Raw genomic sequence first — 57,671 nt, 5'->3', positions numbered from 1 at the left:
GCAGTACCCGGGCTCAGCGTGCCGGAGACTAGCGTGCCAGGCGTAATCGGCGCCGCTGATGCCAGGTCCGACAAGCGGAAGTTGTAGCTGCCGGTGGTTGATCCGTTGCCCTGGACACGGAGTTGATAGGTGCCCGGCACGATGAGGCCGAAAATCGGGGACGAGCTACCGAAGCTTCCAGCATCGGACGACTGGAAACTGCGGTTGCTGACGAGGGTCCCCTGTGGCCCGATCAGGCTCCAGTTCAAGCCACCAAGGTTGGTCTGTGAATCAAAATATAGATTGGTCGGGCTACTGATCGAGAAGATGTAATTATTTTGCTGGCTGACCGTGCTGATCGCGCCACTGGTGAGCGCACCAAGGCTCAGCACCGTACCTGTCGGGGGTGTAAGAGTTACATGGCCTTGCGAGGAAACATTAAAGGTATAGTCGGTGGCGCCGTTGGCGCTGATCTGGCCTTCAAACAGCAGGGTATAAGTTCCTGCCAGCGGAAGCGTCAGTGTGCCGCTGTTTCCAAAAGTGGCTGCGTAGGTAACTTCTCCATATGGATCGATGACGCGCCAATATGGGTTACCGCCATTCAGAGCCTGCCGGTTGAGAGCGATTTGATCGCCCGCCAGGGCATCAAACTTATAAAGATTTGTATTGGTTCCGGACGACAATGTGCCCGAGATCGGATTGCCAAGCGTGATCGCGGTCGCTGATGCCAGATCTGATAGGCGGAAGCTGTAGCTGCCGGTGTGGCTGGTGGTGCCGGACACCGCGAGCGTATAGTTCCCAGCAATCAAGCTTAGAACCGAATTTGCAATACTTGATGAATCCGAACCCGTAAAACTCCGCGTGTTGACTTCGATGCCACGCGGCCCGGTCAGGGTCCAACTCAAGCTACTGTCGTTGGTCAGACTGTCAAAATAGAGCTGGCTCGGATTGGCCAAGTTGAAGGTATAGAGGTTCTGCTGACCGGCCTGGGTGACGGCACCATTGACCTGGCTGCCCAGCGTCAGCGCCGCCGTGGTGTTCGCCACACTCTGGGCATTGAAGCTGAAGGTGACCGGCGTGGTGTTATAGATGTAGCCCTCAACCAGCAGCGAGTAGGTCCCGCTTGACGGCAGCGCCTGCGTGGCAACATCGCCGAAACCATTGAACCAGACCTGCTGACCATTGGGGTCGATCAATCGCCAGTATGTGCTGCCACCGCTGGCAGTTTGCCCATCAAAGTAAAATGGATCGCCAGCGTTGGCGTTGAACTTGTAGAGGTTGGTCGCATTGCCCGGATTGAGTGTACCTGAAACAGCGGTACCCGGCGTGATCGACGTGGCCGAGCCCAAGTCCGAAAGGCGGAAGCTGAAGTTCGTCGAGCCACCACCCCCGGCAACGAAAAGAGTATAGCTACCCGCAATCAGATTCAGAACCGGATCTGAGGCCTGATAATTGCCATCTGAGGCATAGAAATATCGCGAGGTGACCTCGGTGCCGCGCGGCCCGGTCAGGGTCCAATTGAAGTTGCTATCACTGGTCAGGCTGTCGAAATAAAGACTTGCCGGGTTGGCTAAACTGAAAGTGTAGACTGCGGGCTGTGTGATCGAGCCGTTGACCTGGCTGCCCAGCGTCAACGCCGTTGTGGTGTTGGTTACCTTCTGGACGTTGAAGCTGTAGTTGACCGGAGTGGTATTATAGATGTAGCCCTCAACCAGCAGCGAGTAGGTCCCGCTTGACGGCAGCGCCTGCGTGGCAACATCGCCGAAACCATTGAACCAGACCTGCTGACCATTGGGGTCGATCAATCGCCAGTATGTGTTGCCATTGGCCGTTTGCTGATCGAAATATGCGAGATCGCCGGCGTTGGCGTCGAACTTGTAGAGGTTGGTCGCATTGCCCGGATTGAGTGTACCTGAAACAGCGGTACCCGGCGTGATCGACGTGGCCGAGCCCAAGTCCGAAAGGCGGAAGCTGAAGTTCGTCGAGCCACCACCCCCGGCAACGAAAAGAGTATAGCTACCCGCAATCAGATTCAGAACCGGATCTGAGGCCTGATAATTGCCATCTGAGGCATAGAAATATCGCGAGGTGACCTCGGTGCCGCGCGGCCCGGTCAGGGTCCAATTGAAGTTGCTATCACTGGTCAGGCTGTCGAAATAAAGACTTGCCGGGTTGGCTAAACTGAAAGTGTAGACTGCGGGCTGTGTGATCGAGCCGTTGACCTGGCTGCCCAGCGTCAACGCCGTTGTGGTGTTGGTTACCTTCTGGACGTTGAAGCTGTAGTTGACCGGAGTGGTATTATAGATGTAGCCCTCAACCAGCAGCGAGTAGGTCCCGCTTGACGGCAGCGCCTGCGTGGCAACATCGCCGAAACTATTGAACCAGACCTGCTGACCATTGGGGTCGATCAATCGCCAGTATGTGTTGCCATTGGCCGTTTGCTGATCGAAATATGCGAGATCGCCAGCATTGGCGTCGAACTTGTAGAGGTTGGTCGCATTGCCCGGATTGAGTGTACCTGAAACAGCGGTACCCGGCGTGATCGACGTGGCCGAGCCCAAGTCCGAAAGGCGAAAGCCGTAGCTCCCAGTGTAACTCGTGGTTCCGAAAACAGTCAGCGTGTAGTTGCCAGCAATCAGATTGATAATCGGATCGGACGACTGGTAGTTACCATCGGAGGCGTAGAAGTACTGCGAACTGACTTCGGTGCCGCGCGGTCCGGTCAGAGTCCAATTGAAGTTGCTGTCGCTGGTCAGGCTATCAAAGTAGAGCTGGCTCGCATTTGCCAGATTGAAAATGTAGGCGTTCTGCTGGCCGGGCTGCGTGATCGCGCCATTGACTGGGGTTCCAAGTGTCAGCGCAACCGTGGTGTTGGTGATCTTCTGTGCGTTGAAGCTGTAGTTCACAGGGCTGGTGTTAAAGATATAGCCTTCGACCAGTAGCGTGTAGGTGCCGGTCAACGTCAGCGGTTGCGTAGCAACGTCGCCGAAACCGTTGGACCAAACTTGCCGGCCTAACGGATCGATCAGCCGCCAGTAGGTAGTGCTGCTTGCGCTCTGCTCGTCAAAATAAAACGGATCACCCGCATTGGCGCTAAACTTGTAGATGTTGGTGGCGTTGCCGGGGCTGAGTGTGCCAGACACGACAGTACCCGGTGTGATTGAGGTCGCAGACGCCAAGTCCGACAGGCGGAAGCCGTAGCTTCCGGTGTGATCGGTAGTGCCTGAGACCGTCAGCGTGTAGTTGCCCGCGATCAGATTCAGAACCGGATCGGATGACTGGTAATTGCCATCGGAGGCATAAAGATATTGTGAGCTAACCTCGGTTCCGCGCGGCCCGGTCAGGGTCCAATTGAAGTTGGTGTCACTGGTCAAGCTATCGAAATAGAGCTGGCTCGGATTGGCCAGGTTGAACGTGTAGGCATTCTGCTGACCGGTCTGGGTGATCGCGCCGTTGACCTGGGTCCCCAACGTTAGCGCCGCTGTGGTGTTGGTTACCTTCTGCGCGTTGAAACTGTATGTGACCGGCGTGGTGACTGAGATACCACCTTCGATCAACAGGGTGTAGGTGCCGTCAAACGGCAGGGCCTGCGTCGGAACATCTGAAAATGCAGAATTATACCAGACTTGTCTGCCGTAAGGGTCTAACAGGCGCCAATAAGGCGAAGTACTGCTGGGATTTTGCAAGTCGAAATAGAACAGGTCGCCTGAGTTTGCGTTGAACTGATAGAGGTTGGTCGCGTTACCCGGATTGAGTGTGCCCGACACGACAATTCCGGGCGTAATTGCCGTCGCAGACATAAGGTTCGATAGCCTGAAACTATAGCTGCCGGTGTGGTCGGCATTGCCGGCGACCGTCAACGTGTAATTGCCAGAGATCAGATTTAGAATTGGCGACGTACTGAAGCTTCCGGCGTCTGAACTGCTAAATGTTCGCGGGCTGACCTCAATGCCGCCCGGTCCGGTCAGGGTCCAGCTCAGGCTGCCGTCACTCGTGAGACTGTCAAAATAAAGCTGGCTCGGATTGGCCAGATTGAAACTGTAGAAGTTCTGCTGACCCGGTTGAGTGACAGCGCCATTGACCTGGCTGCCGAGTGTCAGCGCCGCCGTGGTGTTGGTCACCTTCTGGACGTTGAAGCTGTAATTCACAGGGCTGGTATTAGTTATATAGCCCTCGACCAGCAGTGTGTAGGTCCCGGGCAATGCCAGCGTCTGCGTGTCAACATTGTAAGGTGTGCCGAAATAAGTTGACCAAACTTGCTGGCCATAGGGGTCGATCAGACGCCAGTAGTTCGGATAGCCGCCACCAGTCAGCTGGTCAAAATAGAATTGGTCACCGGCGCTGGCGTTGAACTTGTAGAGGTTGGTGGCATTGCCGGGGCTAAGTGTGCCGGACACGACAGTGCCTGGCGTGATCGAAGCCGCAGACGCCAGGTCCGACAGGCGGAAGTTATAACTGCCGGTGGTTGATCCGTTGCCCTGGACACGGAGTTGATAGGTGCCCGGCACGATGAGGCCGAAAATCGGGGACGAGCTACCGAAGCTTCCAGCATCGGACGACTGGAAACTGCGGTTGCTGACGAGGGTCCCCTGTGGCCCGATCAGGCTCCAGTTCAAGCCACCAAGGTTGGTCTGTGAATCAAAATATAGATTGGTCGGGCTACTGATCGAGAAGATGTAATTATTTTGCTGGCTGACCGTGCTGATCGCGCCACTGGTGAGCGCACCAAGGCTCAGCACCGTACCTGTCGGGGGTGTAAGAGTTACATGGCCTTGCGAGGAAACATTAAAGGTATAGTCGGTGGCGCCGTTGGCGCTGATCTGGCCTTCAAACAGCAGGGTATAAGTTCCTGCCAGCGGAAGCGTCAGTGTGCCGCTGTTTCCAAAAGTGGCTGCGTAGGTAACTTCTCCATATGGATCGATGACGCGCCAATATGGGTTACCGCCATTCAGAGCCTGCCGGTTGAGAGCGATTTGATCGCCCGCCAGGGCATCAAACTTATAAAGATTTGTATTGGTTCCGGACGACAATGTGCCGGAGATCGGATTGCCAAGCGTGATCGCGGTCGCTGATGCCAGATCTGATAGGCGGAAGCTGTAGCTGCCGGTGTGGCTGGTGGTGCCGGACACCGCGAGCGTATAGTTCCCAGCAATCAAGCTTAGAACCGAATTTGCAATACTTGATGAATCCGAACCCGTAAAACTCCGCGTGTTGACTTCGATGCCACGCGGCCCGGTCAGGGTCCAACTCAAGCTACTGTCGTTGGTCAGACTGTCAAAATAGAGCTGGCTCGGATTGGCCAAGTTGAAGGTATAGAGGTTCTGCTGACCGGCCTGGGTGACGGCACCATTGACCTGGCTGCCCAGCGTCAGCGCCGCCGTGGTGTTCGCCACACTCTGGGCATTGAAGCTGAAGGTGACCGGCGTGGTGTTATAGATGTAGCCCTCAACCAGCAGCGAGTAGGTCCCGCTTGACGGCAGCGCCTGCGTGGCAACATCGCCGAAACCATTGAACCAGACCTGCTGACCATTGGGGTCGATCAATCGCCAGTATGTGCTGCCACCGCTGGCAGTTTGCCCATCAAAGTAAAATGGATCGCCAGCGTTGGCGTTGAACTTGTAGAGGTTGGTCGCATTGCCCGGATTGAGTGTACCTGAAACAGCGGTACCCGGCGTGATCGACGTGGCCGAGCCCAAGTCCGAAAGGCGGAAGCTGTAGCCGCCGGTGTGGTCGGTATAGGTTGCGACCGTTAGCGTGTAATTGCCGGCGATCAGATTCAGAACCGGATCGCGTGACTGATAATTGCCATCTGAAGCGTAGAAATATTGCGAGCTGACCTCGGCGCCGCGCGGCCCGGTCAGGGTCCAATTGAAGTTGCTATCGCTGGTCAGGCTGTCGAAATAAAGTTGGCTCGCATTGGCCAGGTTGAACGTGTAGGCATTCTGCTGACCGGTCTGGGTGATCGCGCCATTGACCTGGGTCCCCAACGGTAGCGCCGCTGTGGTGTTGGTCACGTTCTGGGCGTTAAAGCTGTAAGTGATCGGGTTAGTGTTGTAGACCCCTCCTTCAACCAACAGGGTATAAACTCCGCTGGAGGGTAACGCCTGTGTGCCCACGTCGGTGGTGAGTGAATTCGACCATAAAACTCGATGGTTCGGATCGAGCAGGCTCCATTGGGTTGAAGATGTGGCGCCCGTTACGGTCTGACTGTCGAAGTAGAACTGATCGCCGGAGTTGGCATTGAACTGATAAAGGTTTGTCTCGTTCCCGGGGTTGAGGGCCCCCGTAACTGCCGTACCCGGTACAATCGTTGTGGCATTGGCCAGATCAAGCAATCGAAATTGATAGTTTCCGGTCGTATCTGCCAGCCCTTTGACGCTGAGCGTGTAGTTACCCGATACAAGGTCCAGTGGGACAACGTTGGAAGCATCGACTAGATCAGAGGCGGTAAACGATCTATTCGAAACAACATTTCCCTGAGGACCAGCCAAGCTCCAATTTAGGCTGCTGTTCGGAGTTTCAGAATCGAACAGGATTTGCTTTTCTTGGGAAAGGGTGAAGGTGTAGCGATCCGTTTCGCCAGGGACCGCAATCGAGCCTTGAATGGGATTTAAATCTGCAGAGAGAAGAACCCTTGGTTCCAAAGTCTCGAACAGCACTCGATAAGATACGCCATCCCTGAGTCGATCCCGCAGATTTGTGCGACGGATGGGAACAGCAGACCGCAGAGCGTTAAGTGCACTCAATAAACGTGATGGTGATGCGGCAACCTTAGAACTACGCATTCCCCTTAACACCCCATCGGATTATCGGGGTTGAAAAAACAGACACGCGCCTTTGTTCAACCGCCGTTTGCGGCATGAGGCATTCTCAAGCAGGCTGGGCACACAACAAATTCAAGTCTTCGGTGACGCCCTGAACGGTCGGCGTACCGATTACAGCCAGCGAATTTGGCATAGCGGCTCACACACAAAAATTGATGCGTGCGTTGATTACAGTCCGATCAGCTAAGCTGTCATCAGCGCGTGAATTGCGGCGATTCGTCCCCAACCAAAAAATCAATAGCGTATCAACAAGGTCCCATATTGTTTATGAGCAACGCAATCCCGTCAAGCTCGAAAAAAGAAGCTGCACATACGTCTCCTCACCCCAAATGGTTACCCAAAATGGTTAGGCCAACTGTCCTGCATCACGCCAGTGGATGCTATCCGGCAAGTACACGAAGCCCACCACGCCGCACGCTTTTTCTAATATGGTGGGAGAGATGGCCTGGGCGGTCAACTCGGATTTGGATTCACCGTGACTAGGCACGATTAATTCTGCCAAACCTGGACACCGTAGTTGTACGGGGTAGCCGCGCCAGGCGTTCTTTTTGCCTCACACCTAACTCGTCTGCCCGAGGGAGTGTTGCGAATGCGAGGCTGGGACTCCTAGGCACTCCGGCGGCCTTACCTTCCTGCAAAGCCTATAAGTCTGTTTTTCCCTTGAAGGCTGACATTCGTCGTGACGGCGTACGTTCAGCTATGTGCCCCTCATATCCGGACATTCCATATTCATCATTACGCGAACGACTCCTCTGGTTCACCCTCGAATTTGTGAACCAAATCCACGATCCAATAGGAAAGCTCTACATTCGCTTTTGGCAGTCGCCGCTAGGGGAACAAGGGCAAGAAACGCTTACAACGGCTCATGAGCGTTTACTAAGCCTCGACGATAATTTGACGGGCGCAACGCCTAAGTTATTGTTGGATCACCGTTATTCAATGGAATGGCTCAACATGATCCCATTTGCGCAACAGTATCTCAAGGCGGATCCGATCGATCGCATCCGATTCCAGATCGCTCGCGGCAATCTCGTGCAGGGAAAGGAGCTGCTGCTAGCGGTCGAAGAATCAATTGGTGTGACCTTGTCACCGGACCTTCGTCAGCTGTTCGATGCATTTTCAGCCCCGGGACAGAAGCGCCGTGGACGTCCTTCCAATTGTCGCGCTCAGGACGACTTCGCATTGGTGGAATTGGACCAACGCTATCCTGACTTACTTCAACAGTTTCAGAATGAGGCTCGCAACGCAGCTGCTCCGAGCGATGAGTGCCCCAGCGAACGTGCATACCGGCAGCTTGCGAGTGAAATGAGTGCCGATTTCCGCAATATGGACTGGCGGGCACTCGCCAATAAGCACTCGGCCTGGAAGGTTCGCAGCATTGGCAAAAACGACCAAATGGATTCAGACGATTTTGAAGACGAAATCACACGACAATTTCCTCCCCCTCGCCGATAACAATTCCTCCGATTTCTGATGAGTGCGCCCCACTGAACATTCCTGTCTCCTAAGGGAAATCCCTCCTTTGGAGACTCATATGAATTTCGAGTACCGCCCCACTCAATCGCTCCAACCGTATGCGCGCAATGCTCGTACCCATTCGCCCAAGCAAATCAAGCAAATCGCACGCAGCATCGAACGGTTTGGATTTAACAACCCGCTGCTAATCGATGATGAGGGGCAGATCATCGCTGGCCATGGTCGGCTTTTAGCAGCAAAGCAACTCAACATGAAGACCGTACCATGTGTACGGCTTTCTCATCTGACAGAAGCGGACAAGAAGGCTTACGTCATTGCCGATAATCGCTTGGCAGAAACGTCGGGCTGGGACAATGAGCTCCTTGCGATCGAGTTGCAGCATCTCGTCGATATTGGCTTTGATGTCGACTTAACCGGCTTTGAGCCGGCCGAAACGGACCTCATCATCGAAGGTATCGGTGAGGAAAGCGAACAACCGGAAAACCTCGTGCCTACAGGTTCGGACGGACCTGCGGTGAGCCGCCTGGGCGACGTCTGGCTTCTTGGCAAGCACATCCTGGTGTGCGGCGACTCGACCGAACCTGCGACCTATCAACTTCTAATGGCGGACGAACGGGCGGACTTCGTATTCACGGACCCGCCGTACAATGTCCGCATCGACGGTCACGTATCCGGACTTGGCCGTATCAAGCACCGTGAATTCGCGATGGCTTCGGGAGAAATGAACAAGAACCAATTTATCGACTTCCTGTCCAGAGTGTACAAGTTGCTTTGCCAATACTCGAACGATGGCTCGATTCATCAGATCTGCATGGACTGGCGTCACATGCGGGAAATGCTAGCCGCGGGCGATGCTCATTACTCCGAGCTAAAGAATGTCTGCATCTGGAACAAGAGCAATGCGGGAATGGGCTCCTTCTATCGTTCCAAGCACGAGATGGTGTTTGTCTGGAAGAATGGTTCCGCGCCGCATATCAACACCTTTGAACTTGGCCAGTATGGAAGGCACCGGAGCAATGTATGGGACTACGACGGGGTCAATACAATGCGACCTGGCCGGATGGACGAACTCGCCATGCATCCGACGGTGAAGCCGGTGTCGCTTGTTGTGGATGCGATAAAGGACTGTTCGAAGCGCGGCAGCCTGGTGCTGGATCCATTTTGTGGCAGCGGAACGATCCTGATCGCAGCCGAAAAGACCGGTCGCCGCGCCCGAGCGATCGAGCTTGATCCGACATACGTGGACGTGGCGATCAGGCGCTGGGAGCACTATACGGGCAAGCTGGCCCGCCTGGCTCCGATGGGCGAAACGTTCGAGCAGGTCAGCGAAACTCGATTACCCGCAATCTTGGCTGAACAAGCACCTGCCGCGGCCCCTGAACTGGCCACTCCCTAAATAGCAACCGCAAAACCGTTCGCGTTGGTCATTATTATTCGGTGGATTTCTGATCAGCGACGGCAACTCGCTCCGGTGTTATCGGGGAATTCTCATCGCCCAAGGGACTCGCATGCCGGACTCAATTCAATCTGATCGCGAAGAATCGTCGCACAATCGCATTAACGATACTGAGGTCGGCTACAAGAAGCCGCCAAAGCGTACGCAGTTCGCAAAGGGACGATCCGGCAATCCGAATGGTCGACCCAAGCGACCCGATGGAATCAGCATAAAGGAATTGTTGGATAGCGACCAACCGGGAAAGAATGGCACGGTCGTCTCAAAGCGCGAGGCTCTCGTGGTCCGGCTTATGAATGACGCGATGGCAGGTAATCAAAAAGCTTTTGGCAGATTCTTGACCTTTATGATCCAGGCTGGACTGCTGCGCTCTGACCAGTCCGCCCTCTCAAGTGTCATATTTTTTGATCGCCTCCCTCCGGAGACCCGTGAGGAATCGAACAAGAACGAAATCGCCTGATCGAGGAATAGAGCTGACATGAAGACGCAGAACAACGTTCAATCGGCCACATCGTACGGTGTGGGATATCGCAGACCGCCCAAGGCCAGTCAGTTTCGCAAGGGACGCTCCGGAAATCCCCGAGGCCGACGACCCAGCGAAGAGAATATGCTTTCGATCTTCAAGCGGATCGCGACCAAGCGCGTAAAGGTGAATGACGGCAGCAAGATCCGGACGATCTCACTGGCAGAAGCCGTTATCCTCCAGAACTACAAGGCCGCATTGCAGAAGGATCAGATCGCGATGGGCAACATTTTAAGACTTGCCGATCACGCGGGAGAATTCAAGGATTGGAACGACCCGAAGGTCGGGGGCATGCCGATCTTTATGCCAACGAGGTCAAGCAGCACTGAAGAATTCCTTGCCGAAAACGATGCGGGTCGCGTTCAAATTTCCTCTAGCCGAACATACAATTCACGAGAAGATTGACTTCAAGGAATGCCTCGAAACGGCCTTTGCCCAGCACGCGGTGCATCGGTCGCTCCAGCTTTTGGCCTTTGCTGTTGGCTTTGGAATGCCTTGAAACCTTTGAGCCGAGGTCCGGCAAGGCAAAACCTGGACTTCCTCCGAACCAAAGGTACTTCTTGATCGCGAGACTATCGGGGTCGAACTCCAGCCAGATCACGCAGCCTCCAGGCTTTGCGAGAAGCTTGGTACTGATGCTGACTTCACGAACCTTCGAGCCAACAAAGCTCGACTTCAACTGGACGTGCCGAATGACCCCGCTTGCTTCAAGGACGATATCGTAACCGCCGCGATCGACCTCGCTCTTGAGCACCTCGATGTCACGTCTGTCATTCCGCCACATGTAGCTCAGCAACTCCCCGAGGAAGAGATGGCCAAGCGCCTGCTCCCGCAAGCTCGAATCTTCGGAATGCCATATCCGCCGGGATGCGTCTGCTTGAATTTCGGTCTCGCCTTGCATCGTTGATACCCACGATCATTTGCACCGCCAATGCGCTCCCTCTGGCGTTGAAGTCCAGTGCAGGATCCGACCATCCGGCTAACATGGCACATCACAGTTAATATTATCCAATTTTGGGATAATCCGATTTCGGGATCAAATTCCTTGTCGCCGATTCTCATGCCCGGCGGCACATGCAAAAGTCACTTAAATCTGCGGAATATACGCGGCTGATCGAGGCCCTTGTCGCAGTGCGACATGCCTCGGGTGTCCGCCAGCAAGCGTTGGCCAAAAAACTTGGCCGGCCGCAGTCATTTGTTGCCAAATACGAAGGCGGCGAGCGTCGCATTGATGTCGTTGAATTTATTGCAATTGCCCGCGCGCTGGATGCTGATCCGGTCAAGCTGTTCCGGGATTTTGTGGCAGGAAAGCCCGCCAAGATCGGCCTCAAACGTGCCGATGCCTAGGCGGGCGCGCTGATTGGCAAGTCCGGCAAATCCGCGGGGTAACCGCCCGCAAATCAGGTTTGTTTCATGATCATAGCCGGCCGATAGGAGCCACGAGATTGCTCGGAATTCGCTCGACTTCAGCGGTGACCAGAGCGTCACTGTCCCCATCGACCCTTGGGGGATGACATGGACACAACTGCCGTAAACGAAGCCATCAAGCTTTGCCTCTCTGAAATTTACTCCCGCGCTCTATGAGGCGGGACGGCTGCAGGACGCGGCCTCTCTGATGAACAGGATTTTGCAAGACTAGGTACAGTCGCCTCTCCTGGTCCCGCCCCGGTACGGGGCTCGTGCCAGTGGCAGCACATGATGCTGTCGTTGTCACCCAGGAGAGTTAAATGGCTACCAGCAAGAAAAAATCGAAATCAAGGAACCAGAGTGTACGCCGATCGCCGGCCCGCTCGGCAGCGAAACCGACCAACAGGCCGGCCTCAACCTCTACCACCGCCGCACCAAAGCAAATCACAGCCAAGCCGCCGGGTACTTCCAAGCAGGAGACCATCCTGGGCATGCTTCGACGGCAAAAGGGCGCGACAATCGCCTCGATCATGAAGGCTGCCGACTGGCAGCAACATTCGGTTCGTGGCTTCTTTGCCGGCGTCGTCAGAAAGAAGCTCAAGCTGAACCTCGTGTCCGCGAAAGTCGGCAAGGAGCGGCTCTATCGGATCGCCAAAGCTGGCGCTGCGTCCTGATGCCGGCCCAGTACCAAAACCAGGGCACCGATCCGGCTGTAGAGGCTGAGCTGGATCGGTTGCCGACAACGCCAATCGTCACCTTGCGCAAGCGATATCGCGAGCTTTACCGAACCGAGCCGCCAAAATCGTTCGGCCCGGATTTGCTGCGGCGGAGTATTGCACACCGGATTCAGGAGAGAGTCTACGGCGGCCTCTCCGCGTCGGTTCAGCGAACGCTCGATCAATTGCTCAAGGCGGCGATTGCAAAGCCCGGCGGCCGTCTGGAACTGCCGCGTCGGATCAAGCCAGGATCCGAGCTGATCCGCAGCTGGAAGGGGAAAAGCCATCGCGTCATCGTGATGGCCGATGGCTTTGCCTACGACGGCGCGACGTTCCCCAGCCTCTCCGAAATAGCCACCAGGATCACGGGCACCCGATGGAACGGCCCGCGGTTCTTCGGGTTGCGGTCGGCCACGCGGGAGGACGCTGGTGGCAAATGAAGTAAAAACACTCCGTTGCGCGATCTACACCCGCAAATCCACCGAGCATGGGCTTGAACTTGAGTTCAATTCCCTCGACGCCCAGCGTGACGCCTGCGAGGCCTACATCAAGAGCCAGGCATCGCAGGGGTGGCGTGCCCTGCCCCAGCAATATAATGACCCCGCCTACTCCGGCGGCAATCTTGAACGACCTGCCCTCAAAAAGCTGCTCGCCGACATCGAAGCCGGCAGAGTTGACGTCGTCGTCGTCTACAAAATCGACCGCCTGACCCGGTCGCTTGCAGACTTTGCCAAGCTGGTCGAAGCCTTTGACGCCCGGTCAATCTCGTTCGTCGCCGTCACCCAGCAATTCAATACCACCACATCCATGGGCCGGCTGACGCTTAATATCCTGTTATCGTTTGCACAATTCGAGCGGGAGCTATCGTCCGAGCGGGTGCGGGATAAGATCGCGGCCTCCCGCCGCAAGGGCAAATGGACAGGTGGAACTGTTCCGCTGGGTTATGAGGCAAAGGACAAAAAACTCGTCATCAATGCCGCCGAAGCGGAAACTGTCCGCGCCATCTTCCGGCTCTACACCGAGCTGAGGTCCTTTAGCAGGGTGGTGGCCGAACTCGACCGAAGGCGAATTGTTACCAAGCGCCGGAGTACCAAGGTTGCCAAATACAATGGCGGCATTCCCTTCACTTACGGCCCTCTGTCGTATTTCCTGAGGAATCGGGTCTACATCGGCGAGACCCACCATGGCGGCAAATGGTTCAAGGCCGAGCATAATGCGATTGTCGATCGGAAGACCTTCGACCGCGTACAGGAGTTGCTCAAAGCCAATTGCGTGAAGAAAACAAAATCCTCCCCGAGCAACGCCCTGTTCAAAGGCAAGCTGTTCGATGACCGAGGCAATCCCATGGGCCCAAGCTTTTCCAGCAAAAGCGGGGTGCGCTATCGGTTTTACGTCAGTTCGCCGTTGCTCCGGGGACGAAAAGAATTGGCAGGAACGGTCGGACGTGTCGCCGCGCCGGAAATCGAGCGCACTATCCTTGCGGCCCTCGAAGCGCAGGGAGGCCCCGTCCCTAATAGCGCAACATCAATTGACGCCCTCGAACGCGTGGTGATTTGCCGGGACAAGCTACTGATAACTATCTTGGGATCCGACCGCGAGAGCAGCAAGGAGATTACAGTTTCCTGGTCCGCGCCGACAAGGGATGCCTCTACCATCCTGGAAGGAAACGGATCGTCCGAAGATGCACGGAGCGGAGTGCTGATTCAAGCCCTCGTGCGTGCACACGGCTGGATGAACTTGCTGCGCGACGGAACGTATGAATCGATCGAACGGCTTGCTGACGCCGACGGTCTTCATCCCAAGATCATCCGCCAAGCGCTCCGTCTCGCGTATCTTTCGCCCGAGGTCACATCGGCCATTCTGGAAGGCAGGCAACCGGTGCAGCTTTCACTGTCGCTTATCCCGAAGCTGTTACCACTCGCCTGGACGGATCATCGTTCCCTGCTGGGCTGAAATTCTGGAATTAACGTTGCATTGCATATCCAATCCAAAAGTGGATGGATCGCAGACCAACGACCCGAGATCCGCTTCAGAAACGGAACTTCTTGCATAGTGGCCAGGCCTGCGAATTCGTAAACCGTCAGATTCGGTTTACCAGACCCGTTAGGCTTTCGCTCCCGAGAGTATGCAATGGTCGCTGCAGATCGGGGACAAACCTCGACAGAGAAAGCGTCAGGGTCGGGCTGCACAGCGGCCCGACCCGCGACCTCCGGGGAATGCAATGTCCGCAAAGACGACGCCGCGAACGGTGAAACAAAAGAAACCAAAGGCCAGCCCGGCTGCCGTCCGCGCGGCATCGGCGATATCGATGGCCGCGAAAAATCTGGTCAATATGGTCGGAGTGCTCTCCGTCTCGGGAGCGGTATTGCTTGGGCTTTTGGCAACCGAGCATTTCTGAAAACCGGCAAATCCTGTGCACCTAGGCCGCGCGTCAACTGCGAGTATCCGCGCGCATCGAATGTTATGGAACATCTGGTGCATCGGTGTACCGAAGCCCTTTATCGGTCAGAACGGACGGCCTCCTGCTTGCTTAGTCCTTCCAGATTTAGGCTATGCCAAATGACATGTCCTTCTGGGTCTCTGTCAATGACGCCGGCCCCGGAGGGCGAATACCGTGCGGTGTGGGTGAAGAGGGTTCCCTTCTCAACGTCAGCCCGCACGTCAACGGTGAAAAGTTGTTCTTTTCATCCCAATCGGGGCCACGTTCACGACAAATGCCGCGCATCGCCGACTGACCTATCGTCCTGAGCGATCGCCGCGCGAGTTCGTCTTCTCAATCGACAGAACAACTCTCCTATGCTGTCGCAACGGGAAATCCAAGGAACAGATGGGCGATTGTTATCGTCCCATGCTCGGCCGCCAACTCTGCCGCGCGCTGATGCTCGGTGTCAAATTGGGCGATCTTTGGCAAAACGAAAGATGGAATTTTCAAAGATTCTGAGGGCGCCGGCTTCATCTGCAACGCCGCCATGGACTCCGACGTTTTCAGCAGATCGATAAGAGGCTGAACACACGCCGTTTCTTTATCAGTCACGATTCCGACCATGACCGCAAGCGGTTGCTTAATACTGTAGCTGCCCGTTACGAAGCGTAGCATTCCGTCAGAACCGACATATGTATTTCTTCGAGCGGCTTTTCCGTTGATCTTTTTGAATTCAAACACAAGCTCCAGCGCTGGATCATATCGATCGGAGAAATATTCGATGTCTGTGCGCCTTCGGTCCGCAATTTCGACACCACCGCTCTTTCGTTGCTTGATCTTGCCTATTCTCCTCTCGTAGCTCCACTGCCCGGTGAGCCTCGTGCGCGTCTTGAATACCGACCGAATATGCTCACACAGCAATTCGGTTAACCGGGGTTCTTTTGCGTCGGCATGAAAGGTTTCTGGGCTCAGGGTCGTGAGTTCAGCCCATACCTTGCGCAACGCGTCGACCGCGACCCGAGCGTCCTCTTGAGGAAATACCGAAAGCCAATCACCCGCCTTCGTCATGCCACGTCCTTAGCTGCCGCGGCGGTGCGCGTTGTTGTTTCGACGATGCGCTCGGCATCTCGCATAGCTTGCCGACGTAGCCAGGCGCGCTCATTCTGCGGCTTTACGAGAAACACCGTGTCGTCCACGACAATGACGGTATCCGCGACAAAATATAGATCTTCTGAGAGCGACATCGGCAGCAATTTGCGAGCCTGCAACTCGGCCATAGCGGCTTTCGCTGCACTGTCCTTTCTTTGAATTTCCGCCGTGCTCTTCCTGCTCGGGCCCACATGGACACGAATAACACCAAACGGACCGGACCTTTCCCGAATTGTCAGCAGCACCTCGACCGAAAACTTGCCCTTCCCTTTCCGGGCGTCACGCCATGCTTCGAGCTCGGAGAGCAGCGTGCTAATGTAAGATTGGATCGTGTCATCCGACGGCCGTCTTCCGGCACGTTCAAATACGTCCGACATGCCATAAGGTCGAACTGCGGGAAGAACGACTTCGACCGTTTCCCTGACAAGTGCTTGCGCTGACTCACTTAAGCCAAAATATTTCAAAAGCTTCGTCTCCGCTATCGGACGGAGCGACTGCCACTGATGACTACGCATCAAAACGCTCGTATTCTCAATTTCTCGAACGTAATTCGCCAACTCTTTAACGATCTTTCTTGCTGCCGCAGGATCAGAATGCCGCTCAGGCAGATAAAATGGAAAGTTTCCGACATCGCTAAGCGAGACACGGTCGCGATCGCTCAGGAGCTGATACAGCTGAGTCACCATAAAATATCTAACCAGATCCGAACGTAGGAACACGGTTGCGAAACGCAGATAATCTGCGTCTTCCACAGGGCCCGCGATGACACCCACACTGCTCATGAAGGATGCTGGTGTATCAATAAATGCAGCACGGATCTCCAGGTCGGGCGAAGGTCCATCTGGAAATAGAATCCGAGGGCCCTGGAAAGCAGTCAGCACATCAGCACTAAGTTTGGGCACCCTTTGGATTTCGCTTTTTGGAAACGCGTGCGCTCCCACCAAATCCGGAACAACGTTATGATAAAGATCGCCCGGTCGAACAAACATCATCTCCCAAAGCGGTTTGCTGCTTACCCATTTGTCGGCAGGTACGGCATTGTCGGTCCGATGAAATCCTTTTCGACGGGTCCATCGCCTATTCGGACCCGAGACCAGGTCGTTGAACGTGCCTCGCAGGCGTAGATCGGCCCACAGCGCCAAATCGAAATCGTCGCCCCACATTCGTGTCGTCAACTGCTTGTTGGAAAGCGCGATCGCTTGCGTCTGCACCTGATGCCGGTCGCCGCTATGGAGCGTGAGACGGCCGAAGGCGAGGCTTACCTCTGCCTTCGGCACCCAATACTCGAACATTTCGTTGGGGGGAATTATCCATCGGGCACTTTCATTCTCGGGCCTTGGTGTGCCGAGTAAAACGACGCAAGATTTTCGGCCTTGGTCGAAAAGCAGTTCCTTAAGGTCGCCAAAATTGATGACGCGGTGCCACTTAACGCGCTGCAACCACCCGGTCAGGAATTCCTGACTCGTAGGTTTCAACAAAAGGCTCATGGGAAGGATCATGCACAGCCGACCCGACGGCGAAAGACAATCCACCGCTCGCCAGGCAAAATCGGCAGCTAGTTGGCGCAACGCACGCGGCGCACCCTCTTCCGCCGCCCAATCGTCGGCGGCCGAGGTTTCGTCCTGCTGGGGTTCAACCCATGGGGGGTTGCTAAGAAACAGTGTGAAGTCGCCACGTTTGACCAAGGGGTTCTTGCGGGAGAAGAATTCGCCTGTCTGTGGACCGCCGAATAAATTGGAGCCGCGCAGGTTCGGCAGCTTTACGTTTTCGTCGTCGCACAGCGCGGCGATATCTGTCGGCTCCAGCCGCTCAAGCAGCGACAGGTAGAGACTGAATGCCGTTACGCGACAGGCAGCATCGCTTATATCGCTTCCAAAAATACAATTCCTGAGCAGAACAATGCGTTCGGATAGCGAAACCTGGGCGCCTTTCTTTCGGGCCTCAGCTTCGCCGAGTATTCTTCGGAAGGCGGTTGTCAGCAAAATACCTGACCCGCAAGCACCGTCATAGATACGCTCGCTCAGCAGGTCGGCGGAATTGCGGAGCGCTTGATCGACGACGAGGTTGGCCAGATGACGCGGCGTATAAAACGCAGCAGCTTTTCGTTGCGACTCCTTTCCGAGAAATGCCTCGTATATACCAGAGAGTAGCTCGACGGGAATGAAACGGAAATTGTAAGGCCAAATGCTGAGCTGTCCGGTTTCCATATCGTTCGCAGCGAGGAATGCCAGTAGCACCTCGAAACTGCTGTCGTCGAGATCAAGCCACAGTCCTTTCGCTCCAACCTTCGGCTCTAGGAAGTCACCGTTGAAGTCTGACTTCAATTTGCTAAGCAGACGAACGACGCCTTGCCGGTTTCGACTTTGAATAAGATCGAACAGGCGGCCCACCTTGCGTTCGGTCCTGTACCGGTCACCAACAATGCCGCGATGTTCGAGATAGGAAACAAATAGCAATTGAGAGACCAAGTATTGAGCGTCGTCGACGGCTAATTGGCCGCCTCTTGGCTCGCAGAGTTCACGTACCGTAACCCGCAGATTCGACAACAGCTTACGGTCCACGCGATCATCGACTTGAAACCAAGATTTGAAGCGCGACCATACATCTCCCGATTGAATGTCCGGACACGAGAGCGGACCATCCGGGCGAACTTGGGATTTGAGAATGGGGTCGGCGAGAGAACCCCTGCGAGTGACGGGCACCGGGACGAGATGCGTCGGCGTCAAGATCAAAATCAGGGAAATGAGGTTCTGGTTCCAAATGCGCTGCCGAATCTCTGCCAAACGCCGCTCGTCGTTGACGAGGGATCCGTCGTCAACGAAGAAACAGACTGTCGGAACACCTTCGACATCGAACACTGCCTCGGCGCGAATTTCACCGCCGGGGTTCAGCAGGTCAAGCAATTCGGGGGCATACGGATGGCGGGTTCGAAGCTGCGAACTGGCACGGTGCATCGAACTCGAGGCCAAGTTGTAGCCCAGAGCCCCCATCCACTGACTGAATTCGCTACGTGCCATGCCCACTTTCCAACCCTGTGCGGGCGGATTCTAGCTCCCACGGATTAACATCCTACCTACACAAAGTCGCCGAAGGAAGCATCCAACCAGGGCAAGCGCGAATCGCCCGCAGCATACAGCCAAACGAACGAGACGATGGCATTGTACGGAGGTTGCATAGAGGACATCCTCTTTCCGTCAGAGCGGCCGGTGTTGAGTGTCTGCTTTGGCCGCCCCCATTTGCGCCGATTTCTGATTGTCTGCAATAAGTCCGAGTATCGGGCCAGAAGCGGACGTTCAGCTTAGCCAGGATTTCTCGTGTTGTGAGCGACCCCGATGGTAGCCGCACGGCCCTTTACCGTAACAAAGTACTACCATGCTAGCCGCCCGCGGCCCCATTGAAAGCGCGCTCGAAGCCGATATAAGAGACGCAACAACTTTAGATCGTAACCTGAAAACAGTGTCATGCATACAGAGGATCCGCCCAAAGCAATTATCGAGCATTGGCTAAAGGACTATCCTTCCAAGAAAGGAAGATACGGCCATATCCTTCTTGAGCAAAAAAGCCCCGGCGGAGACACCGTGCGTGAGGGGCTGCGACCATATTTTGAGTCGGCGCACTCGGACGCACGCAACCATTTCCACAGTTTTGCTGGTATGAGCCTCCACCCAGATGCGGGGACGCCGGGGTGTAACGCGAAGTATCCGAACTGCCTGCCGTCGATCACCCGCCGGGGACTTTTCGGAGAGGTCATGTCGGGCATGATGACCGAGGCCTTCGATTTCATCGGCGAGCACGAGTGGGTAGTCCCAGTCTTTCTGTTTCGCAAACAGGAAGATGTTCAGCAGTACATCTACACCCTGTCCCGCGATCCCGCCCGGACCCGCGAGGTCTATGGCCGCAAAGGGGACGACTTCATCGGTATCGTGATCGATAGTGAAGGGAAGGTGACGCGCTTCATCGCTGGGGAGGCGAAGTGGCGACAGACGTGGAATGACTCAACCCTCGCCGGAGTAATGCTCGGCGACAAGATCAAGGATCCCAACGATCCCAGCAAGCGTATCCATAACGGCAAGGGTGTCTGGTTTGAAATAAACCGGGCCTTGAAGGTGCCGATGGGTGTAAAGCAACTCCAGGGACTTCTACAGGAGCTGGCGCCAGACGACTATGCCCAGGTCATCCTGTCTCTCGATCGCATTCTTCAACTGGAGAATCCTGAACCCACCGAGCGGACCGATCTCATACTTTTGGCAGGCGGTAGCGCTGCCCGACGTGAAGAGGCTGTCCCACTCCTCCGGTGGGAGAAAACGCCAGCCGAATATACAGCCGGAAGGGACCTGCAGGTTGTCGAGATACTTCTGACGGACGGCGGTCAGCTGATTGACGCCCTCTACGACAGCCTGTGGCCCTAGAGAGTGCGATGCCAGAAACTGATGCACAGCGGATCGAGATTGCCAATCAGACACGCACAAGGTTTGGCCAGGATCAGGTGCTTACACCTTTGCAAGCACGGGCCTTTGTCCGATCCATTCAGACAACGTGGCAGGTGGAAACGATCCAGTGGTCAGATGCTAACTCACAAGAGGTTTTGGCCCAGGCGCAGAAGCTAGTGCATGCCGGTGGCGTATTGTTGTCTGTGGAAGGAGGAAGCGCTAGCGACGCCGGACTGGCCTTCCGGCGTGCCGGCGAATTGTTCGAGTGGCTCGCGCGCTCGGATGATGAGATGAAAACCTCAGTGCCACTGGCTCTGTATGCCGCAGGTTCCTACCAACTGGGCGGTCTGCCGGCCATGGCGTCAGGCCTCCTACGTCAGATAAGATCTGAAGATGATGGAATGCGGCTGTTCGCTAACTTCCTCAGCGCGGATTTCGATAGCGTTCTAAGCCGAGTTGCCGCATTCTGGCAGGCTCATTCCGAACTCATCGTGCGCAACGCGGGAGAGAGTTTCTTTGTCGAGAATTCCGAAGGCGATCTTGCCTGGTTAGCGACCGTTGAACTCGTTCGCTGTATTGGACTTGCGGCGAGCAGTCTCAGACGGGGGGACCGGCAGCGCTTCGCAGCGGCACTGACCCATCTTCGGCAGGTCGAAGGATTTCTGGTCCGGTTGGCACCCGAAGACGTAGCTCTGCTCGCGTTCTTCATGCGTGCTGCCTGCGAGCGCTATGGAATGGCGAGCATCTATGAACCCATCCTACAGCTGGCTGCGTTGCGGCCAGACCGGACGAATTACATGAACGGGTTTGCGCGTCGCCAGTTCGCAAGGGGCTGAGGGATCCTGTGGCAGTCCCAGCAGCAGGGGCTGGACCGACTGTTGCAGAACTCCTCATTCGCGCTCTGCACGCCGACGGGCTCAGGGAAAACGCTCGTAGCAAACTTGGCGATAGTGAAGGAGCTTCTTCTGCTGGCGGATGGATTGCTTGCTCCGCTCGCCCTATACCTTGTCCCTTCCCGCGCGCTTGCAGGAGAAGTAGAGGCTAAGCTCACGACAGAGCTTGGAGGGGATTTCATCGTTACCGGCCTTTACGGTGGGGCCGACTGGGGTCTTACCGACGCATGGCTGACATCCGACATGCCAACCGTCCTCATTGCAACGGTTGAAAAAGCCGACGCGCTAATGCGCTATCTGGGGCCCGTCCTATTAGCCCGGCTGCGGCTGCTCATCGTGGACGAAGCGCATCAGGTCGTTGTCGAAAACAGCGTGTACGAGCAGGAGAATCTCGCAGAACATTCAAGCCGCGCGGCCCGGCTTGAAAGTTTCATCTCACGGCTGCTGGCCAGAAGGCCCGATCTCGTCCGCATTGCGCTTACGGCTGTCGCGGGGGGAGCTGCACATCCTGTCGCTCGCTGGATCGAGTCGGACGCGGACGCCGTGCCGGTTGGGACCTACTATCGAAGCACACGCCAAGCGGTCGGAGCGTTCGAAGTCCGGCCCAATGGTCGGCCAGAGATCCTGCTGGATATGCTGAACGACGGACTTCTCGCAGTGCGTGGGCGCGCGGCCAATGTGTATATCAATCTTCGCATCGATCCTATGCCCCAACCGCCTGCGAACGTTCGCGGCAGCATCAACCACTACACACAGATATCAATCCTCTGGGCAGCACTACATCTCATTGACAGCGACCGCCGTATTCTGGTTTCGGTCTCACAGAATCCCGAGGACACGATCAAGTGGTATGCAGAAGCCTTCGGTTTGAACGGGTGGGATACCTTGCCGCAATTCGTTCCCCCACCACAGGGAGCCGATGCGGAGCTTTTCGGTGACGCGCGGATGGTATGTGTCGATTACTGCGGTGCAGAGTCTCATGAGGTGGCGCTGCTTGACCGTGGCATCGCCACCAACCATGGCCAGATGCCGCAGAAACTCAGGCGTATGATGGTTGCGCTCATCGAGCGCTCGATCTGCCGTATCACGGTGGCCACGGCTACCCTGACCGAGGGCGTTAATCTGCCCTTCGATCTCATCCTCCTGCCCTCAGTGAAGCGGACCTCATTCGATGTCGCAGCCGGCCGGCTGAGCGAGCACCCAATGTCGACCGCGGAGTTTAAGAACCTGTCGGGTCGCGCGGGAAGACCAGGGGCCGCCAAGGGCATGGAAGGGATGACCCTTGTTGCCCTTCCGATTACACCGTCCACCACTGCGGACGGACAAAAGCCCACACAGAGAAGGCAGATAAGAGCCCGACGGTCGGAGTACGATGACCTCATCGGACGATTGACCGCTGAGGCGGCCGGTGGTGGCGAGCACTACAGCTCCCTCTCGGTACTCCTGAAATCAATTCGGGCGCGCGCCCTTCAGCTTGGCGTGACTAGCGCGGCAGAGTTTCTCGAGTGGCTAGAATCCACGGCACCGGCTGACATCTCTGACCAAGCGGGGAAAGCGGACGCATCCGCTGGAGCGCGATTGGCTGACAGCGTTGATGAACTCGATGGCATAATACTGTCCGCCATCGAAGAGCTTCAGAAAATCGAGATGACGCAGATGACTTCCGCCCAGATTGAGGTGGCAATGACTGCAGTATGGCAGAATACTTTCGCGCGCGTTGCAACCGCATACGAGAACTGGATGGAACAAGCATTCGTCCAGCGGGGAAAGAGTCTCGTCGAAAATATCTACCCGGACGCGGACGAACGCAGACGCCTTTATAGCTATGGCTACACACCATACGTCGGTCGCCGTTTCAGGGATGCCGCCGGACAACTGCTCGACATACTTCATTATACCGACGGCTATGGCGACATGTCAGACGACGACCGCCTGGCCCTCTTCGTGCAGCTTGGCGAGATCGTAGCCGGTGACAAAGGGTTTGGATTCTCCACGCGTGACACGGTTACCGGGCGGGATCTTTACGCCAGATGGCGTGAGGTCCTTGCTTGGTGGATGGCACATGTCGACGCACCTGTACCCCCTGCGGACAATCTCAGAGCGTGGCAGATCTTTGTGGCTGATAATCTCGAGTTCAGACTCGGTGTCGCCATCGGGGCCGTCGTTGCGCAGCGATGGACCGAGGAAAGCACGGATCCCTTTGCAACGCCGACACTCGACACGTGGAAAACTGTCAGCGACCTGCCCTGGTTTGCGTTCTGGGCAAAAGAACTGCTGCGCTGGGGTACACTGGAACCTTTCGTGGCCTTTGTCCTCTCTCAGGGAATTGCCCGTTCTCGCGACGATGCGGCTAACTGGAAAGCTCAGTTCATCGAATGGATTGAACGGCAACCGGATGTGGCGGCCGAGGGAGAAGAACTGATTGATCCGCGGAATTTTCTGAGATGGTCGCGTAGCCGGCCACCTGCCGTCCCTGCACAACCCGCAGCCCGAATAGTCGATGCAGACCTTTCTGGGACTGACGGAAATCTCGGTCGATATGCGGTCATCCCGCTTCGCAAGAATGGCGGTCTTCGATGGATTGATCCTGCTGGTTACGAGCTTGCGGCGTCACAGGAACAGCAGGGCATGCTGGGACCTGAGATGTATGCTCAGGACTTTGATCTGACGGCCGTCAGCGGCCATGCGGTAGTCACCAGAATCTTCTGACTTTCAGCGCTTCCGCTTTTTGCCAAATAGCATGCATTGGAACACTTGATCGGACTCCGGCGTCCACCGTTCAGTGGTGATCGAACAGTCTCCGCCCGAAGTCTCCTCAAAACGGGAGTTTCTGCGGTTTTGGCTGGAGACTTTCAGCAGATTCTCGCTATGGTTGCCGTTTTCAAGAGACCGGAGACTCGCCATGAATGCTTGAAAAGACTGTAAAATGCGGGGTTTTCGCCCACAAAGTGCTCACTATCTTTAGTTGAGCGAGTGGGTGGCTGGGGCGGAAGGTATCGAACCTCGATATGGCGATTTCGAACTCGGTTGCTCTCGCCTGTTCGAGAGGAGCTACAGCACCCCAATTTCGTTAGCGTTCATAAGCCTCTCGAAACACTCGAATTTGGAGAACCATACCGAATCCGCGGAGTCCAGAGCTCCGGAGAGAAATGGTCCATTTGGAGAAGAATAAGCTGACTTTGCCGATTAGTAGTCCGGAGCTCAAATCAGAAATCGCAGCTAATACTGGGCTTAATTGCCAACAAAGTTGCGCAGAGAATAGACTACTACGGCCAAGCTGGCGGAGCGAGAGGGATTCGAACCGAGGATACTTTCAGCACGGTAATGCGAACTCGGCATTCCCAATTTGACGGTGATCTTGGCGGAGAACTTCGCGGTTTGCACTGCAAGCTGGGCCACGTCGTGCAGATCGAACCCGGTCTCCGGCCGCGGTCTCCCAAAAACGGGAGTTTTTCAAATGTCTGCCGGAGATTAACGGCAATTTCGCTGGGAAATGCGCAGAATTAGAGACTGAAGACTGGACGCCAACTTGCAGAAGCACGCCATTGGCGGGCCTTTCTGCGAGGACCCTGTTCATTTTCTCTCAGTGAGGGATCGAACTCGCACATTCCCAATTGAAAAAGCCCATTGAAATGTCGGGGGAATTTTCCCTCCTTTCCCCGGAATTCGAGCCTGGAGACTTTTGCAGCCACGAGCTGCGAATTTTGAATACGCATCCGTCTCCGAAAATACTTTGGCTTGTCGAATGCTCCTTTTCGAGCCCTTTCTCACAAAGCTAACTAAACCGGGTGCCTGGCAGGCCTTCGGATGAGTCTCGGTTAATCAAACCTTAAAAGTATTCCTCGCGAAGGGCCTGTTCGGATTGGAATAAGGTAAAAAAAGAGTTAATCTACAAACATACCGATTGTAACTCGGATGTTGTGTAATGAACCTCTCTCGACGGAACTTTGTGCAAGGAGTTGTCCTGGGGGGCGCCGCGCTGGGCGCGGTTGGCGTATCTCAAGGCCGGCGCCCGATGCCGCCGCTGCCGCAGATGGCCGACGTTTCAAGCTTCACGCCACCCTCAGCGATCTTGAACTCGCAATCTTTGGCTCTCGGGAAGATCTTTCCCACCCTGCTGGATCCCGATGCCACCGAGGGTCCTTTCATCGCCAACACGCTTTCCAGTAAAGATTCGTCTGCCGGCTTCATTCGCCGGGGCGAGCCCGGGAATTCCGTCTTCCTGAGGCAGGCCGATGCCCGCGCCACCATTCCCTGGGCACCGATATTCGTACGGGAAAACAACCTTTTGCAGTTGCCACCGTCCGTGACACGCCAGATCGACTGCTCTGATCTTTTGGTGATGAACGAGAGCAGTACGCACTATCCCGTCTTCGGCAACAAGGCGCGCAAATATGAGTTCCTGCTTCCAAACCTGAAGTGGTCTGGATCCGAGCGTCTGGGAACAATGGGTGCGGTTTCCAGCAACCATGCGTTGCAATTTGCCCTGGCTAATCGCGTGTCTGATTTGACCGGCGATGGACAGCCGCTGAATTGTGCCCTGGACATGGTGCTTTTTGAAGTTCCGGGAGCCCCGACGGATATGGCACGCCTGGCAATTTTACGGAGCCTGGTTCAGCACATTTCTCTCGCCAGCAACGATGTCGAATTGGCGGGCGAGGCTGCGTATGCATACGGGGCGCACTGGCTGCATCCGGATACGGATTCGCTCGTTCCGCCGGGCGGCTCGAACGAAGTGAGCGCCCTGGGACACATGAATGCGATCGCCGAGCTGGCGCAGTTGCTCGATACCGCTCAGGCGTGGAAAGCGCCGCCGGATGTCATTTTTGTCGCCATGGGGAGCGGTTCGACGGTTTTGGGCCTGCTCTTGGGCGTCCATCTGATGGGATGGAATACCAAGGTGGTGGGGGTGGCCGATCAGGACAAATCCCCTCTGACGCGATGGGTGGTCAATCGGCAGCCCTCCGTGCCCTTTGTGGAAGGGAATGTTGCCCAACTCGCGCGCAGCACGGTGGAATGGCTGCACAAGATCCGCTTCCCGGGTATTTCGCCAGACGCGCTTCGCGTGATGCAACACGAGACTTTCTTGCCGGACGCCACCAGCTGGGCGCCTGGCTACGGCTTGATCGAACCTGCCGACGATGAACGGGCGAAAGAGTTGAAAGAGGCGGGCCTCAGCCTTGATCCAGTCTTTACTTTGAAAGCCTGGCGATCGTTGCTCACCATGTCGCAAGCGGGCGCGCTAAAAAATAAGAAGGTACTTTTTTGGAACACCTACAACAGCTTTGACTACATGCCGACTCTTCTATCCAGTTTGGGATAGCTGATGCGTAGTTATAAACCATTGATTTTCTATATGTCGGCCGTCCTGCTTCTGTCGTTGGCGTATTTTGCATCGCCTATCTCGAGAGAAGTTGTTTGGCAGCTGTTTCCGGGCTTTGAAGCAATGGCCCACGCAAACCTACTCGTCACCGCGCTGATGTTTTTGGTCACATCCGCCGTCCTTGCGTTTCTGGCCTTTCCCTCCATGCCAATGATTTGCATGGCGGCGGGTTTTTACATGGATGGGTTTGAAGGAGGCGCCGCTGTGCTGCTCGGCAGCGCCTTTGGCGGTTTGAGCGCGTTTCTATTTTATCGAAAGCACATTCAACGTCCCAGTGCTCAATTAAATGAACAATCCGCCGTGAAGATTTGGCTGACCTTGCTCGGATTGCGCCTCTCGCCGCTCGTGCCCGCGCCACTGGTGAATTTCTTTGCCGCAATCTTCGATGTCTCCCCCCTTCAGTATTTGACGACCAGTGTGTTGGGCAGTGCGCCACTCGTCCTGTTTTATGCACAAATAGGACAGCAAGGGCACCACTTCTTGTCGGGTGAAACTCCGCATTGGCGGCAATTTTCAGGATACTTGATAATATTAACCTTAAGCTCGCTGCTGAGCGCGATGGGCCCCTGGAGATCGGTGTTGAACGAGCTCAAGCTGCTGAAAGGTTCATCCGGATCAAGTACACTTTCGCTACACTCAGCATCTGGTATGTAATCTTTTACCCTTAAACAGGGATTTTCCGAAAATTGGATTCCACTTTATTGTATTCCGCTATCCTTTCTTAAGTTCAGACTTGTAGGTTGCAGGCGCTACCGACATAAAAGCAGGGCGCGCCTCCATGCTCTCGAAACGTATCGTCCTTGGGTCGCTCAGCGGCGCCATGGCCTTTCTGTTCGTGACCTCAAGCTGGGCAGCTGATCTTGCAGAGATCAAGCAGCGCGGCGAAATCCGCCATATCGGCATCCGCTACGCCAATTTCGTCACCGGCGCGGGCGACGGTTTAGACGTCGAACTGATGCAGGGTTTCGCCAAACGAATTGGCGTGTCCTACAAGCTTGTCTACTCCGATTTTTATTCGGTGATCCGTGACCTGCTCGGCAAGGATGTAGTGCGCAAAAACGGCGAGGTCACGCTGACAGGCGACTATCCAGTCAAGGGTGATGTGATATCGACCGGATTCACCATGCTGCCGTGGCGGGAGGCGATCCTTCTGTATTCAGATCCGGTTCTTCCGTCCCAGGTTCTGCTGGTGGCACCGGCCGAGTCCGAACTCCAGCCGATTGAGGACGGCGTCGATCTCGCGGCGGATATCGCCAATACCCGGAAGGCCATCGGATCAAGGAGCGTGCTCGTCATGGAGCGCACCTGTCTCGATCCGACCAATTACGGCCTGGTCAATGTCGGTCTTGACTTGAAGTCCTACAACAAGAGCGCCAACCTAAATGAGATGGTTCCGGCCATGCTCAACAAGGAAGCCGAACTCACGCTGCTTGACGTGCCGGACGCCATTCTCGATTTGCGCAAATGGGCCGGCAGGATCAAGATTCTGGGGCCGATTTCCGGCCGGCAGATGTTGGCAACCGCCTTTCCCAAGGACGCGCCGGCCCTGCGCGACGAGTTCAACGCCTATCTGAGCGACATCAAGGCCTCTGGTGTCTATGACCGACTCGTAGACAAATACTATCCCGGCATCCGCCGATTTTTCCCGGAATTTTTCGCGAAGACAGATTGATGCAGTCTTCGCTGATCAGATTTAGTCGATCTCTAGCTCCGCATTGGCTCTCGATCGCAGCAGGGGCCTTTCTGCTGTCGATGTTCTTCCTCGTCGGCAATCTTTATTCGTCGCAGATGGAATTGCGGCAAAACGCCGATGCGCGTCTGGTTTCAATCGGTGAAGCACGCGCCGCCGAGATCAGTGACTTTTTAGGCGAGCGCCGGCAAGACGCCGTGCGGCTTGCCGGCAGCGAGGACATCGCCAATTATTTCAGCAATCTCGATCTCGGAATGTCCGTCAGATATGGGCTCTTCGCCAATCTGGCCGCAATCGAGCGCCGCTTTCAGGCGACCCTGGACGAGGAGAAATATCAGGGGCAACTCGCCTATCTGCGGTTGGCTTTTTTCGACCGCAACGGCATAGCTCAAGTTGATGTCGGCACCTCCAGCGCGCCAACACTTTCACCGACGGGTAACCCGGCCGAGCCGAGCATTCAGATCGATGAGAAGCGCCGCCTGATTGTGGCGAGCGCGCCGGTGCTGCAGAAGGGCACGATGAGGGGAGCGGTGGAGACCGTGAGCAGCCTTAATCTGCTTGCATCGCTGGTGTCTACCAACGACCTCGGACAGCCGAAGGAATTCCTGCTGGGAGACGACGGCGACGTGCTGCTGCCGGTCGAACAAGAGCGCTCACCCATTGTCGCCCACGGCCGCGCGCTGGCTGCCCTTCAATCCGGCCGTATCCAGGCCCTGTCAAATCTCGAGGCTCCCGAACTGAAGGGATATCTCGCTCTGCGCTCGCCGATTGGAGGCACACGGCTTTCCGTCCTGCGGCTGGCGAGCGAGGATGAGCTTTACGGCAATACGCTTTCGCCCGTCTCCGTGTTTTATATTGGCCTTTTCGCCATCATACTGTTCGGATTGGCCATCGGCTTCGAGCGAATGCGTCAGAATGCGGCGCGGCTGCAAATCAAGTTCATCGAATCCAATAGCCATAGAGCCGAGCTGGCCGAACATAACCTCGCACTCTCGCAAGAGATCGAGCGTCGCGAAGCTATTGAAACCGATCTGCAGCGGCAGAGCGAAGCGCTGGACAAGACGAATGCTGAACTGCGCATAGCCGCCGCCGCGTTTAATGCTCAGGAAGGCATGATCGTCACCGATACCAAAGGGGTGATCCTGAGTGCCAACCGCGCCTTCGTCAGCTTGACCGGCTATACGATGGAAGAATTGGTTGGACAAACGGCGCGCCTGTTCCGGGCGCATCGCCGCGATGCCGAGTTCTACCAGAGAATGTGGAATTCTGTTAAAAGTACCGGCGGCTGGCAAGGCGACATGAGCCTCAGGACCAAGAGCGGAGAACATTGCGCGCGCTGGCTCACCATATCCGCCGTAAAAAACGAGGCGGGCGAAGTTACCAATTACATCGGCTCTTACTATGATATTTCCAAACTCAAGCACGCCGAGGAAAAGATCCAGGAACTAGCCTTTTTCGACCAGCTCACAGGTCTGCCCAACCGCGTCCTGCTGATCGACCGCGTGCGTCAGGCGCTCAACGCCAATACTCGCAACAAATCCTTCGGCGCTCTGCTCTTCATCGATCTCGACAATTTCAAGACGCTGAACGACTCGCTTGGGCACGACGTGGGCGATCAGTTGCTGAAAAAGGTGGCTCAGCGCATCTCCCATTGTGTTCGGGCGGACGACACGGTTGCCCGCTTCGGCGGCGATGAATTTGTCGTTCTTCTCGCCAATCTCGGTACGCAGAAGGCAAAAGCCGCTGCGTTGCAAGCCGAGGCGATTGGAGAAAAAATTCTCTCTGCCTTCGTTGAGACTTTTCAGCTCGATCCGTATGAATATCCCTGTACACCCAGCGTCGGCGTGACTTTGTTTTCGCCCGAGGACCGCAACGTCGATGAATTGCTAAAGCGGGCAGATCTGGCGATGTATGACGCAAAAACCGCGGGCCGAAACGGCCTCCGGTTCTTCGACCCTGTCATGCAGACTATGATTTCAGCGCGCGCTTCCCTCGAGGCCGATCTGCGAGAAGATCTCAAAAAGGAAAGACTCCTGCTGCATTATCAGCCGCAGGTCGATCATGAAGGAAGGTTGCTGGGGGCGGAGGCGCTGGCGCGCTGGCCGCATGCGGAGAGAGGCTTGGTTTCTCCGAGCGAATTTATTCCGGTCGCGGAAAGCGCAGGTCTAATTCTCCCGCTCGGCGCCTCGATGCTGAAAATCGCCTGCCGTCAATTGGCCCGCTGGTCTGCCGATCCAGCAACCGAGCATCTGACTGTCGCGATCAATGTCAGCGCCCTGCAGATGCGTCAGAAGAATTTTGTCGAACAGGTCCGCGCGATCATCGAGCAAACCGGCGCCGATCCCCATCGCCTCAAAATCGAACTCACGGAAACCACATTGGTCAGTAATGTCGACGACGTGATCGCCAAGATGGATAAATTGAAGGCGATCGGGATCGGCTTCAGCCTCGACGATTTCGGAACCGGCTATTCATCCCTTTCATACCTGAAGCGGCTGCCGCTCGATCAGCTCAAGATTGATCGTAGTTTCGTCAAGGATATTCTTGTCGATCCCAACGACGCCGCCATAGCCCAACTGATCATCGCGCTTAGCAAGAGCCTGGGCCTTTCCGTCATCGCCGAAGGTGTCGAAACGGATGAGCAATATGCCTTCCTGGCGAGCCAAGGACAGCTCAATTACCAAGGCTATTTGTTCGGTCGCCCCCTGCCGCCGGAAGATTTCGAGAGGTTCGCCCGAGCTTTCTCGCCGCGTCGCAGTTCGAGGCAGGAACGCCTTTTTGTCGATCGGGATGTGCGCATGAAGCGTCTTTAGAAGAGCTCCCCTAGCTTGGAGTCTCTAGCCGGGCGAGATCTTCCACTTAAATCGGGCGCCACAAAATTAAAGTGTGTGTCTCGCGCGTCATTGTCGACACCACGGTGCAGCCGAAGAGCGTTGCCTTCCCGACCGACGCCAAGCTGTTGAACCGGGCCCGTGAGAAGCTGGTGACGCTGGCCAAAAAGCTGGGCGTGGAGCTCCGGCAGTCCTACACGCGGGTCGGCAAGTCCGCGCTGATCCAGCATCAGCGTTACGCCCATGCCAAGCAGTTCAAGCGCGCCAACCGGGCTCTGCGCACGCTCAAGACCTATCTGGGCCGCGACATTGCCCGCAAGATCGACGGCGACCATGGGCTCGAGGGCAGCTTCGCTCACCTGCTCAGCCTTAGCCGGCGGGTGCGCGAGCAGGAACGCGGGCAGCGCGGCGCCAAGGTGAACAAACGGTCGCCTGCTTCCTCCAGGGTGTCGGCAACGGCACGATGCTTCAGCCGCCACTTTCGAATGAAGGCCTTGCGGCGAGCCGCGATTTCCTCGGGGGTCGTCGCATAGATCATGTCATTGTAGTCCGTGGTGATCTCGTCGTGCAGGCGCCTGGGGAGCATGGGCGAGACGATTTCTATGCTTGTGGACCGTGCAGCGCTGCACCGGCAGGCCGTCCCAGACCGAGGCAATGGCCTTGTCGAGCCCCGGCGCGCCATCGACGATGAGGAACTCGGGACGCGGCAGCCCGCGTTTGACGAGATCGCCGAGCACCGTACGCCAAGCCTCGGCGCTTTTACCGCCCATGCTCCTAATCGCGAGCAGCACTTTTTGGCCATCTGCACGCACGCCGAGGACAACGAGCAGCGAGATCGAGGTCGCCTTGCGGTCGAGCCGCACCCGAACGACGGTGCCGTCGAGGATCAGGCGCACGATCGGCTCTCCAGCCAGCGAGCGGCTGTTCCAGGCATCCCAGTCGCTTTTGACCTTGCGCCACGTCCGGCTCACCGTGTCTTTGCCGACCGTCGCGCCGAACAGGGCCGCCAACGCGCGGCGCACCCGCCTGGTATTGGTGCCGGCGAGATAGCTGCTCGCGATCAGCGTATCGGCGGCAAGCGTGCGCCGCTGATAGGCCCGCAGCGCCTGGCTCTTCCATTCCGTCGTCCTGCCCTCGGGCGTGGTCAGCCGGGCGCGCAGCACCGCGATCTCGATCGGCCCGAACGTGCCCGTCAGCGACCGCGTCCGGCTGCCGTGACGGTGGCCCGTAACGCCGGCTCTTGCTTGATTGCCGGCTATCTTGCTTCGTTCGTAACGCGGCCGCGCCAGGGCGGCATCAAGCGCGTCGCGGATCAGCTCTTCGATGAACTGCCGAGACCGAACCCGCACCTCGCTCTCGATCGGGTCAAACCAGTTGTCGAAAAGATCAACAGCCAGCTCAGTCGCAGGCTGCAAGGAAACGGGCTTCGTGGTAAGCTTGTTCATGGCGTAGTCTCCAGTCCGACGCTTCAACGCCGGATGATTCGAGGTTGATCACCCCGGAGACTACGCCAACCTCAATTCCTACCAACTCCGCGACGGCACCCAGCGGGCTGAAGGCGAAGGTCAAATGAATGCGGAGCGGCTGCGGGAGTTAGAAGAAATCGCAGCAAAGCTGTTGGCGCTTGCTCGTGAACTTCCGCCGGGCGAGGAGCGACACAAGGCTTTTCAGCAGATCGGAAGCTTTCAGACCCGCATAGACACGCTGAAAGATATTGTTCCGCGCGGGCAAAAGGCGAGAGGAAAGTAGCTATGCGGGCGTTCCTGGTTCTCTTCACGGTCTGTTTTGCGGCGACCGCATTCGCTCAAACTCCACCGTCCAAACCCGGCAACAAGCCGCCGGCCCAAGTGAAGCCGAAAGAGCCAATGGGCTGCAAGTTCGTCGGGACGGTTAAAGGGACCAAGCTTTGGGCCGGCGACTGCGCGAACGCGGCGGAACTTAGAGGCGCCGCGCCAACGACCGAAACCACCCCGCCCGCCCCAGGCGCGATCCCAACTGGTCAAAAAGAGTAAAGTGGCAAAGCCCTCACGGCTGCTTCCCGAGCCTAGCTCTACCCGCTAGTCACCGAGTTGGATGCAGTGCGGCAGTCGGATTGCGTTAAAAATCCGTCCCCTTTCGGGTGCTTCGGCGCGCAGATGCCTATTTGGGTGTGACCCACTGGCCATCACGGAAATCGAGACCTTCCTCAATCTCGGACGTCTCATCGTCCGTTAGCATTCGTCCGCAGCAATGGCGCGTGAGGGTTCTAGCGATCTCAATACCAGAGGCTCGAGCTCCGAAAGTGGTGGCCGGCACGCCGCCGCAAACCTTGCACCGCATGACCCTCAGCCCGGAGCCCGGCACTGGTTCTATGGCCTCGAGGACATGATCGTATTGTGTGCGTTTTACTGATCGTCATGAACGGCCTTCCTGTTGCTTGAAAACCCGCTGCACGATGCTCGTACCAATGCCAAGTTTTCGGCCGATCTTGAGGATGCCATCACCGTTGGCCCTGAGTGTTAATCGGCCTGGGGTCCCGACGCCGATCGGCGAGCTGAAGCTATTGATCTGCCTAGCGGCGAAGGGGTCACTCTTGGACGCTTATTCACAGTGATGACGATCAGCCCGTTCCCGATTTTGCCTTCAACTCCTTCATTGAGCCGTACGATCGCAGTTTCTTGCTGCCCTTTTTGTGAATCGTTAACTATCGGAGACGCGTCCTAAGCAATTAATTGTATCGCTCGCAGGTAAGCACCAAATGTTAGCGCTCTCTGTGCGAGTACTTTTCTATGCTAAAAGATGGCAAATATGCTGCATGGTTTAGGACTTCGCGTGGAGAAGGCACCGGCATCGTCCATCTTGCAAATGGCAAAATATCGGGTGGCGATAGCATCTTCACCTACGGCGGCTCCTACGAAATTCATGACAATCGATTCACCGCAACGCTGACGACCAAAAGGTACGCCGCAGGCCCGTCCACCGTGTTCGGCATCGACGAGGTCGAGGTAAAGCTCACGGGCACCTTCAAAGGCATGATGGCTTCATGCTCGGGAGCGGCCGAACAGGCACCGGGTGTTGTCTTCGAGGCTACGCTTTTCCTTAGCCAAGATCAGCCACCTGCGTCAGACACGAAGCGCGCAGCGCCGAATTTCAGCGCCGACAAACTGCCTGTGGGCTTCGATAGTCGATCCCGTACGCGGAATCCTTTTGCGCCCATACCATTTAAGCGCTGATCCTGAATTGCTCTGGCACGTCGGTCTTTGAACGGCCGCTTTGCGCCCATGAGCGGTCGATCACGAATGCTCGCTCAAACGCGGTGCGTCGGTGACCGAGGCAGGTACACACTTCAAATCAAACGCAGCTTGCGCACTTTCGATGTTCGCTATATGTTCTCATACTGTCGAATTTATTCTCCCAAACGAGCCCGACGTGCCTGAACAGATCGTCATCACTGAGAAGACCAGTCAGGCAAAAGACGTCCGCGCCGCTGTTGGTCCTCGCTACGGAGAGATTCTCCCGGCTGAGGGCCATTTATTCGACCTGCTTGAGCCAGAGGATGTTGTGCCGGCCTGGAAGCGGTGGTCGCCGATACTTTTGCGTCCCGAAGGTCTCTACGACACTTGCCCCGCAACGGGAGGGAACAAAGCCGCCAAGCTCAAAGCCCTTCGCGAGGCACTCCGCAGCGCCAAACGAGTTTGGCTCGCCACCGATTGCGATCGCGAAGGTCAGCTCATCGGTCAGGAAATTCTCGAGCATTACAAGTACCGCGGCGTGGTCATGCGGGTGCTGTTTACTGCGCAGGACCCGCAGACCATTCGCGATGCATTCGGCCGAGCAAAGCCAAATGCCGAGTACGCTCGTCTTTACGCAGCCGCCGTCGCGCGGCGGCAGGCCGACCAGATCTACAATCTATCACTTACCCGCACCGCGACCGTCCTCTTGGGAAAAGGTGCGCGGAGGGTCATAGGTGTTGGTCGCGTGAAGACGCCGACGTTGGCAATCGTTTGCAAGCGTGAGTTGGAAATCCGCGATTTCGTTCCACTGGCCTATTTTGAAGTTGTCGCCACCGCGAAAGTTGACGGAGGGCGATTCCAGATGCGGCACGCGCCGCAGGACCGGATCGTTCGGCGCGAGATTGCCGAGGAGGTCCTCAAAGCAGCCGAAGGCTTCGAGGGCGCGCTCGCCGTGCGCGTCGAAGAAAAGCGTCAAGGACCGCCCAAGCTGCACGATTTGCCGTCGCTTCAGAAACTATGCAGCTCACGGTTCGGCTGGCTGGCCAGCAAAACGCTCAATGTTTCGCAGGAGCTCTATGATGGCCCGGGTAAGAAGATAATCACCTACCCTCGCGCCGAGGTGCGCTACCTGCCGCAGAGCCTTATCTCGGACGTACCACGGATGTTGGCCGGACTGCGGGCCCGCCAATCATTCAGCGCAATACCCCCGCCCGACCCGCCGGTCATCCGCAGGGGCGCGAGCGGCACGTTCTACGACAAGGGGCTGGAGGGCGCGAGCCATCACGCCGTCATTCCCAACGTCAACACGATCGACAAATTGCCGGAGATTTGGCCTCGTCTGTCGTCCGACGAGAAGAAACTGTTCGACGTCATCGCGCGGGCCTATCTAGAGCGGTTTTCGGTTGATGTGAATCGGAACAGTAAGGGGGTTCCCAGAGGCGCGCAAATCAGATTCGAGTTGCTTTGACAGCAACGGCGAGGTCGCGCGATGGCGAAGGGATACTCGAAAGACCTCAGGGCGCGGGCGGTCGCGCTTGTCGAAGACGGCGAGAGCAGACGGGAAGCGGCGCGGGTGCTCGGTCTCGGCGCCTCGACCGCAATCCGCTGGATCGAGCGCTGGGCGACAACGGGCAGTGTAGCGGCATTGCCCGGCACGGGCCACAGCCGCTCGCCGCTCGAGGCGCATCGCCAATGGCTGCTTGATCTGGTCGCAGCGGAGCCGGACTTGACGCTCGAAGAGATTCGCGCGCGGCTCAAGTCCGAGAAGCGGCTGAAAACCGGTACGACCTCGGTCTGGCGCTTCTACGAACGCCACGACATCACGTTCAAAAAAAACTCTGCACGCCGCCGAACAGGATCGTCCTGATGTCGCTGCAGCGCGTGCCGCGCTGAGGGTCGAGCAATCCAAGCTTGATGCGCCGCGCCTCGTCTTCATCGACGAGACGGCGGTTACGACCAAGATGGTCCGGCATCGCGGCCGCTCACCGCGTGGCGAGCGTCTCGTTGCGAGCGTGCCGCACGGCCACTGGAAGACGCTGACGCTCGTTGCCGCGCTGCGCATCAATGGCCTGACGGCGCCTTATGTCATTGACGGCGCGATGGATGGGCCATCGTTCCTCGCTTATGTTGAGCAGATCCTCGCGCCGACGCTGCGCAAAGGCGATATCGTATTCATGGATAACCTGCGCACCCACAAGATCGACGGCGTTCGCCAGGCGGTCGAAGCGGTCGGCGCCAAGGTGCGCTATTTGCCGGCCTACTCGCCCGACCTCAATCCGATCGAAATGGCATTCTCGAAGCTAAAGACAGCGCTGCGCAAGGGGGCCGCTCGCACCGTGACAACGCTGATGAAGCTGATCGGCAGGCTCATCAAGACATTTGCACCCGAGCAGTGCGCGAACTACTTTCGACATGCCGGATACGCGTAGTGACCCATATCAAGTGGAAAGCGCTCTAGCCGCGCTGATGCCTGACTTCCGCTACCGGCAGACGACCGCAACGCTTGACGTGCGCGGCTTCGAATTCCGCTCCGCCGGACGCCAGCCTATCGATCTCGGCTGGCGAGCAGCATTCCCGGAGTGGCAACCCGCCGATGAGAAGGGCGACGAGGCGCAATTACTGCCGCTGTTGCACAACGGCGAGACCGCGCAACTGCAGGATCCCAAAATTGAGGACAAGGAGACCCGACCGCCCCCGCGCTATAACGAAGGCACTTTGATCGAGGCGATGCAAAATGCCTGGCGCTTTGTTGAAGATGCGATTCTGCGAGACCGCCTGAAGGAAGCCAAGGGTATTGGCACCCCGGCAACCCGAGCCGAAATCATCGGCGGGCTGAAGAAGCAGGGTTTTCTTATTGCCCAGGGAAAGAATATTGTGCCAACCGAAACCGGCCTGTCGCTGTTCCGTATTCTCAAACAAGCTGATCCGGCACTGGTCGATCCGGGTGTGACGGCGCAACTCGAATGCCTGCTCGACGATGTCGTCGTCGGCAAACAGGAGATGGTCGGTGCTATTGACGCCGTGTGCGATGTCGCCGAACGCATCATCGGCAGACTGAAGGAGAGTGCCACTGCCGGAGGAACTCCGTTGCGTGGCGACGTAGTCGGCAACGGCGCGGCGGCGTATCCGCCGACGCCTGCGATGAAGCGCTTTGCCGACAGCCTTAGCCGGAAGGGCATCAAACCGCCGCCTGGCTACAAGACGTCGATTTCGATCTGCCGAAAATTTCTCAGCGATCACGCGCCCAAGAAAGCCGACGGTCAAGCGGCTGGGAGGCTCGACCCTAAACCGGCAAGCCCGGCACAGTTGTTGTACGCTACGAAGATCGCGCTCGGCAAAGGCGTCGTCATTCCCGACGAGGCCAAGGCCAACTCGGCTGCAATGGCCGCGTGGATTGACTCGAACAAGGGCACGAAGCGCCGCAAGAGCGGTCGCAAGACCGCCTACAAGCCGGCGAGATCAATTTCACCTCAATCGACGTCGCCGACGAAGAGATCTCGGAAATGCAAGGCTGATGCCGTCGAAGCGACTCCTGCTCTGCCAAATCTCGGAACAGGTACACCACTGCGAATTCCTTATGGCAACAAAGAGGTCGCTATGAAGCTGGGCGCCCGTTATGGCTCGACGGGATGGTACGCTCCGCCTGGAGTTGATCTCTCTGCATTTGGCGAGCGCGGGTGGCTGTAGCGCCGGCTGCTTTTGATAGTGACCCCAAAAGGGGTTTTCTATCGCCCCCAGTTTGCATCGGCAGCACAGGAACACTTTGCGTCCCGACGTGCCCCCCACAAATAGAGACACGCTCGCGCAGCCAAAAATGTCAGAAATACCTGATTTAAATTGGCGCGCCATTCAGAAGCGCCGCTGCTGGATCCGATTCGAAGCGGCGTGGAGGACCACGTCGACCCACACCGAAACAACCAGAGGCCTCCCTGCCGGCCCTGGAGTGGCTCGCCGTGAAAAGATACAAGAAGGTCTGCTTGGGGCGTGAGAAGTGCCGTCCCGAGAATGGAGACTGACCGTAATTCCGCAATTCCGTTTACGCTGCTCTGCTATGGTGGCGATCACGAAACGAGGCTCGCCATGATGTCCAAGTCTTGGATCAGCCGGCTCGGCGCGCCGCTCACGGCTTTTGTTTTGACCGTCGTGCCGTCGGTTCCGCCGGCGCACGCCGTTGAGGATGCTCGCAAGGTGAGCGTAGTGTCCTTCGGCCTCTTCGGTGATCAAGGCGTGTTTAAAAGTGAGGCGACCGGCGCAGCTCAGGTCGTAGCGAGCCGCTTCGGCAACGGCCCGATCAACGTGCAGTACAATTCGAAGAGGGGCGGAGGTGCAACGATCGAAGCACTGGCCATGTCATTGCAAGTGGCAGCCAAGGGGATGGACGCCGAGAACGATGTTCTGTTTTTGATACTCACCTCGCACGGCTCCACCGCCGGCCTTGCAGTCAAAGCAGGGCGGCGCACGCAAACGCTCACGCCGTCTAATCTCGCGGACATGCTGGCGCGGACGGGCGTGCGACACAAGGTGGTGGTCATCTCGGCCTGCTATTCAGGAGTCTTCATCCCTCGTCTCGCGAACCCCGATATGCTGGTCATCACTGCGGCCGATGCCGACCATCCATCGTTCGGCTGCCGGGACAAGGCCAAGTGGACCTATTTCGGCGATGCCTTTTTCAACGTCGCACTCCGGGGAGCTAAAGGCCTGAAGGACGCCTTTGTTGTTGCGCGCGCGCTCGTCCAGAAGCGAGAGCTGCGAGAGCACTTCGAGCGGTCGAGTCCCCAAATGGCCGGCGGCGCAAACGTGCAGCCGTTGCTGATTGCGCGACCTTGAACGACCGGCCGCCTTCGCCGCCGACGCCTAGGTGTGCCGAAAACCTCGCCCGTATTGATCTGGTGACGGAATCGCGCCGCATTTCTGCTAATGGGGCACTTAGCTGACGTCGGTGTTTCGTCGAATGTCCGCTTCGCGCCAAGAGCTGCCCTCCCCGCGAGGTCGCATTTGACCCACAGCTGTCATGAAAACGCTCGCTGGAAAGGGTGCGCGTGCTCAATCACGTCGATATGCCTTGAACGAAAGAAAGGCGCCGAGCCCCAGGAGGACGATGCCTCCTGCAATGATCGCGCCGGTGATCTGGCCAATTCCGGCGGCAATCGCGGCGAGTCCGGTTGGAAAAAGCATTCGGGCAAGGCCACCCAGGACGAACAGCCAGCCAAGGACGGTCACAAGCACCGGCCATCCGTTCGTCCAGCGATTGTGAACGCGCACAATGGCAAGCCCAGCGACGAACAAGAGGATGCCTGACACGAAGATGAGCGCGGGGTCGCGGGAAACCAGTTCCGCCAATGTAGGGAACGAGCCAAAGTTCAGCAGCATGCCGGCAGCGATAGCGACAAGGGTGGGACCGATCAGGCCGGCGATCGTTTTCGAGGTGGTCATCTATGCTCCGTTACGGATGCATCACCGGGCTTATGATAAGCCGGGTTCAGTCCCCTCGAGTTGAGAGAATCGGACGGGCAGAATCTCTTTCATCGTCATTCTGCCGTTGGCGAGCTTCTCGGCCACAATGAGCTGCTGCGTATTGGGCAGGCCGGCCGGTATCACCATTTTCCCACCCGCTTTCAATTGGTGGATCAGCGGAGGAGGAATCAGATCGGGAGCGGCTGTTACGATCACCTTGTCAAAGGGGGCGTGCTCTGACCAACCGTGATAGCCATTGGCAATCTTGAGTTCGACATTGCTGCAGCCCTGCTGTCGGAGTCGTTGTTTCGCCGCTTGACCAAACTCTTCGATTATTTCAACGGAGTATACCCTGCGGGCCAGCTGCGCGAGGATAGCGGCCTGGTAGCCAAGACCGGTACCGATTTCGAGAACGCTGTCGTCGGCCTTGATGTCGAGCAGATCGGTCATTAAGGCGACGACAAATGGCTGCGAGATGGTCTTCGCGAAGCCGATTGGAAGTGGAATATTGTCATACGCGTAGTGCTGAAGTTCGATTGGCACAAACTCGTGCCGCGGCACCTTGCCCATGGCCGTCATGACGCGTTCGTCTAGCGCATTCTTGCCGATCGCGTCGCGCAGCTCAAAGGCGCCGGCGGCGATGACCGCAAGCATGTGCTTACGCAGGGGCTCAAGATCTTCTGCTCGCATTGGTAACCTTCACGGGCACGCGATCGGAAAGCTTGCCCGAACTGATGTTCCAGCCGCTTGCCGCGGCTCACACCGGCATTGCGCATGGGCGGTGCACCCGCGCCCACCCAGCCAGGCTGTTGCAGCCGGCCACCGCCACGACCACTCTCGCGGGCAACGCGGCGGAGGTTCCTCAAGTGGAACTCTATCGCCGATGACACGCTGAAGACATTGCAAGTCCATTGAGGACAACGAGACGCCTTCAAACGGGCGGGAAGATTGTACAATCTCGACAGCTGCCCTTGAAGAGGGACCTGCCGAAATCTTTGTGGCGGAACGGACAGCGACCATGCCGTCGGCAGGCATTTTACTAGCAATCCGGCGCCGCTCCTTTGCTCGCGCTGCCGGCGTTTACATTTCGCAGGCTCGCGCTGCTCCTGCAGCGCGGAACGCTTTGGTGAAAGCAACGGAAGATCACAATGAGCTGGTCCTGTATCCCGAGATAAAGTTCACTGATAGCTGCGGAAGACCTCGAAGCGTACAGAGCGATTGCACACGGATCTGAAGATAGCGCTCCCGGGTCTCGAGGAGAACCAACGTCGTGAAGCGGGACTTCGACCTCATCGTCTATGGCGCGACGGTTACACCGGCCGTCTGATCGCCGAATATCTGGCGACGTCCTATCGCGGCGACGATGCTCCGTCCTGGGCAATCGCGGGACGCTCGACCGACAAGCTCCAGAAGATGCGTGCCGACATCGGCGCACCAGACGATTTGCCTTTGGTGAAGGCGGATGCCGCCGAGCCGGCCAGCCTGCGTTCGATGTGCGAGCGCGCGGCCGTGATCATCACGACGGTCGGGCCTTATCAGCTCCACGGTCCCGGGCTTGTGGCGGCCTGCGCGGCCACGGGCACGGCCTATGTTGATCTGTGCGGCGAACCGGCTTGGATGCGGCGCATGATCGACGCCCATCACGAAGAGGCGAAACGGAGCGGCGCGCGCATCGTCTTCTCCTGCGGCTTCGATTCCATCCCGTTCGATCTCGGCGTGCTCACGTTGCAGGAGAGGGCGCGCGAGAAATTCGGACGCCCGGCGCGGCGGGTCAAAGCCCGCCTGCGCAAGGTGAAAGGCGGCATGTCTGGCGGCACCGCGGCGAGCGCTCAGGCGACGTTGGCCGCCGCCGCGCGCGACCCGGCCCTGATCCGGCTGCTGACCGATCCCTTCGCGTTGACGCCGGGGTTCACCGGGCCGTCTCAGCCGTCGGGCCTCATCCCCGAATACGACCCGAGCATGAACGTGTGGCTCGTGCCGTTCCCCATGGCGCCGATCAACACCAAGAACGTGCACCGCACGAATTTCCTGTTGGGTCATCCCTACGGCACGGACTTCGTCTACGACAAGATGATGGTCGCGCCGGGATTTGGGGAAATCGCTCGCGTGTCGACGGAGACGTTCGCCACGATGGTTTCCTTGTTCAGGACCGGCGGCCTCAAACCCGGCGCAGGCCCGACTCGGGAAGAGCTTCTACGACATCCTCTTCCTGGGCGAGCTGCCGGATGGCCGACGGGTCGAAGCGGTAGTTACGGGCGACCGCAATCCGGGCTACGGCTCGACCAGCAAGATGATCGCCGAGGGCGCTCTCTGCCTCGTGCGCGACGTGCAGGGCGAGGGCGGCACCTGGACGCCCGGCGCGCTGATGGGTCCGGCGTTGCGCGAGCGTCTGAAGGAGCGCGCCGGCCTCACCTTCAGCGCGCGTTGAGGTAACGCTCGGAACCGCAGCGGCGTGCTGGATTACGTCGATCGTAACCCCAACGAAAGCGCGGCCTGGCGAGCGCGAGCCTCAAATCCGGTTCAATGGCCGCATCTGTGAAGGTTTTCGGATGCCGGCCCATGAAGGTGGCGCGGCGCACTCGGGGGCCGGCGTCCGCAAACCTTCACAAAAGCGGTCCACGGGAGGTATTGTGACCAGAGTTAGGTCCCTGCCCCAGGCCCGACAACTACAAGCTGCCGTTCGGAATCAGGAATGACCCTTGTTCCGAACTGCTGACATCTCCCATCCAGTGTCTGCTGGATCCATTCGATGTCCCGCCACGATGGAATGGAGAGACGAAAGTTCTTGATCTGCAGGGGAACCAGTTTGAGTGCATGGAGGCTTCCGTTGGTCGGATCCAGGTCGGCGAAATACATCAAGGCCAGGTCGTCACGGTAGCGCTCGTAACCATGGATCCCTTCATAGTCGTTCAGAAAATCACCGCAGCCATAGAGAATGAGGCGGTTTCGATAGATTTCGATCGCTCTCGGATGATGCGAAGAATGCCCGTGAACGATCGACACGCCAGCCTGGTCGATGAGGGCCCGGGCCAAAATCTTCTGCTCATCCGGGATGTGATATCCCAAATTGGATCCCCAATGGATGGAAACGACGATGAGATCGCCCGGCCGCCTGAGCGACATGACCCGGTCAGCGACCTCCAACGCGCTCGCCTCGCACAGGTCAGGCAGCAAGTTGACACCTGGAGCGTCGGGTGTCGCAGCCCACTCGAGCGGGATGCCGCTCGATGTCGATCCAAACGAAAAGATCAAGAGCCGCGCTTTGCCAAGGTTCAGCACCGCGGGTGCACGCGCTTCGTGATCGTTGCGTCCTGCGCCCGTCGCCTTGACGTTGAGTTTCTGCAGAGTCGTCAGCGTCTCCAGCAAGCCGGCGCGGCCCCAATCGAGCACATGGTTGTTGGCCAATACACAGCAGTTGATCTTGGCCGCCGCGAGACATTCTGCATTCTCGGGGCTCACGCGGTAGTTGATGCCCTTGTTCACGCGGTCGTGGCTGCGGGTCACAGCCGTTTCGAGATTGATGATCCGCGCGTCCGGCTGCATGCGCTCCAACTGGCCCAGTGCAGCGCCCCAAACGTAGGACGACCCGTTGCGCCGCGGAATGGGCCCGTTCGCCTGCTCGGCGAGCAGCACGTAACCCTCCGCCGATCGCTCGCAATCTTCGTAAATTTCGGGGCTGCAGGGATGCGCCAACACCTGGTCGATGCCGCGGCCGCACATGACATCCCCGCATAGGAAGAGTCGCACCGATTTCCGATGCCCAGCCGACAAATGTCTTTCCTCGGGCATGAAATACCACTCAGGTTTTTGCGTCAGGTGTGGGATCCCTGAACGCCGTCATCACCTCGGCCAGCATGCGCTCCTGCGCTCCCGCATAGCGCGGAGAGAAGTGAAAGGGCTCGACGCGGCGCACATTGGCTTCCCGCGCAATTTCTCCCGCAGCCGTAGTTGTAAGATGGGCCCGTTCCCTCGCCAATGCGGCGTCCGCCCCCGCAAATGCCGCCTCAATGAAGAGGATATCCGCATTCTGAACGAGCGCCACGATGGCGGCACGATTGGCCGGCGTGTCGGTGACATCGGTAACATAGGCGATCTTCTGACCGGCAGTGACCGTCAGGAGGTCACGCAGGCTGCCGAGCCGCTCGAGGCGACCTTCCGAAGTCGCAGCTCCATCGATCGGTATCAAATAATCGTCCGGACGGCCTTCCACAACGGCCTGCTTGAGCCACAGCAGCCACGGCCCGACAGGAAGCCCGCGCTCGGACAAGCGATTCTTCCAAATATTGACATGGGCCGCTTCCTGCAGGGCAAAGCCGAGGCAGGGCGTACGATGCTCGAGGATGGCGGCTGAGACGCGGCAGGTCTGTTCGTCACAGAGTACGCCGTCAAGAGTTGTTTTCGACGCCGACGGTTCCGCGGCAAAAGCCCTCTTCAACCGGAACTGCCTGGTAGAGATGGAGTTCGGCGTCTCAAGCTCGCTCACAACGAAGACTAGATCGGAGCCGTAGCTCTCGACCAGGTTCCATCGATAGGCCTGAAGCTTGTGATAGACGCGCTCGGCAAAGCCGGCCGGGCCGTAAAGGTGTACTGTTTTCTCGTGTCCCACAAGCAAACGGAGCAGATGATCGAAGCCAATGAAATGATCGATATGCGCATGCGAGACGAAGATCTGGTCGACGCGTCGTATCTTCCGCGGTGACAGGGAAGCGATTTCTCCGAGATCGAACAGCACACTGTGCGTTTTGAACAGCGTCTCCACATAGACCGTCGGGTCGCCGTAGCGACCGTTGACCAGGCTCGGATGGAAGATCGGTCGCATGGCAAACTATTCTGCAGCAGGTTTTTCACGCGTCTTGTGCGTCACTCTACCTTCACTGGCCAAGGAACTCTCCTTCGTACACCGGGTTGATTTTGGTCAATGCTCCATGAACTTCCAGATTTAAGCAGACTTTTGGACTCCGCACCGGCAAGATCGAACTACGGCTCTGCAATCTGATCACGCTCGTTCGGCTACGCGACGAGGTACGGCAATCGATGCTCGCTCGCTGGCCGAGCCGGATCTGGAAGGGCACGTCAAGCCCGCGCCGATGCCTCCTGCAGCCTGATGGAGAGAGCCATGAAACTTGTTTCAAGCGCCTTCGCCGATGGTGCAGCAATTCCGCGACGCTTTACCTGCGACGGCGAAAACCTCTCGCCACCCTTGCAATGGTCCGGCGCGCCTGCAGGGACGCGCAGTCTTGTCCTGCTCTGCGATGATCCCGATGCGCCCGCCGGAACATGGCATCATTGGGCGGTCTACGATATTCCTCCGACCGTAACGGAGCTTGCGGAGGGGGCCGGGCAGAACACAAAGAAAAATCTGGCCTTCAACGATTTTCGGAAAGCGGGCTATGGCGGCCCTTGTCCGCCGCACGGCCATGGGCCACACCACTATCACTTCCGGCTTCTTGCCCTCTCGACGGACCATCTTCGGGCACAGGCCAATGCGTCCTGCCGTGACGTAGAGCGGGAAGCACGCAAATTTGTGATCGCGGAAGCGATCCTCGTCGGTTGGTATGAGAGATAGCCGCTTACGGCTGGGTCAATTCGGGATCGGGATTCGGTCTGCGCCTTACCTGGTCCGTGAGCAAGACGCTCGGCATCGGTTCTCATGGCGCTTGCGCCGGCTTGATCGCAGGAAATCGTTTGAGAATAGCAATAACTTCGTCGTCACTGATCTGCCGAAAATCGCGGTAAAAATATCCAATCGCGCCAAGATCCCGCGGCGTTTCCAGGCAAACGATTGCATCGACTTCGGAATGCAGCTTCTCGACGGCATCAACCGGCGCCACGGGTACCGCGAGCACCAATTCCTTCGGCTGCCGCTTGCGAACGGCTCTTATTGCTGCAAGCGTCGTTGCGCCGGTCGCAATCCCGTCATCGACGATGATCGCTACTTTCCCTTTTACTTCTGACCTTGCTCGACCGCCCAGATAGCGTTGGCGTCGCCGCTCTATTTCGGCGCGCTCCTCGCTGCAGACCTGTTGGAACGTTCGCTCGCTCACGCCAGATAATTCGATAACGTCATTGTTGCAAATGACGGTCGGCTTATCGCCGTCCACGACGGCCCCCATCGCAAGCTCCGGCTGGCTTGGCAGACCGATCTTGCGGACAAGTATCAAATCAAGTGGAGCATCGAGAGAGGCGGCGATTTCCGCCGCAACCGAAACGCCGCCTCTGGGAAGCGCCAGGACCACGGGATGGCGGCTCCTGTACTTGAGAAGTTCCTTCGCCAACTTCCGACCGGCATCGGTTCTGTTCTGAAACGGCATGACGGGCGACCCTTGCAAGGTCCTACATTATCGGCCCCGACAGGCATATTGTTGATTAGCACCAAACTGGCCGCGGCCTCAATTGGTCATGGCGCTTTCCACGTTTGATCAGCAAAACCAAGCCGTGGACGAAGATGCTGACAACAACAGCGCGACCGCACTCACTCGTAAGGTAAGCTTTCTGAGCCGGCCGGAGCTACAAACCGACAGCCGACAATGTGGTAGCGCGAAACACGCCCAAAGCCGCAAACTGATAAGGATTTCAATATTTGCTCATTTGCTTATCAGTGCGAACTGACTCCATTTCTACTCATTCCTTATCAGTTACGAGATGGCTATTGCATTTGAACGGCCGCTTTGCGCTGCCAGAAGCGGCCGCTCAAGCGCTCTACAAGAGCCAGACTCCTGCTTGATCGTTATAAATAGCACGCTCGCGGTAGAGCGACGCGGAGGGTGGAGTGGCGGAGGAGCCCTCACGCTTGTTCGCCCTGTAGGGAGAACACAACGACCTTGGAACAAGGGATTGCTTATCGGACGGGATCGAGGTGGATGACGCTCAGAGCTCTAATCGTCGACCACTGGCATCTTGCCGGTGGTCGCTTACGCGCCAGAAGCGGCCATCGCTTCCCGCGTATTGACGAGATTGTTAGAATGGCGCGCTCGCGCGCGTGTTTCCTTTGCCGCAACTACTGCCGCGACCAGTACTGTCTCTCGTCTTGATCAGCCGCGTATTTCAGGCTCGGCCGAGAAGCTCTGCTCCGCCGCCCCGCGCCGGTGCCGCCGTCGGATCAAAATCGTCCGGCTTCTTGGCTATCAACGTCTGCGTCGTGAGAATTAATCCCGCTACCGATGCCGCATTGCGCACCGCGCTATAGCTCACCTTGACGGGATCGATGATGCCGGCCTGGACTAGATCAACGAGGCCTCCTGTGCGGGCATCGAGGCCAACGCCATTAAGCGATTTTGCCACCTTGTTGACGTAGGTCTTGCCGTCCAGACCGCAATTGGCGGCAATCCGGAAAAGCGGTTGCATCAGGGCCTGCTGCAGAAGTTCTGCGCCTTGCCGCGCGCTGCCGGTGAGGCTGGCGATCAGCGGATCCAGCGCCGGCGCAGCACGCACCAGGGCGACGCCGCCGCCCGGCACGACACCCTCTTCGAGCGCGGCGCGCGTGGCGTTAATCGAATCCTCGATCAATTGCACACGTCGCTTCTGCTCGACGGGAGTTGCGCCGCCGGCGAGAATGATGGCCGTACCGCCCGCGAGCTTTGCCAGCCGCTCCTGAAACTTGTCGCGCTCGATGTTCTCCGGCGCGGCGTCATATTGCCGCTTGATCTGTTCGCGCCGGGCGTCGATGGCAACTTGATTGCCATTGCCTGCGGTGATCAGCGTTCGTTCAGCCGAGATCCGCACCTGGCGCGCGCTGCCGAGATCGGCGAATCCGCACTTGTCGACACTGCCACCGAGATCGCGGGCGATGACCTTTCCCCCCGTCGTGATCGCGATATCCTCAAGCAGGGCCTTGCGCCAGTGTCCGTATTCCGGTGGATGAATGGCCGCAACCCTGAGCTGGTCGCGCTCGCGCCGTGCCAGCATGTCGATGATGCAGGACGGGGCCACCTCATCGGCGATCAGCAGCAGCGGCCGTCCGCTCTTCGCTATCAATCCATAAGCCGTCGTCAACTCGGCTGGCGACAGGATCTTGTGGTCCGTCATCAGAATGTAGGGATTATCGAGCACGACCTGCATCCTCTCGACATCCGTCACCATGTGATGGGACAGATAGCCGCGGTCGAACGCCATGCCCTCGACAACCTCCAGGACGGTGTTGACGCCGATGCCAAATTGCACGTCGACGATGCCCTGCGCCCCAGCCCGTTCAAAGGCTTCAGCGACAAGATTTCCAAGCGCGACATCGTTGGCGGCAACGCGCGCGATCGCCCGCACACCCTCGCCGCCCTGTAGCTGCTTTGCCTCTCGTTTCAGGGTTGCGATGGTCGCCTCGACGGCCGCTTCGATGCCATGAACCAGTTCCACCGGATTGGCGCCACCAGCGAGGCACGCAAGCCCCTGCTGAACAAGCGCATCCGCCAGCACCGTCGCTGTCGTGGTGCCATCGCCGGCGACCTCGTTGGTCTGCCGGGACACCTCGCGCACGATCTGCGCGCCCATGTTCTCGAACGGACATTCGAGTTCGATCTCGTCGGCTATACTTACGCCGTCGCGGGAGACGATCGGCGTGCCGATCGGCCGATCCATGATCGCGTTCATACCCTGCGGTCCCAGCGTCGCCGCGACAGCCCGCGCCAGTTTTGCAACCCCGCGGCCCAGGGCCTCGCGCGCGGCTTCGTCGTGCAGCATCATCTTTGGCATTGATTTCCTCCCGATTTTTGTTGCCGTTGGCTTCCGGCGCCCCGCTAAGACGGATTCACCTTGGGACGCTCGGGCAAAGGGGTCGTCATGTCGAAGCGCGCCGACAACAGGCCACGGCACAAGGCGCCGTTGAACTCGGCGTTGACACCGACGCGCCGCAGGCCTCTGACATAAACCTCGAGGCCCTCGGCCGGGAGACGCCGCCCCTCCGCCGACAGGAATGCCGGCGCATCCGGGCTGCACGGTCCAACGATCTCGCGCCGCTCCAGATAGCGCCCCACCAGGTCTTGGCCTTCCTTTTCGACAACCAGCGCCTGGACATCGGCAAGGATCATCGTGACAAGTTGTTCCGCCGTGTAACCCCGAGCCATCAGCTGACTCAGCAGTGCTTCCTGGCGGCGCTGAAACGCCTTCAGGAGAAAGGTGCGACGCACTTCACTCAAATCTGCGGTTGCCTCGCTGCCGAAGGTTTCCTGGAACGACAGGCCCTGCGAAATACCGCAGTTGATCTTGTCGGCATACATGTGCTCGCCAAGAACGACGCTCGCACCGCGAACCCATGGCAAGGCGCTCACGGCCGCACGCATATCGTCCGCCATCATGAAGGCGAAGTTGGCGGCGCACCAATAGGTCGGTAGACGGAACTGGATGTGGACATGGTCGATGGCATCCACCTCCACGCTAGTGACGAAGCCGAGTTCTGTCACCGACTCGTCGAGTTCCGGGTCGGTCACATGGTGTAGCCGATCCCAGATCTCGGACGTACGACCGGCATATGGTCCGCTGGCAACGGTCATGATGCGGCCGCCAGAGGAGCCTTCTGCTTCTGCGCCGCGATATCGACGTCGTAGAGGCGCGCCGCATTCAGCCCAAGAATTTTCTTCTTCGCGGTCAGCGACAACGACACGCCGGTCTCCTTGGCCACATCGTCCGGCAGCTCGAAGGCCATGAATTTCTCGATCAGCCATTTCGGCGTCCAAATGCCGTAATCGCTGCCGTAAAGCAGCTTATCCTCGCCGAGCCAGAACAGCAGCTCGGAAATGACGTGAGCAAAATAGCCCGGCCGCGTATGAATGAACGGCAGCGCGACGGCAAGACCACCATAGACGTTGGTCTCCTGCGTGGCGATCCAGCAGAAATCGTCCAGCCGCGGCAGGCCGCAATGCTCGATGATGAAGTTCAGGTTCTGGAAGGATGTCGCGACATCATCCACGTCGGCGACATCGAAGGCGTCGCGGTTCAGGGGCAAAATCGTCGGCCCCTTATGAACATGAATGTTCTTGATTCCGAGCTTCACTGCTTCTTCCAGGAACCGGTAGGACGCCGGATCGGTCAGCTTGTAGCCTTTGGAGTCTCCCTTCCATTCGGCGGTATACAGCTTGACGCCCTTCAGATGGTATTTCTCCGCGTCCGCGCGCAGCTGATCGAGGCCTCGCTCGCCGTCCCGCGGATCGAACGCGCCATTGATGATGAAGCGGTTGGGATAGGCCTTCTTCATCGCATAGTTGCGCTCGATGTTGTTGAAGCCCTTCTTGTAGAAGTCGGACAGGTAGGTCGATTGCAAGATCGCCATATCGTCATAGCCATGCACAAAGAGATCGTCGTGCATGGTCTGCGCATCGTACTTTTCAAACTTCTCCTTCGGCCACAGCCATTCCTTCGGGCTGAGATTTGAGTGATAGGCGTAGAAGCAATCGATGAATTGCTTGCCGTGTACATTCTTTTGGTTTTGCGGGCTGCCGTCCCAGAAATGAGTATGCCCGTCGATCACAAAGATCTCTTCGCCGTCCTTGGTCTTAAACATGTTGTTTCTCCCCTATCCTGATTTTCACCCGGCCCATGCGGTGTTGCCGGGCGAGCCAATCGATGCCGCGTCAGCCAGTCGCCATGAACGCCTATTCGTAAGCAAGGGCATCGTTCATGTCGCCGAATAGCGCGACGGTATTGTCGTCGATCATCACCATCCTGCCGTAGTGCGTTGACGTCGAAATCTCGAACAAATGCGGCGTCATGACGCGGCCGAGCGCCTCGGAAATCTCCGCCATGTCGAACAGGATTTTGCCGTTACCATCGATCCGGATCATCGCCGGCATATAGGTGACGGTTATTCCGGCTTTGTCCGCCATGACCTCGGCGATGACGCGCGCCTCGACGCTGTCGTTCATGGTCACACCGCATTGATGGGAAATCGTCCCCTCGAAACGGACGTCCTTCATCGATTTGAAAATGTTGGCCTGGTGTTGGGACATCGCTGCCTCCTTCTCTGTTGACGGGATTGCGGGTTGATTAGGCGGTGAGCGAAGCAAGCGCCCGGATACCGACCTCGGTGGTGATGGTCTTGATACGGTTCTTGGCTGCCGCCAGCGCATCGGCAAAGCTGGACACCTTCACCCGTGGCTGCGACCAGATCGGCTGCAGATTCTTCGCGGCCTCGAGCGCAAGCGCCCCATGCTCGGCGAGCCAGCCGTTGAATACGCCCTGGTTGTGAGCCGCGAACTCCGGTTCGTGGGCCAGGATATGGAACAGCTCCACCGCATTGGCGAGATTGCGCTCGTAGTCGGCCTCGGCGGCCGAGACCACCGCCGGCGTGATGAAGTCGCCCTGCGCGGCAGCCAACTGCATGATGAAGCCGCTGCGAAACAGTTCGCCGACGAGCGGCTCGAACACCAGATTGATCGCGAAGTATTGTTCGAGATAATCGGTCGCGCCCATGATCGACTCGATGGACTTGCGCGTGCCCTGCCAGACCGGATCCTCCAGCCAGTGCTTCTTGCCCGCGGCGGTATCGAGTGTCGGACCGATGTCGATCCCGAGCTCGGCCAGATAGAGCGTGAGATCCTGGGCAAAGCGCAGCTTGTAGGAGGAGTTGGTCAACACGGCATTGTTGATCATCTGGGTATAGCCGTAACGCTGCGCCTGCATCGTCGCGGTGCCGAGGCCGAATTCGGCGTGCTTGTAGGCGCCGAGATGATCCTGTAGAACCTTGATCCAGGTCTTGTCGAAGCGCGATGCCGCGCCGGACTTGCGACCATTATCGATCACGTTCTGGATCATGCCGCAGATTGTCGATTGACGCTGGTAATGGGTGCGCTCCCACTCCTGATCGATGGCGCGGAACTTGTGCCAGTTCGAACTTTTGGCGGCGGTCGAGTCTTTTGAATAGGCTGGGCGTCCGTCGCCGAAGGAGATGATCCAGTCCTGCAACAAATAGCGTTCCGGGTCGGGCTGAACGTCGACGGTCATGTCTTCATAATGCGTCGCCTTGCGGCCTTTCGGTTCGTAGTAATTGTACTTCCGGCTTTCGGAACCGGCGAAGATTGCCGCACCCGCGGCTCCCGACTTCTGTGGTGCAGTTTGGACTTGAGCGCTCATGGTATCCTCCTCGGATTTCTTGGTTATCGTCGTATGTGGTCCTGAGTGTGGTCTGGGCTTGTTCAGGCGTTCTCATCGCGTAGGCTGTGTGAACTTGTCGAAGTAGATACGATCCGGCTCGACCCCGGCCATCTGCAGAACCGGCAGAACGGCGTCGATCATCTGCGGCGGACCGCACGAATAGCTGTCGATCTCGCCGGTCAGTTGCTCTTGCCGAAGATGCCGGCCCACGGCTTCGTGGATGAAGCCGGTCTCGCCGTGCCACTCGTCGGAGGGCTGCGCGTGCGACAGCGCCGGAATAAATTTGAAGTCGGGAAGCTTGCTCGAGATGGCCGCCAACTCGTCCAGCAGGAACAGGTCCGCGCGCGTGCGCGCCCCATAGAAGAAACGGATCGGCCGCTGTTCGCCGCTCTCGATATGATCGGCGAGAATCGACCTTAACGGCGACATGCCGGAGCCCCCGCCGACCAGGATCATGGGGCCGGAGCGCTCCTCGCGGCGAAAACACGTGCCGTACGGTCCCTTGGCGACAAGCTTGTCGCCGGGCTTCAAGTCACCGTCGAGCAGCGAGGAGAACGCGCCATCGGGATATTTCTTGATGATGAAATGAAGCGTCGTCGGACTGTTGGGCGCGCTTGCCATCGAGAAGGCGCGCGTGATGCCCTTTTCCGGAACCGTCAGATCGACATACTGTCCGGCCCAGAAGCGCAGCGGCTTTTCGAGCTCGACCTCGAGCTGGCGGATATCGTGGGTCAGCGCCCGGACGCCGACGACCCGCGCATCGAATTCCTTGACCGCGATGGAGCGGCTCAACAGATCTTCGTCGTAATTCAGAAGTTCGACGGTCAGATCGCTGAAGGCGTGTGTCCGGCATAGCAGAACGTGGTTGGTCTCGCTTTCATAATCCGGCAGCGCGAACGTCGAGTATTTGAGAAGCTCGATGTCGCCGTCGAGCAGGCGGGACTTGCAACTGCCACATTGACCTTCCTTGCAGCCGTGCATCAGTGAGATGCCCTGCCGGAACGCTGCATCGAGCACGGTCTCGCCCTCTTCAACTTCCATTTCGACGCCGAGCGGCTCGAAACGGACGGTATGAATTGCTGGTGCCGGCATGGGGTCTCCCTGGGATGGTTCCCAAAGCTCTTGGTGTTCCTGGTGCGGATCGACGGTGCCCGCTTGGGGTGGTCCGGGAGCCGCCTTGGCGGCTCCCGGTGCAGCGTCAGTTCGATGGAGCGTCAGTTGAACGGCCGGATCTTGAAGCCCTTGCGATATTCCGCGAGCGACTTCTCACGATCCGCCGGACTCAGTTCCCGCAGCAGCCGCAATGGGCTCTGCAGGGTGTGACCGCGCACATGGTCGAGCGTCCACATTTCCTTGTCGTCGAAGCGCAAATGCGGTTGCGGCACCAGCGTCTTGCCGTCCGGGCGAACGAAGCCGAGGTCCTTGATGGCGTCGGCGAGGTCCCAGCCGTGGTAGCAATCCTCCCACTCGCGCCGGCCGCTGAAGCGGCCCATCGCCGGCGTTGGACGGCCCTCGTACTCGGCCGCAAACGCCACCTTATGGGTCCAGGCACATTGCTTGGAGCAATAGGTGTAGACCTTGCCATCCACTTCGTCGCAAACGATGTCTTCGCGGATCAGGCACGGCACCATGCAGCTCCAGCACCGGTGCGGATAGACGTAGCCGTTCTCCTGGTCGAACAGGATGTTGGTCTCACCCGGCTTGCTCTTCCTGCCGTACCATTTCCAGTAGTCGCCGAACTCGGCGTACCAGCCCGGATATTTGTGCTCGAACCACTCGAAATCTTTCTCGGTCTGAGCCTCGATGCGCCAGAAATTGACCGGCCAGCCGACCGAGAAGAACTGAGCAACCTTGTGGACGTAGTTCTTCTTGACGATGCGATCCCACGCTTCGGAGACGTCGTCATGGTGGATCTTGATGCCGTATTTCTCGAGCGGCAGCATGTAGGTCCGGTAGTAGTCTTCATAAATCCAGCGGTGCCAGAGCTCCGCATAGGATTCCTTGTTCTTGTCGCGATTGGTGGTGCCGTACTCGATGAACGTACCAATGGCGGCATCGACGATGGCGTGGTTCTGCCAGAACGCGTATTTCAGATCCCGCTCGAGCAAGAGATGGTTGTCGGGATTGTTGATCATCGACATCAGCATCGAATGACCGTTGCCGATATGGCGCGATTCGTCCGACTGCACCGACAGGAACACCGTCGGAAGCGCGTAGTCGCCGTTGCGTGCGGCCTCGGAGGGCATCGCGACAAAGAGGGTGTTGGTAAAGGCCGTCTCCGCGACGACCGTCAGATAGACGTTGGCCGAGGTGATGGCGTCGCCGGTGATGAAGCCTTCGGCGAACTGCCGGCCGATCGTGGTCGCATAGCACTTGCCGAACGCGGCTTCGGTGATGTCGAAGCCTGCCGGGTCGATGTAGTTCTCCATGTACCATTTCTTGAGGTTCATCTGGATCGTCGAATGCCGGAATTCGTCGACCATCTGCATGGTGAAGCCGGTACGTAGCTCCTCGCCGGGTGCAAGCCGCCCGACCATGGCCATCGAACGCGCCGCCGAAATCTCCGGGAACGGAATGATCGCCAGGAACAGCTTCATCCACTCGACCCAGCGCGGCTCGACATTGCGGAACATGTCGCCACGCAGCGCCGCATCGAGTGCGCCGTAGACGCGGTTGTCCTTTTCCTCCTGCATCGGGAAGTAGGACCGCAGGACCTGTTTCATCGGGTCCCTGGCGACTTTCGAGATCTTGTAGTCGGTCGGGAAGGTCATCGCTTCCTGAACGTAGCTCGGTGTCCAGCCGAGATCGGCGACGCGGTTCGCGGCCTCCGTAATACCGATACCCTTCTGTGCCGTTATCTTGTTGAGCGTGAGACTGGCCGTCATTTAGCTTCTCCCTATCTGTGGCGTTAGCGTCGCTTCCATGTGAGATCGTTGTTGCGGACGACGTCCGCGGTATCCTCACCGATCGGCTTGCGGCCTCACGGCTGTCTTCGGTGAGCCGATCGTCAGGCCGGCTTCGCCCCTTTCATCCACTCGCCAATCGTCGGTTCCGATGGCTTGGCGAGCTCTTTTCCCTCGACAAGAAATCGCGCCAGCAGCACCAGGGCCCCTATTGCGAAATCCTTGCCGTGGGCGGCGATCATGTCCTCGCCGATCACGGCGAGACGCTTGAAAAATTCGTCCTTCGAACGCTCCTCGTCGGTCTGAATGGGAGCTTCCATGGTATTGGCGTCAGCCATCGAAATCCTCCTTGGTGTTCGGCTCGTCGGCAGCGGCATCGAATGCGGCAAGCGTCGCGGTCAACCAATCGCGCTCGGCGGCGAGCCTGTGCTCTTCCTCGTCGATGACCGCGAGGCGCTCGTCGCACTCCGCAATCGCCGCCTGTGAAGACGGTGGCGCACCGGGCAGCGCCGCTGCGCGCACCGCCAATTTGCGTTCGATCTCCACGCCGTGCCGCTGATTGTCGCAGCGCAACTGGCGCGCGTTGTTGTCGATCAATCCCATCACCATCTCGTGCCGCGCCATCATGCGCGCCTTGTCGTCACGTTGGGATTCCATCTCGTCACCCTCCGGGACGGCCGGGCTCCGCGCCGTGAAACAGCTCGACGATGAACTGCATCGCATGGCGCACTCCAGCGCCGTATTGCTCGCGATCATGGGATAAGCACCGCGCGTCCGGGCACACGGCCGTGATGAAGATCATGAAGCGCGTCGTTGGCTGCGCTCAGCGGATATTCGCGCGTCTTCAGATCGACCAGACCGCGGTCCGCCAATGCCATGAGTTCGACAAGCTCGGCGTAGGTCCCGACAAGATTGCCGACGATGGTCTTTTCGGACGTAATCATGTCGATGGTCGGAATGTCGATACGTCCGCCGTAACCGACGATGTAATAGAAGCCGGCGTTCCTCGTCATCGCCAGGCTCTTGGCGATTGCATCACCCTCTCCGACGAAGTCGATGACGGCTTCCGCTCCGCGGCCCCCGGTCAATGACAGGACTGCTTCGACCTCGTTGCCGTCCGCGTTCACCACATGATGCGCGCCGCAACCGCGGGCGAGTTCGAGCGCGCCCGGCGCGCGATCAAGCACGATGATCTCGGCCGCACATAAAGCTTTCAAAACCTGGATGCCGATATGCCCGAGACCGCCGGCTCCGATAATCACTGCGTACTGGCCGGGCAGGAGATGGCGCGAGGCTTTCTTAGCGGCGCGATAGGCCGTGAGACCGGCGTCGGTGTAGGGGGCGACGTCCTTGGGCGCGAGCGTCTTCGGGAGCTTGATCAGACTGCGCGCGCCGGTCAGAAGAATCTGGGCATAGCCGCCATTGGCATTGATCCCCGGAAAGACGCTCTCCTCGGCGTGCATGTCATCGCCGCGACGACACGCCAGGCAATGGCCGCTGGTGACGAGTGGATGGCAGATCACCGGGTCGCCTTTCTTGAACCCGGTGACGCCCTTGCCGACCTCTTCAACCCAGCCGGCGTTCTCGTGCCCCATGATGTAAGGCAGATTGACGTTGGATTTTTCACGCCAGATGCCTTCGACGATATGGAGATCGGTTCTGCAAACGCCGGCACCGCCGATACGGACGATCACGTCCGTGGGATTCTCAAGGCGCGGATCGACGACGTCTTCGTAGCTGACGAATTCCTTGGCGCTCAGGGTTTCGTCGTACCGATGCAGGACGGCGGCTTTCATCTCCCGGTTCCTTCTTTTTTCCGCCGCCCCAGCGCGGCTTCGACATTTTCTCCTCCCTGATCAGCAACTGCCGTGCCAGCGCATCAACGCCTTGAAATTCCAGCGCAATGCTTAAAGACGACTACCGGGACTGTTGCACCGATGAACAATTTTCCGAGCAACGATGTTGAGCCGCGGAACATCATGCGACGCAGCATATTTCGGCCTTTGATATTTCTCGCGCGCGGGTAAGGTGATGATCACGATGTCCGGCCGAGACCGACAAGATTGGCGCGAGAGCCGACGCGGTCTTCAGAGAAACATCCGCGGAGGAAAAAACATGCTGTCCACGGAGGAGCGCGTCGCACTTGCGCGTCGCGAGCTAGAACGGCACGGCACGGTTCCTGCCGAACTGTTGTCGCCGGATATTCTGGAAAGCTGGAAGCGCTGCGCCGACGTCCAATTGGATCCCCGCCGCCCGCCACCGCTTCAGATAGAAGGAGCTGCAGTGCTGCGGGCGGCGCGACAGCGGCATGAACTCGTGTTGCGGCTCGCCATGGCGGAAATGCACAGCCTTCACAGCCAGATCGCCGGAACGAATTTCGTGATCGCCTTCGCATCGCCTGACGGCATGTTGCTGGATATGGTTGCCGACGACAGCTTTCGGACGTCGGTGCATGGCGCTTCGATCAGGCCTGGCGCCGTCTGGTCGGAGGCCCGTTGCGGAACCAATGCATTGGGGACCGCTTCCATCGTGCGCCGCCAGGTTCTTGTCCATGGCGCCGAACATTACTTTCCACGTTTCGGCGGCCTCACCTGTGTCGCATCACCGGTCTTTACCCCCAATGGATCCTTGGCGGGTGTGCTGGATGCGTCGTCGGACTGCCGATCGCGTCAGGAACACACCCAGGCGCTCGTGGCCATGGCCGCGGCGCAGATCGAGAACGGCCTGTTTCGCCGCCAACACGAGAACGACCTGCTGATCGCGTTCCATAGCCGGAGCGAATACGTGCATACGCTCAGCGCCGGATTGCTCGCTGTCGATCGCGAGGGTCGGGTGCTGGCATTGAACGGAC

The 57,671-nt window shown here is 57.9% G+C and carries 43 protein-coding genes and 3 pseudogenes (2 of these 46 running past the window's edge); 26 read left to right on the top strand and 20 right to left on the bottom strand.

The window, feature by feature from the left end:
- A protein-coding gene (locus V1289_RS25310) for a CARDB domain-containing protein (RefSeq protein ID WP_334399782.1) crosses the window boundary here: on the bottom strand, nucleotides 1-6,638 show its 5' portion. Its footprint begins 6,202 nt before the window's first position; the window shows 6,638 of its 12,840 coding nt (coding positions 1-6,638); it begins with the start codon at nucleotides 6,636-6,638; its stop codon lies beyond the left edge, outside the window.
- A gap of 825 nt (nucleotides 6,639-7,463) precedes the next feature.
- On the opposite strand from V1289_RS25310, the gene V1289_RS25305 reads away from it, so the two are divergent.
- From V1289_RS25305 to V1289_RS25290, 4 genes are all read left to right on the top strand, one after another.
- Nucleotides 7,464-8,258, top strand: a complete 795-nt coding sequence (locus V1289_RS25305) for a hypothetical protein (RefSeq protein WP_334399780.1) — start codon at nucleotides 7,464-7,466, stop codon at nucleotides 8,256-8,258.
- 79 nt (nucleotides 8,259-8,337) lie between these two features.
- Complete coding sequence (locus V1289_RS25300; RefSeq protein WP_334399778.1) at nucleotides 8,338-9,675, top strand: site-specific DNA-methyltransferase; 1,338 nt, start codon at nucleotides 8,338-8,340, stop codon at nucleotides 9,673-9,675.
- Nucleotides 9,676-9,787: 112 nt separating this feature from the next.
- On the top strand, nucleotides 9,788-10,192 hold the full coding sequence (locus V1289_RS25295; protein WP_334399776.1) for a DUF5681 domain-containing protein: 405 nt from the start codon (nucleotides 9,788-9,790) through the stop codon (nucleotides 10,190-10,192).
- 18 nt (nucleotides 10,193-10,210) lie between these two features.
- Nucleotides 10,211-10,660, top strand: a complete 450-nt coding sequence (locus tag V1289_RS25290) for a DUF5681 domain-containing protein (RefSeq protein ID WP_334399774.1) — start codon at nucleotides 10,211-10,213, stop codon at nucleotides 10,658-10,660.
- On the opposite strand, the gene V1289_RS25285 is transcribed toward V1289_RS25290, so the two are convergent.
- On the bottom strand, nucleotides 10,629-11,156 hold the full coding sequence (locus V1289_RS25285) for a hypothetical protein (RefSeq protein WP_334399773.1): 528 nt from the start codon (nucleotides 11,154-11,156) through the stop codon (nucleotides 10,629-10,631). The genes V1289_RS25290 and V1289_RS25285 overlap by 32 nt on opposite strands.
- 173 nt (nucleotides 11,157-11,329) lie before the next feature.
- On the opposite strand from V1289_RS25285, the gene V1289_RS25280 reads away from it, so the two are divergent.
- The 5 genes from V1289_RS25280 to V1289_RS25260 all read left to right on the top strand — a co-directional run bounded on the left by V1289_RS25280 (nucleotide 11,330) and on the right by V1289_RS25260 (nucleotide 14,776).
- Nucleotides 11,330-11,602 (top strand): helix-turn-helix domain-containing protein, encoded by a 273-nt coding sequence (locus V1289_RS25280; RefSeq protein ID WP_334399772.1) that lies wholly within the window; start codon nucleotides 11,330-11,332, stop codon nucleotides 11,600-11,602.
- A gap of 380 nt (nucleotides 11,603-11,982) precedes the next feature.
- Nucleotides 11,983-12,336, top strand: coding sequence for a DUF3489 domain-containing protein (locus V1289_RS25275; protein ID WP_334399771.1), 354 nt, complete (start codon nucleotides 11,983-11,985; stop codon nucleotides 12,334-12,336).
- Entirely contained in the window at nucleotides 12,336-12,818 is a 483-nt protein-coding gene (locus V1289_RS25270; protein WP_334399770.1) for a DUF2924 domain-containing protein, read from the top strand. The genes V1289_RS25275 and V1289_RS25270 overlap by 1 nt, the downstream gene beginning before the upstream one ends.
- Entirely contained in the window at nucleotides 12,805-14,331 is a 1,527-nt protein-coding gene (locus V1289_RS25265) for a recombinase family protein (protein WP_334407670.1), read from the top strand. Before V1289_RS25270 ends, V1289_RS25265 begins: the two co-directional genes overlap by 14 nt.
- 268 nt (nucleotides 14,332-14,599) lie before the next feature.
- The gene (locus tag V1289_RS25260) at nucleotides 14,600-14,776 is read left to right on the top strand and encodes a hypothetical protein (RefSeq protein ID WP_334399769.1); all 177 of its coding nucleotides are present in this window, start codon (nucleotides 14,600-14,602) and stop codon (nucleotides 14,774-14,776) included.
- Between the two features lie 396 nt (nucleotides 14,777-15,172).
- On the opposite strand, the gene V1289_RS25255 is transcribed toward V1289_RS25260, so the two are convergent.
- Together V1289_RS25255 and V1289_RS25250 are read right to left on the bottom strand one after the other, a co-directional pair.
- The gene (locus V1289_RS25255) at nucleotides 15,173-15,868 is read right to left on the bottom strand and encodes a Fis family transcriptional regulator (RefSeq protein ID WP_334399767.1); all 696 of its coding nucleotides are present in this window, start codon (nucleotides 15,866-15,868) and stop codon (nucleotides 15,173-15,175) included.
- Nucleotides 15,865-18,966, bottom strand: a complete 3,102-nt coding sequence (locus tag V1289_RS25250) for an HsdM family class I SAM-dependent methyltransferase (protein WP_334399765.1) — start codon at nucleotides 18,964-18,966, stop codon at nucleotides 15,865-15,867. Before V1289_RS25250 ends, V1289_RS25255 begins: the two co-directional genes overlap by 4 nt.
- Nucleotides 18,967-19,410: 444 nt before the next feature.
- Between V1289_RS25250 and V1289_RS25245 the strand changes: the two genes are divergently transcribed.
- The 8 genes and pseudogenes from V1289_RS25245 to V1289_RS25210 form a co-directional block, all read left to right on the top strand.
- Nucleotides 19,411-20,358, top strand: a complete 948-nt coding sequence (locus tag V1289_RS25245; protein ID WP_334399763.1) for an aminotransferase — start codon at nucleotides 19,411-19,413, stop codon at nucleotides 20,356-20,358.
- Between the two features lie 8 nt (nucleotides 20,359-20,366).
- The gene (locus V1289_RS25240; RefSeq protein WP_334399761.1) at nucleotides 20,367-21,215 is read left to right on the top strand and encodes a hypothetical protein; all 849 of its coding nucleotides are present in this window, start codon (nucleotides 20,367-20,369) and stop codon (nucleotides 21,213-21,215) included.
- Between the two features lie 3 nt (nucleotides 21,216-21,218).
- Nucleotides 21,219-23,981, top strand: a complete 2,763-nt coding sequence (locus V1289_RS25235) for a DEAD/DEAH box helicase (protein WP_334407668.1) — start codon at nucleotides 21,219-21,221, stop codon at nucleotides 23,979-23,981.
- Between the two features lie 1,216 nt (nucleotides 23,982-25,197).
- Nucleotides 25,198-26,595, top strand: a complete 1,398-nt coding sequence (locus V1289_RS25230; protein WP_334399759.1) for a pyridoxal-phosphate dependent enzyme — start codon at nucleotides 25,198-25,200, stop codon at nucleotides 26,593-26,595.
- 3 nt (nucleotides 26,596-26,598) lie between these two features.
- Complete coding sequence (locus V1289_RS25225) at nucleotides 26,599-27,309, top strand: TVP38/TMEM64 family protein (protein ID WP_334399757.1); 711 nt, start codon at nucleotides 26,599-26,601, stop codon at nucleotides 27,307-27,309.
- Nucleotides 27,310-27,433: 124 nt separating this feature from the next.
- Nucleotides 27,434-28,327 carry a transporter substrate-binding domain-containing protein gene (locus tag V1289_RS25220; protein ID WP_334399755.1) on the top strand — a complete coding sequence of 298 codons (894 nt, stop codon included), beginning with the start codon at nucleotides 27,434-27,436 and terminating at the stop codon, nucleotides 28,325-28,327.
- The gene (locus V1289_RS25215; protein WP_334399753.1) at nucleotides 28,327-31,158 is read left to right on the top strand and encodes a putative bifunctional diguanylate cyclase/phosphodiesterase; all 2,832 of its coding nucleotides are present in this window, start codon (nucleotides 28,327-28,329) and stop codon (nucleotides 31,156-31,158) included. The genes V1289_RS25220 and V1289_RS25215 overlap by 1 nt, the downstream gene beginning before the upstream one ends.
- 83 nt (nucleotides 31,159-31,241) lie before the next feature.
- Nucleotides 31,242-31,595, top strand: a pseudogene (locus V1289_RS25210) (IS5/IS1182 family transposase); the annotation flags it as partial.
- On the opposite strand, the pseudogene V1289_RS25205 reads toward V1289_RS25210, so the two are convergent.
- A pseudogene (locus V1289_RS25205) lies at nucleotides 31,553-32,621 on the bottom strand (IS256 family transposase); the annotation flags it as partial. The pseudogenes V1289_RS25210 and V1289_RS25205 sit on opposite strands and share 43 nt — an antisense overlap.
- A gap of 124 nt (nucleotides 32,622-32,745) precedes the next feature.
- Here V1289_RS25205 and V1289_RS25200 point away from each other — a divergent pair.
- From V1289_RS25200 to V1289_RS25175, 6 genes are all read left to right on the top strand, one after another.
- Nucleotides 32,746-32,925, top strand: a complete 180-nt coding sequence (locus V1289_RS25200) for a hypothetical protein (RefSeq protein WP_309178478.1) — start codon at nucleotides 32,746-32,748, stop codon at nucleotides 32,923-32,925.
- A gap of 1,019 nt (nucleotides 32,926-33,944) precedes the next feature.
- Nucleotides 33,945-34,388: a GrlR family regulatory protein gene (locus V1289_RS25195; protein ID WP_334399750.1), complete on the top strand. Its 444-nt coding sequence runs from the start codon at nucleotides 33,945-33,947 to the stop codon at nucleotides 34,386-34,388.
- 196 nt (nucleotides 34,389-34,584) lie between these two features.
- Complete coding sequence (locus V1289_RS25190) at nucleotides 34,585-35,856, top strand: DNA topoisomerase (RefSeq protein ID WP_334399748.1); 1,272 nt, start codon at nucleotides 34,585-34,587, stop codon at nucleotides 35,854-35,856.
- Between the two features lie 21 nt (nucleotides 35,857-35,877).
- A protein-coding gene (locus V1289_RS25185; RefSeq protein ID WP_334397836.1) for an IS630 family transposase occupies nucleotides 35,878-36,817 on the top strand; the annotation gives its coding sequence in 2 pieces (ribosomal slippage) (nucleotides 35,878-36,216 and nucleotides 36,218-36,817; 939 coding nt in all).
- Nucleotides 36,801-38,075, top strand: coding sequence for a DNA topoisomerase (locus V1289_RS25180; RefSeq protein WP_334399746.1), 1,275 nt, complete (start codon nucleotides 36,801-36,803; stop codon nucleotides 38,073-38,075). Before V1289_RS25185 ends, V1289_RS25180 begins: the two co-directional genes overlap by 17 nt.
- Nucleotides 38,076-38,468: 393 nt before the next feature.
- The gene (locus V1289_RS25175) at nucleotides 38,469-39,215 is read left to right on the top strand and encodes a C13 family peptidase (RefSeq protein WP_334399744.1); all 747 of its coding nucleotides are present in this window, start codon (nucleotides 38,469-38,471) and stop codon (nucleotides 39,213-39,215) included.
- 216 nt (nucleotides 39,216-39,431) lie between these two features.
- Here the strand turns inward: V1289_RS25175 and V1289_RS25170 are convergent, their stop codons facing one another.
- Together V1289_RS25170 and V1289_RS25165 are read right to left on the bottom strand one after the other, a co-directional pair.
- Nucleotides 39,432-39,821, bottom strand: a complete 390-nt coding sequence (locus tag V1289_RS25170; RefSeq protein ID WP_334399742.1) for a hypothetical protein — start codon at nucleotides 39,819-39,821, stop codon at nucleotides 39,432-39,434.
- A 30-nt stretch (nucleotides 39,822-39,851) separates the two neighbouring features.
- Nucleotides 39,852-40,532 (bottom strand): protein-L-isoaspartate(D-aspartate) O-methyltransferase, encoded by a 681-nt coding sequence (locus tag V1289_RS25165; protein ID WP_334399741.1) that lies wholly within the window; start codon nucleotides 40,530-40,532, stop codon nucleotides 39,852-39,854.
- 580 nt (nucleotides 40,533-41,112) lie between these two features.
- Between V1289_RS25165 and V1289_RS25160 the strand changes: the two are divergent.
- Nucleotides 41,113-42,270: pseudogene (locus V1289_RS25160) on the top strand (saccharopine dehydrogenase family protein).
- Nucleotides 42,271-42,482: 212 nt separating this feature from the next.
- Here the strand turns inward: V1289_RS25160 and V1289_RS25155 are convergent.
- Nucleotides 42,483-43,631 carry a CapA family protein gene (locus V1289_RS25155; protein WP_334399739.1) on the bottom strand — a complete coding sequence of 383 codons (1,149 nt, stop codon included), beginning with the start codon at nucleotides 43,629-43,631 and terminating at the stop codon, nucleotides 42,483-42,485.
- Nucleotides 43,632-43,641: 10 nt separating this feature from the next.
- On the bottom strand, nucleotides 43,642-44,661 hold the full coding sequence (locus tag V1289_RS25150; RefSeq protein WP_334399737.1) for a ribonuclease Z: 1,020 nt from the start codon (nucleotides 44,659-44,661) through the stop codon (nucleotides 43,642-43,644).
- 297 nt (nucleotides 44,662-44,958) lie between these two features.
- Here V1289_RS25150 and V1289_RS25145 point away from each other — a divergent pair, with 297 nt between their 5' ends.
- Nucleotides 44,959-45,408 (top strand): YbhB/YbcL family Raf kinase inhibitor-like protein, encoded by a 450-nt coding sequence (locus tag V1289_RS25145; RefSeq protein WP_334399735.1) that lies wholly within the window; start codon nucleotides 44,959-44,961, stop codon nucleotides 45,406-45,408.
- 82 nt (nucleotides 45,409-45,490) lie between these two features.
- Here the strand turns inward: V1289_RS25145 and V1289_RS25140 are convergent, their stop codons facing one another.
- The 11 genes from V1289_RS25140 to V1289_RS25090 all read right to left on the bottom strand — a co-directional run bounded on the left by V1289_RS25140 (nucleotide 45,491) and on the right by V1289_RS25090 (nucleotide 56,616).
- Entirely contained in the window at nucleotides 45,491-46,153 is a 663-nt protein-coding gene (locus V1289_RS25140; RefSeq protein ID WP_334399733.1) for a phosphoribosyltransferase, read from the bottom strand.
- Nucleotides 46,154-46,886: 733 nt separating this feature from the next.
- Nucleotides 46,887-48,524 carry a molecular chaperone GroEL gene (locus tag V1289_RS25135; protein WP_309178493.1) on the bottom strand — a complete coding sequence of 546 codons (1,638 nt, stop codon included), beginning with the start codon at nucleotides 48,522-48,524 and terminating at the stop codon, nucleotides 46,887-46,889.
- Between the two features lie 44 nt (nucleotides 48,525-48,568).
- Nucleotides 48,569-49,321: a metal-sulfur cluster assembly factor gene (locus V1289_RS25130; protein WP_309178494.1), complete on the bottom strand. Its 753-nt coding sequence runs from the start codon at nucleotides 49,319-49,321 to the stop codon at nucleotides 48,569-48,571.
- The gene (locus tag V1289_RS25125; RefSeq protein ID WP_334399729.1) at nucleotides 49,318-50,328 is read right to left on the bottom strand and encodes an amidohydrolase family protein; all 1,011 of its coding nucleotides are present in this window, start codon (nucleotides 50,326-50,328) and stop codon (nucleotides 49,318-49,320) included. Before V1289_RS25125 ends, V1289_RS25130 begins: the two co-directional genes overlap by 4 nt.
- Nucleotides 50,329-50,419: 91 nt before the next feature.
- Entirely contained in the window at nucleotides 50,420-50,773 is a 354-nt protein-coding gene (locus V1289_RS25120; protein ID WP_309178496.1) for an MmoB/DmpM family protein, read from the bottom strand.
- 37 nt (nucleotides 50,774-50,810) lie between these two features.
- Nucleotides 50,811-51,896, bottom strand: a complete 1,086-nt coding sequence (locus V1289_RS25115; protein WP_334399727.1) for an aromatic/alkene monooxygenase hydroxylase subunit beta — start codon at nucleotides 51,894-51,896, stop codon at nucleotides 50,811-50,813.
- A 72-nt stretch (nucleotides 51,897-51,968) separates the two neighbouring features.
- Nucleotides 51,969-53,009: an FAD-binding oxidoreductase gene (locus V1289_RS25110; protein WP_334399725.1), complete on the bottom strand. Its 1,041-nt coding sequence runs from the start codon at nucleotides 53,007-53,009 to the stop codon at nucleotides 51,969-51,971.
- Nucleotides 53,010-53,131: 122 nt separating this feature from the next.
- The gene (locus V1289_RS25105) at nucleotides 53,132-54,802 is read right to left on the bottom strand and encodes an aromatic/alkene/methane monooxygenase hydroxylase/oxygenase subunit alpha (RefSeq protein WP_309178500.1); all 1,671 of its coding nucleotides are present in this window, start codon (nucleotides 54,800-54,802) and stop codon (nucleotides 53,132-53,134) included.
- Nucleotides 54,803-54,924: 122 nt separating this feature from the next.
- The gene (locus tag V1289_RS25100; protein WP_309178501.1) at nucleotides 54,925-55,158 is read right to left on the bottom strand and encodes a hypothetical protein; all 234 of its coding nucleotides are present in this window, start codon (nucleotides 55,156-55,158) and stop codon (nucleotides 54,925-54,927) included.
- Nucleotides 55,151-55,477 carry a hypothetical protein gene (locus V1289_RS25095; RefSeq protein WP_334399722.1) on the bottom strand — a complete coding sequence of 109 codons (327 nt, stop codon included), beginning with the start codon at nucleotides 55,475-55,477 and terminating at the stop codon, nucleotides 55,151-55,153. Before V1289_RS25095 ends, V1289_RS25100 begins: the two co-directional genes overlap by 8 nt.
- A 95-nt stretch (nucleotides 55,478-55,572) precedes the next feature.
- Nucleotides 55,573-56,616, bottom strand: coding sequence for an NAD(P)-dependent alcohol dehydrogenase (locus V1289_RS25090; RefSeq protein ID WP_334399720.1), 1,044 nt, complete (start codon nucleotides 56,614-56,616; stop codon nucleotides 55,573-55,575).
- A gap of 319 nt (nucleotides 56,617-56,935) precedes the next feature.
- Here V1289_RS25090 and V1289_RS25085 point away from each other — a divergent pair, with 319 nt between their 5' ends.
- A protein-coding gene (locus V1289_RS25085; RefSeq protein ID WP_334399718.1) for a sigma-54-dependent Fis family transcriptional regulator crosses the window boundary here: on the top strand, nucleotides 56,936-57,671 show its 5' portion. Its footprint extends 1,109 nt past the window's final position; 736 of the gene's 1,845 nt are visible here — the first part of the coding sequence; it begins with the start codon at nucleotides 56,936-56,938; its stop codon lies beyond the right edge, outside the window.

This window comes from Bradyrhizobium sp. AZCC 2289 (genome assembly GCF_036924615.1).
In the GTDB taxonomy this organism is placed as follows: Bacteria; Pseudomonadota; Alphaproteobacteria; order Rhizobiales; family Xanthobacteraceae; genus Bradyrhizobium.
The sequence above is the reverse complement of the archived record's forward strand: the minus strand, read 5'-3'. Positions and strand labels throughout refer to the sequence as shown.

Excerpts from the sequence above, each read along its gene's own strand:
- V1289_RS25135 (WP_309178493.1), bottom strand. The coding sequence starts at position 48,524 with ATGCCAAAGATGATGCTGCACGACGAAGCCGCGCGCGAGGCCCTGGGC.
- V1289_RS25285 (WP_334399773.1), bottom strand. The coding sequence starts at position 11,156 with ATGCAAGGCGAGACCGAAATTCAAGCAGACGCATCCCGGCGGATATGG.
- V1289_RS25295 (WP_334399776.1), top strand. The coding sequence starts at position 9,788 with ATGCCGGACTCAATTCAATCTGATCGCGAAGAATCGTCGCACAATCGC.
- V1289_RS25260 (WP_334399769.1), top strand. The coding sequence starts at position 14,600 with ATGTCCGCAAAGACGACGCCGCGAACGGTGAAACAAAAGAAACCAAAG.
- V1289_RS25165 (WP_334399741.1), bottom strand. The coding sequence starts at position 40,532 with ATGCGAGCAGAAGATCTTGAGCCCCTGCGTAAGCACATGCTTGCGGTC.
- V1289_RS25170 (WP_334399742.1), bottom strand. The coding sequence starts at position 39,821 with ATGACCACCTCGAAAACGATCGCCGGCCTGATCGGTCCCACCCTTGTC.
- V1289_RS25130 (WP_309178494.1), bottom strand. The coding sequence starts at position 49,321 with ATGACCGTTGCCAGCGGACCATATGCCGGTCGTACGTCCGAGATCTGG.
- V1289_RS25200 (WP_309178478.1), top strand. The coding sequence starts at position 32,746 with ATGAATGCGGAGCGGCTGCGGGAGTTAGAAGAAATCGCAGCAAAGCTG.
- V1289_RS25195 (WP_334399750.1), top strand. The coding sequence starts at position 33,945 with ATGCTAAAAGATGGCAAATATGCTGCATGGTTTAGGACTTCGCGTGGA.
- V1289_RS25140 (WP_334399733.1), bottom strand. The coding sequence starts at position 46,153 with ATGCCGTTTCAGAACAGAACCGATGCCGGTCGGAAGTTGGCGAAGGAA.
- V1289_RS25175 (WP_334399744.1), top strand. The coding sequence starts at position 38,469 with ATGATGTCCAAGTCTTGGATCAGCCGGCTCGGCGCGCCGCTCACGGCT.
- V1289_RS25270 (WP_334399770.1), top strand. The coding sequence starts at position 12,336 with ATGCCGGCCCAGTACCAAAACCAGGGCACCGATCCGGCTGTAGAGGCT.
- V1289_RS25275 (WP_334399771.1), top strand. The coding sequence starts at position 11,983 with ATGGCTACCAGCAAGAAAAAATCGAAATCAAGGAACCAGAGTGTACGC.
- V1289_RS25245 (WP_334399763.1), top strand. The coding sequence starts at position 19,411 with ATGCATACAGAGGATCCGCCCAAAGCAATTATCGAGCATTGGCTAAAG.
- V1289_RS25250 (WP_334399765.1), bottom strand. The coding sequence starts at position 18,966 with ATGGCACGTAGCGAATTCAGTCAGTGGATGGGGGCTCTGGGCTACAAC.
- V1289_RS25125 (WP_334399729.1), bottom strand. The coding sequence starts at position 50,328 with ATGTTTAAGACCAAGGACGGCGAAGAGATCTTTGTGATCGACGGGCAT.
- V1289_RS25100 (WP_309178501.1), bottom strand. The coding sequence starts at position 55,158 with ATGGCTGACGCCAATACCATGGAAGCTCCCATTCAGACCGACGAGGAG.
- V1289_RS25150 (WP_334399737.1), bottom strand. The coding sequence starts at position 44,661 with ATGCGACCGATCTTCCATCCGAGCCTGGTCAACGGTCGCTACGGCGAC.
- V1289_RS25225 (WP_334399757.1), top strand. The coding sequence starts at position 26,599 with ATGCGTAGTTATAAACCATTGATTTTCTATATGTCGGCCGTCCTGCTT.
- V1289_RS25105 (WP_309178500.1), bottom strand. The coding sequence starts at position 54,802 with ATGACGGCCAGTCTCACGCTCAACAAGATAACGGCACAGAAGGGTATC.
- V1289_RS25290 (WP_334399774.1), top strand. The coding sequence starts at position 10,211 with ATGAAGACGCAGAACAACGTTCAATCGGCCACATCGTACGGTGTGGGA.
- V1289_RS25180 (WP_334399746.1), top strand. The coding sequence starts at position 36,801 with ATGCCGGATACGCGTAGTGACCCATATCAAGTGGAAAGCGCTCTAGCC.
- V1289_RS25145 (WP_334399735.1), top strand. The coding sequence starts at position 44,959 with ATGAAACTTGTTTCAAGCGCCTTCGCCGATGGTGCAGCAATTCCGCGA.
- V1289_RS25115 (WP_334399727.1), bottom strand. The coding sequence starts at position 51,896 with ATGAGCGCTCAAGTCCAAACTGCACCACAGAAGTCGGGAGCCGCGGGT.
- V1289_RS25230 (WP_334399759.1), top strand. The coding sequence starts at position 25,198 with ATGAACCTCTCTCGACGGAACTTTGTGCAAGGAGTTGTCCTGGGGGGC.
- V1289_RS25155 (WP_334399739.1), bottom strand. The coding sequence starts at position 43,631 with ATGCCCGAGGAAAGACATTTGTCGGCTGGGCATCGGAAATCGGTGCGA.
- V1289_RS25280 (WP_334399772.1), top strand. The coding sequence starts at position 11,330 with ATGCAAAAGTCACTTAAATCTGCGGAATATACGCGGCTGATCGAGGCC.
- V1289_RS25220 (WP_334399755.1), top strand. The coding sequence starts at position 27,434 with ATGCTCTCGAAACGTATCGTCCTTGGGTCGCTCAGCGGCGCCATGGCC.
- V1289_RS25110 (WP_334399725.1), bottom strand. The coding sequence starts at position 53,009 with ATGCCGGCACCAGCAATTCATACCGTCCGTTTCGAGCCGCTCGGCGTC.
- V1289_RS25300 (WP_334399778.1), top strand. The coding sequence starts at position 8,338 with ATGAATTTCGAGTACCGCCCCACTCAATCGCTCCAACCGTATGCGCGC.
- V1289_RS25255 (WP_334399767.1), bottom strand. The coding sequence starts at position 15,868 with ATGACGAAGGCGGGTGATTGGCTTTCGGTATTTCCTCAAGAGGACGCT.
- V1289_RS25240 (WP_334399761.1), top strand. The coding sequence starts at position 20,367 with ATGCCAGAAACTGATGCACAGCGGATCGAGATTGCCAATCAGACACGC.
- V1289_RS25215 (WP_334399753.1), top strand. The coding sequence starts at position 28,327 with ATGCAGTCTTCGCTGATCAGATTTAGTCGATCTCTAGCTCCGCATTGG.
- V1289_RS25090 (WP_334399720.1), bottom strand. The coding sequence starts at position 56,616 with ATGAAAGCCGCCGTCCTGCATCGGTACGACGAAACCCTGAGCGCCAAG.
- V1289_RS25120 (WP_309178496.1), bottom strand. The coding sequence starts at position 50,773 with ATGTCCCAACACCAGGCCAACATTTTCAAATCGATGAAGGACGTCCGT.
- V1289_RS25095 (WP_334399722.1), bottom strand. The coding sequence starts at position 55,477 with ATGGAATCCCAACGTGACGACAAGGCGCGCATGATGGCGCGGCACGAG.